A 57,671-nucleotide genomic window follows, 5' to 3' on the forward strand; every position below is an offset into this window, starting at 1 on the left:
TCAAATTGAAATTGATGGTTGGCGACAAGAGGTTTGAACGTTCGTCAGCCAATCGCTTTCTCTTCTCTTTTAAGCGTTTAGCGTTGTCTTTATCTGGGTTGTTATCCAGTTGATTATCGATGATAGAAATTTCATTATCGATCTCTTGGATGCGCTGTTGGCGTTGGTACTCTTGATGACCTAACTGATAGTTTTCAATGAACTGTTTATTGCTACACACACCATAATATTCTTTCCCTTCAATACCGACGGTATAGCCATTGTCTGGTGAGCAGTAAAGAATCGTGCCTTTATCAAAGCCTTCTTTCCACTGTTCTTGATCTGGAGTGACACCCGCTTCACCACAGTCTTCAGCGTAGCTGTTAATGATGCTCGGATTGTTACCTTCCTGCCCATCTTTGTAGCCTACTCTGTACCAGTCTGCTGTCTTACACTCATCTGGAGACATGCTGGTGCAACCAGAGAGCAAAGTGAGTACTGCTAGGGGGATTAGCGCTCTTTTCATCAGTTACTGTCCTTTAAACAAAATCGAATTGATATGGTTGAGTGTAAAATGAACACTGTTCATATCAATAGTTGAAATCATTGTATTCGCAATTGTAGTGAGTCATCAGTATCAGTGATAAGTTCAATTCGCTGAATGAGTTCGAGTTTGATTAATATTGTTCACGGATTTTGCCTTTGTTGTATCAATTCGATAGCCTTTGCATCAAAGTAGACACGCAACAACGACATTAAGATAAATATAGTCAATGAGGTTTAGACATTGAGTGACCAATCAACCGTTGTCATTATCGAGGATGAATCTGCTATTGCCGACAACTTGATTCATGTATTGGAGATGGATGGCTACCACGTAGAGTGGTTTGCAACGGCAGGAGAAGGTTTCGCTTTTTTGCAGCACAATACCGCGGCTTTGCTTGTATTGGATGTTGGCTTGCCAGACGGCAACGGCTTTGAGCTTTGCAAAGCTATCCGTGAGTTTTCTGATATTCCAATTATCTTTCTCACCGCAAGAAGCGATGAAATTGACCGTGTAGTGGGCTTGGAGATTGGCGCGGATGATTACGTGACTAAGCCATTTAGCCCGCGTGAAATGCTGGCGCGCATTAAGCTTAGAATCAAAGCCAAAACGCCAATGATGGAGCACAAACCAGAGCCTGTGGCTGTTCCAGAACAACCTCAATTTAGCCACGGTTTGGTTGCGCAGAACTTTGATTATGGTGTCCGTGGACAAATGCTTGGGTTAACTGCGGTCGAATTTAAGATCCTCGATAAGCTGATCTCCGTCTCTTCTAATGTATTGAGTCGAGAGCAACTTATGATCGCGGCAGACATGGCGCCAGAGGCTGCGTACGAGCGCAATATCGATACTCATATCAAAGCTATTCGCTATAAGTTGAAGCCGTTTGGGATGTCTGAACGTATCTGTACCAAGCGTGGCTTTGGTTACTTCTACTGCATTAAAGGTGAATGATGAATCGCTGGCCGAAGATCCCGCTTGGACTCAGACTGTTTTTTCTCTACTTCATCTTAGTCGGGATGACGGCTTACATGGTGAGCAAAACTGTCGTCCAAGAACTTAAGCCAACCGTACGTCAAACCACTGAAGAGACGCTGGTAGATATGGCGAACTTACTCGCGGTATTGGCGGAAGAAGACGTCGCGAACGACAAGTTGTCTGAGAGTCGCTTCTCCAAACTGCTAGCGGCTTATGGGCAGCGAGAACCTCAAGCGCGCATTTGGGAAATTGGTAAAAAAGCGATTAACCATCGAATTTACATCACCGACAAACAAGGTATTGTGATTGCGGATTCTTGGCAGCAAGACGTAGGCAAAGACTACTCACAATGGAACGATGTGTATCTCACGTTGCGTGGTCAATACGGCGCGCGCAGTACCATCGAAGACCCGAAAGATCCGCTCTCAACCGTTATGCATGTTGCTGCGCCCATTTACCACAAAGGCGAAATCATTGGCAGCGTGACGGTGGCAAAATCCAATCGCTCAGTACAACCCTTCATCGATCTGTCTAAACGCAATGTGTTGTTTTGGATGGTGTGGATGAGTGGTTTAGTGCTTTTGGCAGGGGCATTGTTTGCTTGGCGAATTCACTCGGCACTGAACAAGCTAGAAGACTACGCGACCAAAATGGGTGAGGGCGAAAAGGTTTCTAAGCCAACATTTCGTATCTTTTATGAGTACGGCACGCTAAGCGACGCATTGGAGAAAATGCGCAACCAGCTCGATGGTAAACAGTATGTGGAAGAGTACGTACAGACGCTGACTCATGAGCTGAAAAGCCCGTTATCAGCGATTAAAGGCGCGAGTGAAATATTGCAAATGCCGTTGCCTGAAGAAAAGGTCGCGCGCTTTGCTGGCAACATTGAGCGAGAAAGCGACCGCATGCAGTCATTGATTGATAAGTTGCTCGAACTTGCTCGCCTTGAAAAGCGCCCCGAGTTAGAACAAGTCGAAGCTATCTCGCTAAAACAAATGGTCAATGAAGTGGTTGAATCGGCGGATGCGCGTTTGAGTGCTAAGTCGGTCACTGCCAACATCCAAATTGATGACCATCTCTCCGTGCTTGGTGATGCTTTCTTACTGAAACAAGCCGTTTTTAACTTGATGGACAATGCGCTGGATTTTGTTGATTCGGAGGGATGCATTGAATGGAAAGCTGAGGTCGCGAAAGAGAAAGTGTGCCTGTCGATTTTCAATTCAGGTCCTCACATTCCCGACTATGCAATGCCTCGTTTAACCGAGCGCTTCTACTCCCTCGCTCGGGAAAATGGTGTTAAGAGCACTGGGCTCGGACTGAATTTTGTTGAGCAAGTGATCAAACTGCACAAGGGTAAGTTGCAAGTCGAAAACGTCGATTCTGGCGTGAAAGTGACGCTGGTTTTACCAACTCCATAGAAACTCCACATTAGCTCCATTCGTTCTCCAAATTGCTGATTTAGATTACTCCCATCAGCAAATGGAGAATGAAACATGAAAAAGATCCTCAATAACCAACTCGGCACGAAGTTCGCATTCGTGCTGTTTTTGTTTGTCTTACTGCAAATCCCGCTTTCAATGGTCACTGGGCTGATCTCAGAACGCTCATATCGCCAAGATGAAGTCAGAAACGACATCGCACGCAGTAGCAGCGGCGAGCAGCGCATCATTGGTCCATTCATCATGGTTAACTACACCGAAACCAGTTACCGAGATGACAAAGTACAGATTAAAGAGCGTCGTAAATTCCTTTTACCCAGCACTTTTGATATGAGCGCGAATCTGGACAGTTTTGAAAAATACCGAGGTATTTACCGCGCGCGTTTATACAAAGCACAAGTAGCACTGAAAGGCACTTTTGATGCAGACGATCTCGCGGCGTTGCAGGGGCTTGATATTGAAAACATGAGCCTAGTGGTTGGCATTGAAGACAGCCGTGGATTGATTCGTTTGGATGACATGACCATGGCGAGCTCTGAAATCGAAGTCGCACCGGGAACGGGGTTAGATCAGTTACCACAAGGCTTCCACAGTGCTCTGACACTCGCAGACCTAAACGAAGAACAACCTCTGACGTTCGATCTTAACTTCTTACTGCAAGGTATGGGTCAGCTTCAAGTCACACCAATCGGCAGTCAAACAACGGTTGAACTCTCTTCAACTTGGGCGCATCCAAGCTTTATCGGTGATTACTTACCAGTGTCATCAGAAGTATCTGAAGATGGATTTAAAGCACAGTGGGCGAGCAATAACTTCTCTACCAATATCGCGCAGCTGTTCCAAAGCTGTTTGTCGTCGAATCACGCTTGTCACGAGCTTGAACAGCGACAAATGGGCGTAGATTTGATTGATCCCGTAGACCACTATTTGAAGTCTCACCGAGCCGTTAACTATTCATTGTTGGTTATTACATTAGTATTTGCGAGTTTCTTCTTACTGGAGCTATTCCAAGCGCGTCCGGTGCACCCAGTGCAATACGGCTTTATTGGTCTGGCTTTAGCGCTTTTCTATCTGTTGCTGATTTCGATGAGTGAACACCTCGGCTTCAACTGGGCATATGTGGTGTCAGCAGTCGCATCGACGGGGCTTTTAAGTGTGTACGTGAGCGGTATGTTGAGCAACACCAAACACGGCGCGATATTCGGAGCGTGTTTGCTCATTCTCTACGGATTGCTATTTGGCTTGCTACAAGCAGAGAGCTACGCATTGGTCATGGGGACATTACTGTGTTTCGCGATTTTGAGCTTCACTATGGTCATTACACGCAACATCGACTGGTACGCACGAAATAAGAAAGCAGAAGAAAGCGCAAAGGCGAATCATGAAGATGTTTAAACGAGCAATTCTCACTGGTCAGCCAAGCGATATGGTGGAAGAGACATCCGCTATCCACCTGCGATTATCTGCAAAAAATGGACTGAAAAGCTTGGTGTGTTTTATCGCATTAGTCGTTATTGCGCTCTATGTTCGAGACAACTTTATTCGTCCGACATTTGGTGATGTTCTCGTTGTGGTTTGGCTCTACTACTTTCTTGCAAGTTTGTTCTCCATGCCTGTTAACTGGCTGGTTTCACTGGTGGTGTTGATTGCGTTTGCCGTCGAGTTGGGGCAACTGCTTCAGGTCGCAGCTTGGCTTGGTATCGAATCTTCATCGCCTCTGGCTGTAATTTGGGGCGCCACATTTGATTGGAAAGATCTGCTGGCTTACTGCATCGGAGGTCTACTGTGTTGGTGGATAGAAAAGAAATGAAAGCCGAGATGAAAGCCATTGCTTTGCCAAGCCGACTTCGACATTCCAAACGAGGTATTCGTAAGAGGCTCAAAATCAGTTTACTCAAGCGCGTGTACCTTTGGTCACTGACTAATAGAGAGCTGCTGTAAACCTCACCTCTTTATATGAAATACAAAAGGGAATCTTAACTCACCGGCGCACAGGTGAGTTAAGACTACCTTTATTATTCATTGAGACGTCTAGCTGCTACTTTTAATTAGCTTTCAAATGAAAGTTTATCGCCGAACGTCTCTTTCCAGTCTTTATCGAACTGTTCAACCGCCGGTTTTACTGCTGGGTGAGCGAACATTTGTGCCGCCACATCGGTTGGCAATGTAATGGCTTCGATGCCCAGTTTCATCACTTCCATCGCTTGTTGAGTGTTCTTGAAGCTGGCTGCCAAAATCTTCGCTGGTAGTTGGTTTTGATCGAGCAGTAATTGAAGATCCGCGACCACTTCAACACCGTTGCCGTTCATCGCATCAATGCGGTTTACGTAAGGTGCTAGGTAGTCTGCACCGCACAGTGCTGCAAGGAAACCTTGTTGAGCTGAATAGATAGCGGTAGCAAGAACCTGAATTCCCTCTTTTTTCATTAGCTTAATTGCTGCTAATCCGGTTTCTGTGGCTGGCACTTTTACCACCATATCGTAAGGCAATTCATTCAGTTGGCGCGCTTCTGCCACCATACCTTCGACGGTTGAACTCACGACTTGAGCATGAAAGCGAGATGCACCGCCAAGTGCTTCTTGCATGCTTGCTAGGGTTTCATTCAGTCCCTGTTTTGACTTCGCCAAAATGCTTGGGTTTGTCGTCACGCCTTTTAGCGGTAGGCACTGGTTAAAGCGTTTTACTTCTGCCACATCAGCAGTATCTAAATAAAGTTCAATCATGGTTTCTACCTTAAACAAAATCTTCGTTTTGATGATGGGATCACTATAGATCTGACAATCGAACGAGATCTTGATTTCGATCAATTGAAGTTTCATTTGAAACTATAATAATTTCATTAAATGAAAGTTAAGTGAAACTTGTAAACGCTCAAATGAAGCTTTCAGTTCGAACAAAGAAAAGCTGTACATAAGACTCAACGAGCAAAGAAGCAAATTAGGTACACAGCGGTAGCACAGACCAAGAGGCAAGCAGAGATGTATTTCAATATCCAACGATTCTCTACCCATGATGGCGATGGCATTCGTTCCATTCTTTTTCTTAAAGGATGCAGCTTGTCTTGCCCTTGGTGTCAAAACCCAGAAAGTCGCAGCGAAAAGCATTCACTGCTGTTTGATCAGCGAAGCTGTATGGAAGGTTGCCAACTGTGCGTTTCTGCTTATCAAGCCACAACTCTAAACACTGCGGGTAGTGAAACGATGGGTGATGGTATTCAACGCATCGACAACCAGATCATCATCAATCGCAAAACCATCAAAGAAGACCAACTGATCGCGCTGCGAAACGTCTGTCCTACGCAAGCACTGACCGTCTGCGGTGAAGAGGCGAAATCAGACATGCTGTTCGACACCTTAATGAAAGACAAACCTTTCTACGACCAAAGCCAAGGTGGTGTGACCTTCTCCGGTGGTGAGCCACTCATGCAAGCGGATTTGGTGGCAGAACTCGCACAGCGTCTGCATGACAACCAAGTCTCTACCGCTATTGAATCGTGCATGCATGTGCCGTGGAAGAACGTCGAAAAAGCCGCGCCGCATATTGATTGCTGGTTGGCGGATTTAAAACATACCGATGAAGAGAAGTTTCTTAGCTGGGCGAAAGGTTCACTAAAACGCATCAAAGACAATTTCCGAAAACTGGCACCTATCGCGAAACGCATTGTGATTCGCGTTCCAGTGGTGCCGGGGTTCAATGACACCATCGAAGAGTTGAAAGACATCATCGATTTTGCGGCTTCACTAGAAAGCTGCCAAGAACTTCACTTGCTGCCGTACCACACGCTCGGCATCAATAAATACCGTTTGCTCGATATGCCTTACGAGTGTTCTGACAAGCCATTAAACAAACCAGAACTGCTAGAAAGCGCCATGCAATACGCAAGCGAAAACACCCAACTTAACGTGATTGTAAGAGGTTAACTATGGACCTGAATTACCTTCCTGAGCGTATCAAAGCGCACAAATCGGCACTGGTAAATATCGTAACGCCACCTGTCTGTACCGAGCGTGCAGAGGCATACACTCGTGCTTATCAAGCAAACGAAGACAAACCTGTGATTGTCCAACGTGCGCTAGCACTGCAAGAGCACTTACGCACTCGTACGATTTGGATTAAACACGATGAATTGATCGTCGGTAACCAAGCGAGCAAAGTACGCGCTGCGCCTATTTTCCCAGAATACACTGTACGTTGGATTGAAGCGGAAATTGATGAGCTAGCCGACCGCCCTGGTGCAGGCTTTGCTGTCACTGAAGAAGATAAGCAAAGTATTCACAGCATCACACCGTACTGGCGCGGTAAAACCGTTCAAGACCGTTGTTATGGCTTGTTCACTGATGAGCTGCAAGAAATCTTAGCCAGCACCATCATTAAAGCTGAAGGCAACATGACTTCGGGTGACGCGCACCTTGCGGTGGATAACGAGAAAATCTTGAAGCTAGGCATGAACGGCTTGCTAGAGGATGTTCGTCAGCACCGTGCTAAAAATGATGTTTCGACCTTTGAAGGCTTGAAGAAAGAGCAGTTCTATAAATCAGTCGAAATCGTACTGCTTGCGATTCAAGACCACATGGTGAGCTACGCTGAATTGGCGGCAAAAATGGCGTTAGAAGAGACACGCCCCCTACGCAAAGCTGAATTAGATAGCATTGCTGCAAACTGTCGTCATGTAGCAAGCCACGCACCAGAAAACTTCTGGCAAGCACTGCAATTGAGCTACTTTGTTCAGTTGATGCTACAAATCGAATCGAATGGTCACTCGGTTTCTTTCGGTCGTATGGACCAATTCCTAAACGAATTTTATGTTCGCGATATCGAAAACGGCGCGATTGAAAAAGACTTTGCACTAGAGCTTTTACAAAGCTGCTGGTTGAAGCTGCTTGAAGTAAACAAGATTCGCTCTGGCGCGCACTCAAAAGCCTCCGCAGGTTCTCCGTTGTATCAAAACGTCTGTATCGGCGGTCAGAAGTTGAATGAAAAGGGTGAGCCTGAAGACGCTGTGAATCCCCTTTCTTGGGCGATTCTGGAATCTTGTGGTCAGTTACGTTCGACGCAACCTAACTTGAGTGTGCGTTACCATGAAGGTTTAAACCAAGAATTCCTGATGGGCTGTGTTGAAGTGATTAAATGTGGCTTCGGCATGCCTGCTTTCAACAACGATGAGATTGTCATTCCTGAATTCATCAAGCTTGGCGTAGAGAAAGAAGACGCGTACAACTACGCATCTATCGGTTGTATCGAGACGGCGGTTCCGGGCAAATGGGGTTACCGTTGTACGGGCATGAGCTTCATTAACTTTGCTCGTATCCTGCTCGCTTCATTGAACGAAGGTGTGGATGCAACAACGGGTAAAGCTTTCTTGCCGCACGATAAGTCATTAGCAAAAGGCAACTTTGAGAACTTTGAGCAAGTAACGGCTTCTTGGGCAGAGCAAATCCGCTACTACACCCGCAAATCGATTGAGATTGATACAGTCGTCGACAGCGTACTTGAACAGCAAGCTCAAGACATCTTCTGTTCAACGCTAGTGGATGACTGTTTGGCTCGCGGTAAAACCGTGAAAGAGGGTGGTGCGAAATACGATTGGGTATCTGGCTTACAAGTCGGTATCGCAAACTTAGGTAACAGCCTAGCAGCCATCAAGCACCTTGTTTTCGATGATGCGCAAATCACCCAACCAGAGTTGGCAAAAGCATTGGCAGAAGATTTCGACGGCATGGAGAACGAGCAGCTTCGCCAACGTCTTATCAACTTTGCACCAAAATACGGTAATGATGATGACGCGGTAGACCAACTACTGGCAGACGCGTACCAAGTGTACATTGATGAGCTAGAACAGTTTGTTAATACGCGTCATGGGCGTGGTCCAATTGGCGGCGGTTACTACGCAGGTACATCAAGTATCTCGGCAAACGTCCCATTTGGTGCTTCAACCATGGCAACGCCAGACGGCCGCAAAGCGAAAACGCCATTGGCAGAAGGTGCAAGCCCGTCGTCTGGCTCAGACCGTTTAGGTCCAACAGCTGTGTACAACTCGGTCGGTAAGATCCAAGCGAATAAGATCCTTGGTGGCGTGCTGCTTAACCAGAAGTTAAGCCCGGCGGCGGTTGAGTCTGAAGGGGATAAGCTCAAGCTCTCTATGCTGATTCGCACCTTCTTCAACCACCACAAGGGTTGGCATGTGCAATACAACATCGTCTCTCGTGAGACCTTGCTAGCTGCGAAGAAGAACCCTGAACAATATCGTGATCTTGTTGTGCGAGTTGCAGGCTACTCAGCCTTCTTCACCGCGCTATCACCAGATGCTCAAGACGACATCATCGCACGTACCGAGCACGAGCTGTAAGTACACTCACTAAGTAAAACAAAAGGCACCAATCAGTGCCTTTTTCTATTTGAGCTGTATCGTGTTTAGTTGCATAACTGATTGATTAATTGAGTGGTTTCAATAGGGTGGGAGAAAATTAAAAAGAAGGGTAGAAGAACGGATGTTTTTACTCATCGCAATACTTGCAGGGGTAGCGGCGTTAATTTGGTTTTATCGAGAAGGGCAAGTCATTGGCTTGAACCGGATCCTCGGCATACTTTATTTTATTACTTACGCTGTGGTGTATTTGTACGTTCCACCATTTCTCGAAATGGGGCATCAATACATTGGCAAAACTTACGAGTTGATCCCCATTGCCTGTCTTTATGGCATTTTGCACCCAGACCCTGAGGAAGCAACGACTGAACAGAAGGCGATAAGCTTTTTTTCATGGTGTGGCTTGATCTTTATCAGCTGTTTCTTGTTGTATTTCAAAATGAATGTCTGGTGAGAAACTAAACACTAAGTTCAAGGAAGATAAATGAGTGTCAGTCACTACCTAAAAGAGCTACGCAGCAAAGTTGGTAATCAAGTATTAATGATCCCAGGTGTTGCTGCGGTGATCCTCAATCAAAACAACCAACTTCTGTTGCAAAAGAAATCTGATGGCAGTTGGAGCTTACCAGCAGGCATGATTGAACCAGGTGAGTCACCTTCGCAAGCTGTGATTCGAGAAGTAAGAGAAGAAACCGGACTCGCGGTTGAAGTTGAACGTGTGCTCGGTGTTTTTGGTGGAGAGGGATTTGGTTTTGCTTATCCAAACGGCGACCAAGTTGAATACACAGTGATCATGTTTAAGTGTCAACAAACGGGACAGTTTGCAGAAGGCTTAGATGAGGAGACGATCGAGCTGGCTTGGTTCTCGAGATCAGATATGCCGACACTTGCTTTGCCTTATCCTCTTGAGTGCTTATTTGCAGAAAACATCGACCCATTAGTTTCGTAATAATCATCGAACTAGAATGTATTTATCCTGTTGATTTTGTGAGAAAGATTATTGAGGCATTGAATGAAAACTGTCAGTATCCAACATTCGATGCTGATTATTCATTTGGCGTCATTGGTTGTTATTTATAAGCAGAGAAAAAATATGTTTAAAAAAGCTCTAGTTCTAGCTCTTCCTGTTGTATTAGCAGGTTGTTCCGCACCTAAATATACGGCTGAGCCGATTGCGCAGTCGAATCAAAGCAAAGAAATCACCATCGTAAAAGATAATGCGACAAGAGCAGTGTTCTTAGATTCTTTGCAAGAATGGTGCTTAGACACTGCGCGTAAATGTACAGTGGTCAGTGATGGCACTGCACCTAAGGCAGATGAACTGACGCTAACCTATGTGTCTCGCTGGAGTTGGGACTTTAGAACCTTTATTGCGGATGCAAAGATTAACGCTTATAAAAATGACCAGAAAGTTGGTCAAGTTGAATTTAAAGCACCAAACAATGGTAATTTGGACAAATTTGGTACAGATACCAAGCGTATCGAGTCGATGATTAAGATCTTATTTGGAGAGCAGACAATTAGCGATGCTCAACAGAAAATTAAATCTGGTGAAATCTAAATACATAGCTTAAGAACATAATGAAAGCTCAAAAGTAATGTCCTTCTTTTGAGCTTTATTTTTTGTGATATTTAAGCCTGAAAGATGGTGCTATATGGAAATAGTTAAAGCCAATCTCAGCCATTTTGAAGCGTTTGAACAGTATGTTGAAAAGTGTGCTCTGGCGGGAATGGAAATGTACATCATCGCCCAAAGTGACAGTGAAGCGTTGCTGAAGAAACGAATTGGATACTCGAAAGGCGAAGGCTTGCCGGAAGGTTGGACGCCGTCTTCGACATACTTCTGTATAGAGGAAGGGGTGATACTTGGTTCGATTCGGGTTCGTGATGGTAATAACGACTATCTTGAAAATGTGATAGGGCATATTGGTTACGAAACCGCGCCAGATGCTCAAGGCAAAGGCATCGCCACATTCATGTTGAATTGGGTGAAATTCGAGGTTATAGAAGACAGCGCTATCGTTACTTGTGATGTGAACAATACCGCATCAAGGCGCGTGATCGAAAAGGCGGGTGGCGAGTTTCTCAATACATTTTATTCAGAACAAGACCAATACGAAGTGCGCCGCTATCGATTGTCGGCAGAGTAAATTCATTGAGATGAACAAACGCCCTCGTGAATGAGGGCGTTTGTTATTGAGAATGTTCCAATATGAAGTGAGAAATTAGAACTCATCCTCTTCAAAGCGTCCTGCGTTCTCTAGCCATAAACCATTAATGACGCCAAAGGCGCAGGCGAGTAATACGCCAAGTACCCAACACATGTACCACATACTTGCCTCCTTAATAGAGCGATGAGCTGTTGCTGCGGATGTAGTTGTTATCCAAACGTCCGAACATTTTGTAGTAACACCATGCGGTGTAGCCCAAAATCACAGGAACAACGATGATGGCAACGATAGAGATAATGCCAAGCGTTTTCTTACTCGATGTGGCATCCCATAACGTTAAGCTGTGCGATGGGTTGATGCTTGACGGCATGATCATCGGAAACAAGGTGACGCCTGCCGTTAAGATGATGCAAGCAATCGCAATGCTCGACATAGTAAACGCCACCCCAGCACGGCGAGAGACGGTTGCCCAAAAGCACACGAGTAAGCTGGTTACCGCAGTGAAGGGAATCAGCCAAAGTTGTGGCATTTCGCTGAAGTTATGCAATAAGTCACCTGCAATACTCACCACTTGTTTGTTGAGTGGGTTTGATATGCCATCTTTTAGCATCGCGCCGATGATGATGTAACCTGATTGCGATGCCGCAAACAAACCACCGAACATAAACAACATCATGGTTGCACCCGCACCCCACAACGTAATGTTTTGTGCTCGTGCACGTAGATCATGTTTTGTCTTCATTTGAAGGAAAGCAGCACCTTGCGTCACCACCATGGTCAAACTCACCAAGCCACACAGAATTGGGAATGGAGTGAGCAAGTCAAAGAACCCACCTTGATAATCGAGCATCAGCAAGTTGTTTAACTCGAACGGTACGCCAACCAACAAGTTACCGAAGCCAACCCCAAAGATAATCGGTGGAATCACACCGCTGATGAACAAGGCGACATCACACACATTGCGCCATTGCGGATTATCGATTTTAGCTCGGTAATCCATACCAATAGGGCGCAACCAAAGGGATGCGAGTACCAAGAGCATGGCAATATAGAATCCGGAGAACGCTGCGGCGTATACCAAGGGCCATATCGCGAAGATGGCACCGCCAGCGGTGATCAGCCAAACTTGGTTGCCGTCCCAGTGCGGCGCGATAGCGTTAAGCATTACGCGGCGCTCTAGGTTCTTTTTCCCCATAACAGGGAGCAGCGCGGCTACCCCCATATCGAATCCGTCGGTGATGGTAAAACCAATCAACAGCACACCAACGATCGCCCAAGTAAATAGGCGTAGGTTTTCGTAATCAAACATAGTGCCTCCTTAGTGCTGATCAATCAGTTTGAATGTGTCGGATTGTTTGTCTTTTTTGTTGTTTTCTTCATGGTGATAGCGACCCGTTTTAAGCACGCTTGGTCCACGTTTGGCAAACTTCACCATCAAGAACATTTCTACAATCAAGAACGCTGTGTAGAGCACATAAACAAACCCGAGTGAAATCCAAATGTCACTTGGTGCGAGGTTAGATACTGCCATATTGACCGGAAGCACCTCACCAATTGCCCATGGCTGACGTCCATATTCAGCAACGAACCAACCTGCTTCACAAGCAATGAAAGGCAATGGAATCGCCCATAGTGCCGCTCTCAATAGCCAAGGGCTCGAACCTAATTTTCTGCGGCAGACTTGGACGAAAGACAAACCGATAATCGCGAACATCAATACCCCACAAGCCACCATGATTCGGAAGCTCCAGAACAGTGGTGCCACTTGAGGAATCGTGTCTTGCGCCGCTTGCTTGATTTGGCTTTCAGTCGCGTCGGTGACGTTCTCGGTGTATTTCTTCAATAGCAAACCGTAGCCGAGATCTTTCTTCATCTCATCGAATTGAGCGATGTTTTCAGGACTGTCGTTACCTGCGCGAAGTTCCTCTAGCATGCCGTAAGCTTGGATACCATCGCGGATACGATCTTCGTTCTGCGCCATCAGATCGCGTAAGCCCATCACTGGCTCATCCAGCGAGCGAGTCGCGATGATCCCCATTAGATATGGAATCTTAATGGCGTAGTCGGTTTCCATGGTTTCTTGGTTTGGTAAGCCAAATAGCGTGAACGAGGCAGGTGCTTCTTCGGTGTGCCACTCGGACTCAATTGCCGCGAGTTTTACTTGTTGAACATCACCAAGCTCGTAACCCGATTCATCACCCAGCATCAATGTCGACACAATCGCAGCCATGCCAAATGCTGACGCCACTGCAAACGATCGGCGAGCGAAAGAGATATCTCGACCTTTGAGTAAGTAGTAAGCACTGATGCCCATTACAAACAAAGCACCTGTGGTATAACCGGCAGCCACGGTATGAACAAACTTAACTTGCGTGACGGGGTTAAACACCACATCAGCAAAGTTGATCATTTCCATTCTCATGGTCTGGTAATTGAACTCTGCGCCGACTGGATTTTGCATCCAGCCGTTTGCCATCAAAATCCACAAGCCAGAGAAGTTAGAACCCAGAGCCGTCAGCCAAGTGACCGACAAGTGTTGGCGTTTTGATAATCGATCCCAACCGAAGAAGAACATGCCGACTAAGGTGGATTCGAGGAAGAAGGCAATCAAGGCTTCGATGGCAAGCGGTGCCCCGAAAATATCGCCCACATAGTGAGAGTAATACGCCCAGTTGGTACCAAATTGAAACTCCATGGTAAGACCGGTCGCCACGCCCACGGCAAAGTTAATCCCGAATAACTTACCCCAGAACTTGGTCATGTCCTTGTAGATGGTTTTCCCCGTCATGACGTACAAAGACTCCATAACGGCCAGCAAGAAAGACAAACCTATGGTCAGTGGGACGAATATAAAGTGGTAGAGTGCGGTACTAGCGAACTGAAACCGCGACAGATCAACGACATCTGCAAACATAAGGACTCCTTCCCGCTACCAGAGTAGCGGGTTAGATAAGGTTATTATTAGTCTGTTTAATTAAGCCTTAAAGCTTGGGTGCACTTGAATTACGCCTTTGCTGGTATGCGAGAGAAAGGTTTTCTCAACCAGTAATCCAAGCTTACATAGCGACCACCGCCGTAGAAGAACAGCACCAGCAACATCACAAAGTAGGTGGCTGCGAACTCCATACCGTTGTTGAGCATTACAGGGTCGCCCAATTCGGTGATGTAGTTGTATCGACCTGGGAAGTTGGTTGCTAACCATTCAATAAAGCCGTTCAAACGTACCGTTGCTTCCATGCCGCTGGTGGCGATGGCATCCCAACCGTGTTTCCAGTGCACCATTGCGCTCGCAACGCTCATCAAGAAAATCATCGGAATCGACATCACTCGGGTAAACAAACCCAAAGCGATACAAATACAGCCAAGCACTTCCGTACCTGCGGCAAGAAACGCTAACAACTCGGGAAATGGTAAGTTCAAACCTCCATCTGCGATGGACGCGCCAAACCACGCGACGGTGCCAGAGAAGCCCAGCACCTTAGAGCGAGCGCCAACAAAAATGACCGGAATGAGGTAGAGACGAATCGCAAGTAACGCTAAGTAATCGTATCTTTTGCATTTCTCGACGAGACCGTCGAACCAATTGAGGGCTGACTTAATCATAATTTTTCTCCTGAAGGGCGGACGCTGACGAGTCCTAGTTCACTGAAGTGTTGAGCCCACTCCATGAAACTGAATCTGGCGAGTTGCTGAGCAATCATTTGTTGTAGTTGCGCCAGAGTCAGGTTTGGTTGCTGTTGTAATAGCTGAATCAATGCGACATCTACTTCTCTGAGCTTTTGCGATATCACATGATGCTGTGAGTTCCGAAACACGCCATAAAATACAGGGTGACGCCTGTCAGTTAGGAAAGTCACGGAGTCTTGATGCAGCAAGAAAGGCACTTCGACCAGCTTTAATGTTGGGTTGAGTTGCAGCACTTGATTCTCTTCGAATATCGGATTCGAGGGTGAATTGAATGCTGCGACTAAGGTGTCAATTTCTACATTGAACGCCACCCATTCATATTCCAATAACGCCTTCTGATCGGCAGAGATGGAGCTGGAATCTTGATGCGCTTTCTGCTGCAAAAACTGAACAAACTCGGTGGCAATATGATGAAACTCAGGCTCGGACGCGCCATGCATCACCACAAAGTCATCCACCATGCGTTCAAGTTGTTCATCAGCGAACTGCGAAGAAAATAGAGGGAACGTATTCGCAACGACACCCAAGATGTTGTCGCGGATAAATTCGCTATATCGACACAGCGCATGCTGATTCATAGGCGTGCGAATTAGAGCCGTTAGGGACTCGGTTTGCGCGCGCATTTTGCTCGGAGGATTAAGCATTGAGCACCTCCTTACACAACACTTCGAGTGTTTGACTGAAATCCAAGATCTCGCCATGAATGCTGCGAAGCTCTTCAGCCAGAACAAGCAACGACGGCACATTGTGGTCGCGCTCAAGCAGTAAAGGTTTGCTGCCATGCACCGAGTAGGTGTAACGAGCCAGATCAATCACTTCATCAGGCACTGGCTTTCCATGGGTATCGAGCAAGAAGTCATCACGCTCTTTCAAGTGACCCGCAATGTGGTAATAACGAATCGCGTCGCTTGGTAAAGTACTCAGCATGTCGTAAGGGCAGAAATGATGATTTCGACTGTTGACGAACACATTGTTGATGTCGATAAGCAGCTCACATCCACTGCGGTCACTCACTTCAGCGATAAACTCGCCCTCTGGCATTTCATGTCCGTAATCGTGGTAGTAAGAGATATTCTCTAACGCCAATGGATGCTGAATAATGTCTTGCACGCGTTGAATGCGTTCGACCAAATACGGAATGTTCTCTTTATGTCGAGGGATCGGAAGCAGTTCATACAAATAGCCCTGATTGTCTCTAGAGAAACTCAGATGTTCGCTATAGATGTCGATATTAAATTCATCGAGAAAGCGTGCGACGTCTCGTACAAAAGACTCGTTTAACGGTTGGCAATCACCAATCGATAAGCTCAAGCCATGAGCGACAAGCGGATAATATTTCGCAATGTCTTGCAGCTGTTCACGTTTCAAGCCGCCAATATTCATCCAGTTTTCCGGTGCTAATTCGAGGAAATCGATATCTGGGTGCTCGGGCAACTGACACAGCAAATCAACGTGTTCGCTGCGCAGCCCAATCCCTTTTGATGTATCGGTTATTGTCCGCATACGCCACCTGTTACTTTGCTTTTGGTGAGTTTGATGGTTTCTTCTGAAGGGTTAATACCTTCGCCAGTCACGCCACATTTGCCGTCACGAGCGCGTACCAAGCGACCTTGTGGATCGTTCTTTAGTTCTTGTTTCTCAAAGCGTTTCTCTGTACCACATTTACCAGCCGCACACTTACCGCCATGTTGAGAGCTGGATTGAGCCTCTACGGGAGCTTCTGTGGGTGCATCGGCAAACGCCATGCCTGAGTTCAAAGTAATGACAGACGTCATCGCGATAGATAGAGCAAGTTTATTGTTCATGAGACATCTCCTTCGCTGCGCTCATTGGGTAGCTAGATAAATCGTGACCAGCAATAACTTGACCATGGTAGTACTCTTTAACGATCTTGATGGAAGCTGGTTTAAGTTTTAGACCTAAGCCCATCCAGTGGTTAAGCACCAAAAGTTTTGGATTCACTTCTGCGGCGATCTTGCCGACAACCGATGGCTTAGCGTGCATAAACGATGAGACTTCGTCGGCTTCTTCATGAATAGCTAATGGCATCAATAAGATGTCCGCACCTTTAGCGAAGTCGATGAAGTCAGGGTTACTGCCGTTTTGGTCAGCGGAAATCACCATCACGCCTTCGGCACTTTCGATTCGAAAAGCGAGACAAGGAACGTCGCCGTGTGGGATACCCAGTGCGTAAATGGTTAACCCATCTTGCTCATACACCTTGGTGCCTTGGGAAGTTTTGTATGGCACATCGGTAATGGTGACAGGGAACAAGCCATCGCTGCCATCAAACAAACCGTTCAAATATGCGTACGCGCCTTCATCACCGTCGAAAAGCGCTTTCATGTAACCAGTCAAGCTAGGAAATGCAGAGCCCGCTTCTGGACCCGCGATATCGAGAGGATCTTCACGATCAAAGAAGTACCCCCCTTTTAGCAGGGCTGGAACGTCGGCAACGTGGTCGGTGTGAAAGTGACTTAAACCAAGGAAATCTAAGTCTTCCAGTTTGCCGCCCGCCTGCCCAAAACGCAGATAGACACCACCACCGGCATCGATCATCACGCGTGATTTTCCTTTCCACCAAACCAGTTCACCAGACGAGGCACGAAGGTCATCAGAGATTGGTCCGCCAGAACCAAGAAGTTGCAAAGTAAAATCTTTGTCTAGCGGTTCGAGAGAGAGTGCGTAACTGTTGGCGGCTCCGAGAGATAACCCCAGAGCCAGCACTAACGCTTTTAAAGGCTGTTTCATATCAAATACCTATGAGTTTGATTTTTCTTATTTATTTCCTTTGGGTGAGCATCCAAAGAAGTGTTGAAGAGGCAGGAAAAACGATTTGTTTTTGATGTCCGTCAAAGCACGGGAATAAGATATCCAATATGAATGGTTAATTATATCTAGTAATTTTAAAGTTTCGTTCAGGTAAATTGAACGTTATTGGTTTGAGCTGAACAAGCATCAGAATGTAAAAAGGCACCGTGAAAGGTGCCTTTTATTTGTGTTTTGCAAGAACAATCAGGGCATGCATTGTCGCTTTACAATGAAACCGATAAGCTGTTTGACACCTTGCCAAAATCGCAATGTTAGGAAGCGCATCATGGATCTCGATATCTACCAAGTGGACTCTTTCACCACCGAACCTTTCAAAGGAAACCCTGCCGGAGTTTGCCTTTCACAAGAACCTTTACCAGAAGCATTGATGTTCTCTATCGCTGAAGAAATGGCGGTATCAGAAACCGCTTTTCTCTGTTTGAAAGACATGCGACTGCGTTGGTTCACACCTAAAGTCGAAGTGGCGCTATGCGGTCATGGCACATTAGCTACAGCGCAAATCTTAAAAGAACAAGGATTAGCAAAGGTTGGCGATACCATTGCCTTTCAAACCCTCTCAGGTGAGTTACATGCAAAAGTAAACCAGTCGACGATTGAGCTCGATTTTCCTGCTACTCAGTTTGAAGTGGATGTTGAACAAGACATCGCATTGCTAGCAGGACTTGGATTGAAAGCGGAGCAAGTGGTTTCTTATGCTCAATTTGACAGCAAAGGCTTTATTGAAGTCGACAATGAAAAAACCGTGTTGGAACTCGAGCCTAACTTTGACGCATTAAAGAACATTCAAGGGCGTGGTGTGGTGGTAACTGCTCAATCGAATTCTCCGGATCTCGACTTTATCTCGCGTTACTTCGCCCCCTGGGTGGGCGTGAATGAAGATCCTGTCACAGGCTCAGCCCATTGCGCACTGACTCAGTTTTGGTCGCAAAAACTCGGTCAAAACCAGTTCCGCGTTTATCAAGCCTCAGCCCGCGGTGGCCATTTACAAACCGAATTGCTTGAAAACGGACGCATTAAACTGATTGGCTCTGCAAAGACGGTAATCAGCGGAAAACTAAAGGTATAACGCGATGAAACAATCCGTTATCCATATTGCTTTGGTCGTAAAAGATTACGATGAAGCGATAGACTTTTATGTGAATAAGCTGAAGTTTGAGCTGGTGGAAGATACGTACCAACCAGAACAAGATAAGCGCTGGGTTGTGGTTTCTCCACCGGGTTCTAATGGTGTGACATTATTGCTAGCCAAAGCGTCTAAGCCAGAGCAGCATGACTTCATCGGTAATCAAACTGGTGGACGGGTATTCCTATTCTTGAACACCGATGACTTCTGGCGCGACTACAACCGAATGGTAGAGCAGGGCATTCAGTTTGTTCGCCCGCCAACGGAGCAGGACTACGGCACAGTCGCTGTATTTGAAGATCTCTATGGCAACCTGTGGGACTTGCTAGAGATGAGTCCAAGCCACCCAATGGCTTCGCGTTCATAGATTCATACTAATTGATATTAACAGCGTCTTTCGGGACGCTTTTTTGTTTTGGGCATTTGCCCCTTCCGTTTCTTCCCAATGTGCTTCACTTTGCTTATCAGCTTAATTCTCAAATTGATAATGGTATTTCAGTCAATATAACTTGTTGTTTTTAAATAAGGTATTTTCGGCATCATATTTGCGTTAACCCTCTACGACCAACGATTCAGTTGATGAGGGGAATAATATGAAAGCAGGGAAACTTATTGCGCTAACCAGTTGTTGCGTATCGATGTCCGGATACGCACTCACTACCAGTGATTTATCGTTCGAATCAGGCAGCGACAATTCAAATTACACCATCAAGGGTAAACCACTTGAGACCATTTCTATTGCGGATACTTTGCCTCAAGATACCCTGACGAATGTCTATTCGATGCTGCCAGAAGGTACTTACGTCAATACCGCATTTATCGCGCCGGACCGTTATTCTAATATCGACATCGATGATGAACTCAACGGTGCGGATTATGCGACAGCGTCTGTCACTTTTTTAAACGAAGGGGCTGGGTATCGTAATTCTCTCGGGTATTTTGTTTATGACACTGACAACCCGCCAGCAAGCAAAGACGATATTGTCACTCATATGGTTATCTTCCCGAACGCATCCAAAGCGCCTGATGGGGATATGCAAGAAGGGGACACGATTGAACTTGATGTTCAACTGACCGCAGGACAAACCTTAGCTTTCTTTGTTATTCCAAATGGTTGGAGTGCAAGTACTTACAATAACATTCCGTATCTTGGTCCCTGGAATACGCCTTTCTACAGTCTATCCAGCTTGAATCCAGAAACGACCGCTAATTACCGTCGCCACAATGTCGCGTTCTTGGATACTGAGAACGAATTTTTAGTGCTTGGTTTTGAAGACATTCGCCGTCCAAGTGGTGATAACGACTTCAATGATTTGATCTTTACTGTGGATATTTCACCTTTCTCGGCGGTAGATGGCGTGAATACCGATGGCACGACCGACTCGAAATACGAAGTCTTGGTTCAAGAAAATGATCCGGAAGTCACAGTCACATCAGTTTACCCAAGCTCTGATACTTACGCGACGATGGCGTTCGAAGATCGCTGGCCGTTAATGGGTGACTACGACTTCAACGATGTGGTGTGGCGCTATCGTGTAACCGAACTTTTGAATGGTCAACGTGAATTAAAGACCATTACCGTCGATTACACCCTGCAAGCCATGGGGGCAGGCTATTCCAATGGTTTTGCCGTGAAGCTCCCTAATGTGGATTCGTCCAACGTGGCATCAGTAACGGTGACCAAAAATGGTCAAGCGGTGGAACATACGGTGCTTCAATCTGGTAGTGAAACAGTGTTGGTGGTATCTGAGAACTTAAGAGCGGAACTGGATGCACTCGGCGTTTTGACATCAGGTTGTACTTATTATCGTACTCAGAGCAATTGTTTGAATCAGCAAGCGACCGATATTCTCAGCTACCAAATGGTGGTTGAACTGACCACGCCAGTCGCACGAGACCAAGTCGGCTACCCGCCTTATGACTCATTCATCTTTGCGGCAGAAGGCACGTACCACGGTGACTTTGTCGCAACCTTCCCGGGGATGACGTGGCAAACCCACCTTAAGTCGTTTTCTGGCACAAGCGAGATGAATAACGCTTTGTACAACTTGCATGACGATGACACGGGCGGTTCAGAATACTTCCTAACCAGTAACAATATGCCTTGGGCAATCAACATTCGTGATGAATGGGATCACCCAACCGAGAATACTGACATCAGTCACGCCTACACAGGATTCCCAACATGGGTAACCAGCAGTGGTGAAACGGATACTGATTGGTACAAGACGGCAGCCAGCGGCAAAGCTATCTCAGCAACGGAATAACAAGGAGCATCACATGAATACTTCGACAAAACTACTGACCATCATGTTTGCTTCAACCTTAATCGCTGCTTGTGGAGGCGGGGGCGGTGGCGGTTCTTCTACGCCAGCACCAACACCTGTTGCTGACGAGGTTGATGATACGCAAGACATTGTGGCGCAGCGCGACTTTTCTTTTGATATTGGTGAGACGATTACTCTGTCCATGAACTACCAAGGCTCTGCTGATGGTGCATTACACCTCTATACTAAAGCGGCATTTACCACTGAGAATGGGGATGTGATCGCGGACCCTATGTCACGGATCACAACAGTCTACCCAACGCGAACCAGCCAGGTTGAGTTGGAGGTGAATGGCAATTGGACCAAGTTGTACGCACAATGGGTGCCAATGAGCGCTAGTGAATCTGAGAAGAACTGGGTGATTTCGCTGAACCAATCCAACAACAATTACCATCTCGATTTTTAATCCAAGATATTGTCAGTAAGCAAAGCGTGGCGAAAGTTGCGCTTTGTTTTTGATAAAAATCCTTCGCAACATTAGCGTGATCTATATCACCTATTGAACGAATCAGATAGAATGGCGTCCACTTTCAATATGCCCTTTTCTAACCGTATCTCGAAAGTGATTTAACAACTTGTTATTTAAAAGAAATTTCCTTCGAGGACGCCGCTATCATTAGTACAAACAATATCACCATGCAATTTGGTGCCGAGCCACTGTTCGAAAATATCTCTGCTAAATTTGGCAACGGCAACCGTTATGGTCTGATTGGCGCAAACGGCTGTGGTAAGTCGACATTTATGAAAATCCTGAGCGGAGCATTAGCGCCAAGCTCGGGCAACGTTTCTATTACTCCGGGGCTGAAACTGGGCGTATTGAGCCAAGATCAGTTTGCGTTCGAGCAATACAGTGTGATTGATGCTGTGATCATGGGCGACCGCAAGCTTTGGGAAGTGAAGCAGGAACGTGACCGCATCTACTCATTGCCTGAAATGAGTGAAGAAGATGGTATGAAAGTCGCTGAGCTTGAAAGTGAGTTCGCAGAAATGGATGGCTACACAGCAGAAAGCCGTGCTGGCGATATTTTGCTGCAAGCGGGTATTGAAGAAGAACTGCATTTTGGTTTGATGCAACAAGTTGCTCCGGGCTGGAAGCTGCGCGTGCTTTTGGCGCAAGCTCTGTTTGCAAACCCAGATATTTTGCTGCTTGATGAACCAACCAACAACTTGGACATTCACACCATCAACTGGTTGGCAGAAGAGTTGAACCAACGTAAGTGTACGATGATCATCATCTCGCACGACCGTCACTTCTTAAACTCTGTGTGTACTCACATGGCAGATATCGATTATGGCGAACTGCGCATTTACCCTGGTAACTATGAATACTTCCTTGAGGCATCTGGTCTTCGTCGTGAGCAACTATTGGCTTCTAATGCGAAGAAAACGGCTGAAATCAATGAACTGCAAGAATTCGTAAACCGTTTTGGTGCGAATGCATCGAAAGCGAAACAAGCCAGCTCTCGCGCGAAGAAGATGGAAAAAATCCAACTCGATGAAGTGAAAGCAAGTAGCCGTGTTAGCCCATCGATTGATTTCGGTGAGGGCAAAAAACTGCATCGTTTAGCATTGGAACTGCAAGACCTTGGTCACTCCTTTGGTGATGAGCTGTTGTTTGAAAAAGGCAATTTGTTACTTGAAGCGGGCACTCGCCTTGCGATCATCGGTGAAAACGGTGTGGGTAAAACCACTTTGCTGCGTTGCCTAGTGAACGAATTAGAGCAAACTCAGGGCGTAGTAAAATGGTCTGAAAACGCTTCGATTGGTTACTGCCCACAGGACAGTAGCGCGGACTTCGATAATGATCTGACCATCTTTGAGTGGATCTCACAATGGCGTACCGTGAAGCACAATGACCTAATGGTGCGTGGCATTCTAGGTCGCTTGCTGTTCACCGCTGACGATGCCAACAAAAAAGCGAAAAACTGCTCAGGTGGTGAGAAGAACCGCCTGCTGTTTGGTAAGCTAATGATGCAAGACATCAACGTTTTGGTGATGGATGAGCCAACCAACCACATGGATATGGAAGCGATTGAAGCGTTAAATAGCGCGTTAAAAGACTACACTGGCACTTTGATTTTTGTTAGTCATGACCGTGAGTTCGTATCGTCATTGGCGACTTCAATCATTGATGTAAAAGACAAACAGTTGGTGAGTTTCCAAGGTACATTTGAAGAGTACATGGCACACCAACAAAAGGTGCTTAGCGCTGCGTAACCAAGAGCCAGCGCCGATCATTGTGAATACTTGGATGTAAAGTTCGTCTTTGAGACGAAGAATACAACAGATTATTCGCAATAGTGATTTAATCTAAACCTAATAGAGGTAAGGTGGTGAGTATAACGCTCGCCACTCACAATTAAGGAGCCGTTCATGAGCCATGAATTTATGACCGACGAAGAACGTATTGAACTGCAGAAAAACAACCCTCTGCACGGTCTTAAATTAGAAGACATGTTGCAGCAGCTTGTTGACCATTACGGTTGGGAAATCCTCGACACAGCAATGCGTATGAACTGTTTCAACACCAAGCCAAGCATTGCGAGCAGTGTTAAATACCTGAAGAAAACAGAATGGGCTCGCGAGCGTGTAGAGAACTTCTACCTATACCGTTACAAGCGCATGCCAAAGGCGTCGGAATACGAGTATAACCTGCCACCACGTGCACGTACTTTCCGTCATGGATTGGAGCCGCGTGAACCAATGGAACTGACGGTTGAATCGATTCTGGCTTCACAAGCAAAGGCTGCGTCTGCGCACAAAGAGCGTTCAGCAAAGCAACGCTCAGATCGTGCTCGCTTTAATAACCGCCGTCGATAAACTTTCAATTCTCTTGTTCTTGTAGGCTTGATGCTTAGGGTCTGTTGACCTTTCGCGGTTAAATTTTGTTCGAGATAAAATCGTTTTAGGTGAGGCAAGGAGTGTGTCGCCTAGTCATTCTAAGCAAATACTCCTTAACAAAGCATAAAACGATTTTGCGGGGGCGCCTAGCCCGAACCCTTCGGGCAGCGTTTGTTGGTCATTTCTACTGCGTTATCGACTTCTCATGTAGACTAGCTACACAGCAAAGTCTCTGTCTTGTATAAATATCCAACAATTCGCTGCAAAAATCAGCTCGAAAGGTTAACAGACCCTAGATACAAGAATGATTTTGATTAAAAAGCCAAACTACCCAGTTTGGCTTTTTTATTGTCTTTTCTTTGGCTAAACCTCGTTATCAAGACCCTAGCTTAATAATCGAAGAGTACATCTGTTGCGGGTCTGACTGACGGCTGAATCGCGCTTGGAAGCTCTCTACGACATAATCAATAAAGGCTCGTAACTTTTGCGATTGCTCTTTGTGGTAAGGGTAAACGATATACAGCGCGTGTTTTTCCATCTGCCATTCAGGGGTAATCTCAACCAATTCACCTGAAGATAATTGAGGCTCAACAAAGAAGTCTGGCAACAACGCAACCCCGTGTCCGGCACATGCCGCTTGGGTAAGCGCAAGACCACTGTTGACGGTGTAAACGCTCGCAGGCAGATCAACTTCCAGTACCTCACTGCCATTTTGAAATGTCCAACGGCGAGACGTTGAAGAGAGGCTATAGCTAAGTAGGCGATGGTGTATAACGTCACGTGGAGATTGAAACGGCTGCGACTCTTCAAGGTATTGAGGGGAAGCGCAAAGTACACGACGAATATCCAGTAGTTTGCGCGAGCGTAGGCTAGAGTTACCCAATTCGCCTCCGCCACGAATGGCAATATCGACCCCTTGCTCAATCAAATCAATATGTTCATCACTCATCACCACTTCGATGGACAGTTCTGGATGCAGCTTCATAAATTCGCAGATGATGGGGTTTAGCTCTATCAACCCTAATGACATCGGCATGCTGATTTTTAGCGTGCCCTTTAATGTGTGGGAAGACTCAATCACTGAGCGATCGGCATTGTTGAGTGCATCGAGAACCTGACACACTTGCTGATAATAGAGCTGACCATTATCGGTAATGTGCAAATTGCGGGTAGTACGGTTAATCAAAGGGCTTTTCAAATAGCTCTCTAATTCATTGATGTTCTTACTGATGGCGGCTTTTGAGAGGTTTAAATCTTCTGCTGCCGCGACAAAGCTACCTAGCTCCACCACTCGACGAAATACGGTTAATGCTCTGATCTTATCCACGCATTAGTTTCCTCATGTTTTTATTGTTCACTGTTGGTGAACTATATAGCCACTATTATAGTGTTTATTCACTGTTGGGAGTTAATTAATATCACCTCATTCACTGAGTGCCCGACATAAGTAGGGGCAAACGTAATTAGGATTCCACTATGAAAAAGATCGTCGCATTTACTGGTAGCAACAACAGCCAATCAATCCACAGCCTATTGGTTCAAGCGCTGGCACACCAAGCTACACAAACAGAAGTAAACACCATTGACCTAAACGACTTTGAATTGCCAATGTACGGTTTGGACGTTGAAGGTCAGGGCATCCCAGAAAACGCACACAAACTGCGTGCAACGTTAAACGAATACGATGCGATCATCATTGCATCACCAGAGCACAACGGCTCAATGCCAGCATTCTTGAAAAATGCGATTGATTGGCTATCGCGTGTTGCACCTCAAGGTACGTCTTTCTTTGGTGACACCAAGAAACCGGTTCTGCTAGTGAGCACATCTCCGGGTGCAAACGGCGGCGCAACTAACATTAAAACCATGGCTGAGTTGATGCCTTGGTGGGGTGGCGATGTAAAAGGCACATACAGCCTAGGCGGCTTCTACGACAAGTTCCAAGATGGCAAATTTGATGCTGCGACCTCAGCGGAACTGAGTGAGCTAATGATGTCTTTCGAGAAGTCTCTGTAAGTTATCTATACTCGCATCAGTAGTGATTCATCAGGGTAGCTAATCAAGAAAGGTAGGTAAGGTATGGCGGTATTAGAACAAGGCGTTTGGTATCCAAACAAAGACGCAAGTGAGCTGACAGCAGAAGATCAATTCGCGTTACCAAGTCAGATCGAAGCAGATCGCTATCACTTGTACATGTCGTTGGCTTGTCCATTTGCCCATCGCCCTTACCTAGTGATCAAGTACCTTGGTTTGGATGCGCTCATTTCCATCTCTTCCGTTGCAGCAAAGCGTTACAACAATGGTTGGGAGTTTGATGATGCACATCCTGATCCTCTATACAATGCGGATAATCTAGCTGCGTTGTATGTGAAAGCGAAAAGCGATTACACCGGACGCGTGACAGTTCCTTTGCTGTGGGATAAGCAAAACCATGTAATTGTGGGTAATGATTCAGCCGCAATGGCAATGGACCTCGCTACGCGTTGGCTACCTTTGGCAAAACATCCGGTGGAGTTGGTACCAGCCACATTGCGTGAAGAGATTGAAAGCCTAAATCGATGGCTTCACAGCAATGTGAATGGCAAGGTGTATCAAGTCGGCTTTGCAACCTCGCAAGCGCAATATGACCAAGCGAGTGAAACCTTGTTTGATGCGCTAGAGCAGCTGGATAAGCGTTTGGGGCAGTCGCGCTACTTGCATGGTGAAGACGTTACCCTATCAGACTTGTTCTTGCTGCCAACATTAGTGCGCTTCGAGGCGGTGTATGAAGTGCACTTCAAAGCCAACAAAAAGCCCCTAAAGGCGCACCAAAACTTGTATCGTTACATGCTGGATTTGGTGGTCGATGAACGCATTCGCAGCACAATCGATATTGATTACATGAAGCTGCATTACTTCTTCTCGCACAAGCACATCAACCCAAATGGGATTGTGCCCGCAGGACCTGAGATTGAGTGGATCTAATTCGAATCTAATAAAGAAAGCCGGAGATTACCTCCGGCTTTGTTTTTATAGCTGCGCCGTAATTTCCTCTATCTCTTGCTGCCATTGCTTTTGCATCGCTGGTTTTTGATGTTTGGGCTTTCGTCCTAAATCGGCTTCCAGCAAGCTTTCCAGTTCCAGCAGTCTTTCCAGCATTTGCTCTTCGGATTGCTCATCAGACGCGGTGTTTGTTTCCATCGACATTACTTCATTGCAATGATGCGATATGGCTGATTTCGGTGCAGTATCAGTTACGCGTTGATACACATCTTCTGCGCTTAAATACTCCGTCAGTAAGCCATTTTCAATAAACCAGAATCGATTACAGCTTTGTTCTATCAGGCTTCGGTCGTGACTCACCAATAGGGCGGCACCTTCGAAGTTTTGCAAAGTTTCAATCAACTCCTCTTTGCCTTCCATATCCAAATGGTTGGTCGGTTCATCTAAAAACAACATGTGATAACGAGCGAGGGTTAAGCCCACAAACAGCAGCCTTGCTCGCTCTCCACCACTTAGACTGACGACTTTCTGTTCGTGTCTTGCGTACTCAAATCCTGCACCAATTAGCGAACGTTTTGCCTGTTCACTACTGATGCTGGCAAACGACTGCAACGCATCCGTGATGGATTGATGATCGTCGAGTTGCTTTAGGGATTGATCGTAGTAACCCAAGCGACAGCGATCGTGGAAAGTTACACTCTCATGTTCGTTGCTTAGGTCGGTTTGGATGGCATCATACTGACGATAAAGCAGGTTTAATAAAGTCGATTTACCGCAACCATTACTGCCTAGAACGGCAACCCGGTCGCCACTTTTGGCGCGCATTTCTGCCATATCAAACAAGTGATAATCACTGTCTGGTGGCGTTACCGAGAAAGGCAAAACCTCTAACAGTCGATTTGCTGGCATTGACTCACCTTGAAGTTGTAGCGCCCACGGTGTGCCTTCTGTCAGTTCGGTTTGTTCTTCCTCTAAACGTTCTTTGCGCGCAAACATCGTCTTGGCTTTTCGAGCAAGATCTTCGTTGTCGTAGACTTTGCCCCAAGTGGCTAAACGCTTGGCGCTTTTTTCGATTCGGTCGATCTCTTTCTGCTCGCTGGCATGGCGAAGTTGATCGGTTTCATCTTTCTCTTTCAATGCTTGTCTTGCTTGAGAACAAGGCAGAGAGAAATGATGCAGAGATCGATCTCGCATGACCCAAGTGGTGTTGGTGACGCGATCGAGTAAGGTTTGATCGTGAGATACCAAAACGAATGAGCCTTTCCAGTTTGATAGGAATTGCTCTAACCAAAGGAGCGATGGCAAGTCCAAGTGGTTGCTTGGTTCATCCAGAAGCAGTAAGTCAGGTTGATGGATAATCGCACGAGCAAGCAGGAGTCGCATTTGCTGACCTCCGCTGCAATTCTCAACCGGCATGTGTCGTTCTGTGTTTGAAAATCCGAGTTCATCCAATAAGAGTTCGGCGCGCCAAATCTCATCATCGGATAAGGATTCCGCTAACGCGTCCAATACGGAATGTGTGCTTAAAGACTCAGGTAAATGCTGCTCAACATAACGCATCAAACATGAACTGGCTTTGGCAACCGTGCCTTGGCTTGGTTCAAATTGACCGCTAAGCAGTTTGAGTAGGGAGCTTTTACCACAGCCGTTATGACCGATAAGACCAATTTTGTCGCCACGATGAATCGTAAACGTTAGATCTTTGAAGATTGGTGTTGCTGTGTGAGAAAGGGTTAGTGATTGTGCAGTTAAAAAAGTACTCATAGTGTTCTCAAGAATTTTGGGCGTAAGACGCCTTTGTCATAGCTGACAATAATTCTTCGAGCTTGAGGGAAAGTACTCGGGTGACGTGTTTTCGTCGAAAGGTAATTATTCGCTCAAGTCGAGATTATCGCAGCGCGAAATCTGAAACTCTTGAGCGGTCCTTCATGCCATAAAAACGTGGGTTGATTGAACACCACAAAGACATAAATTCCTCCTTAATTTCGTTGTAAGTGTTGCCACTTTTGGTTGATAGATGCGCTAGATTCTAACCCTAAAAGTGGCAATGTACAGATAGCTTGATGAAAAAATGATGAGAGGATCACCAAGGTATCACGTGCTTTTAGCGATATAAGCTGAACTTCTTGGTCAATTCTCGAAGAGTTTCAGTCTCGCCGAACAAACAAATACCCAAGTATTCTAATTCAGCTTCCGGCGTGTTTTTGGTGGTTTGTTGTTGAACTTCAGAGCCGCCTTCTACCATGGTGTGAGTAAAATCGGAGAAGGGGATGCCTTTATCGAGTGCTTCTTGGCGAAGTTTTCTGATTTTGTTGGAGTTATCCGCTCTCAAGACGATAAACGGATAGTGGGAGATGTTTGGATGAACATTGCCGTCGAGGTCGCTATAGTCGGTGTAGACTGCGTCTCCATCAGAAAGTTGATTGGCAAGGCTTACACTCAAGTGTCCTAATACGTTAACGGCACGTCCCACCTCGACTTTTTTACTGATTACGGCAACAAATCGTTTTTGGTTTTCGTCGGGAAGTTGATTCATGGAGGACCTCGTTTTTCTATTGATCTGGCTATTGTTTAACTGCCTCCATTGTATTTCCTCGCACGCGCAATTTTGTTTCTAACATTGCTGTCGAAAAGCCAAGTTTGCAATAAACGAATGATTTAATCGTTTTTCATGCAATAAGATTTCCCGAGTTTTCTAATAGACAAGGCACCAACGGACTGTCGGTGCCTTAGGTCGATGATGAACCAAGTTCTATTGTTTGTTTAGCTCAGCCGCGGTATCAACAAAGATGCCTTGGATGTCTTTCGCTTCACGCTCTGTTTGACCACCGTGTTTTAGGAACGCGTCGATGATCGCTGCGGTTTTTTGCTCTTTTGCGCGCTCTAAGAAGTAACGCAATTCTAGCTCTGCACCTGCGTCTTCATCTTTGATAGAGGTTGCGATGATCTCTTTGTACATTACGATGTCACGCACTTCTAGTTGGCTAATCACGCCCAATGTTGCCGCTAAGAACCCATCTAACTCTGCTTTAGGAACAAACTGAGTAATGATGTTTAATTGCTCTGCTTGTTGTGCCATAAAGTCGTTACCAAGTAGCAGTGCTTGAAGCGCTTTGTTTTTGCCCATGCGACGAGCGAATTGCACCGCACCTTGACCACCCGTTGGGATGTTGACGTGAATCTCTGGCTGAGCAAATGCTGCGTTTTCAGTGCCGTATGCCAAGTCACACGCCATCACAAACTCATTACCGCCGCCACGAGCCACACCATCAACAACAGCAACCGATACTTGTTTCATCGCTTTGATGTTGGCAATCATGTGGTTGAATTCAATTGATGCTGCCTGACCACCTTGTGTGCCGTTGATAACGTTCAAATCTAAATGCGCCAAGAAGAAAGACTCATGAAGTGATTTGAATACCACCACTTTTGTATCGCGGTCATCTTTAAGTGATAGTACAAACTCATTGATTTCATTAATCAAATCGATAGTCAGGACGTTCACCGGTGGGTTGTTGATTTCAACAGTAGCGATGCCGTTTTGTGTTGTGATTGATAGAGTTTTCATAGCTGTTTCCTCAACGTTAGTAAGATCAGCAGACCTCAGTAACGCGAATTTATTGGTTTGGTATTGAGGAGGTTTGTCTCTCTCCCGTTGTGTGCAGCTACTATAGATTTGTTATAAGATGAGAAAAATAAGCCAAATGGCACATAATTGGTGCTCTAATGGCAACAATGGTTTTTGGGTAGGGCGTTATGGATTTCTCTAGTCGTTTATTGCTGTTACTTGAAGTGGTCGAGCTTGGCTCGTTCACCAAGGTATCAGAACAGAAGAATGTGGATCGTTCGGTGATCTCAAAACAGATCAGCCGTTTGGAAGAGGAGCTGGGTGTTCGATTGCTCAACCGAACTACGCGCTCCTTATCATTGACGGCAGCAGGGAGTGAAATGGTCAACCAAGCCAAATCCCTTCGGTCACTTCTTAGTGATACTCACCGTTTGGCGCAGAATTATCACGAAGAGCCTCGCGGTGTCTTGCGCATTACCAGCTCGACCATGTTCGGGCGTCAATACGTTCAAGATGCGATTTCAGTGTTTCAACAACAATACCCAGATGTGGAGTTTGAACTGCGCTTAGAAGATCGCATGGTGGATATGGTGCAAGAGGGCTTTGATATTGGCTTCCGCATCGGACGACCTAAAAACTCGAGCTTGATTACCCGTAAGATTGCGCGAAGTCGTCTGTTGATTGTTGCTGCCCCAGCGTTTTTAGAAAAACATGGTGAGGTGAACAGTCTTGAGAAATTGGAATCTTTACCCGCCACTATTTACGCCGCCCCAGGTCTGTTATTCGATAAATTCGGCTATCAAGATGAGCAAGGTAAACAACAGCACTTTCAGCTTAATGTCGCTTATAAAGTGAATGATGTGGAAATGTTGGCAAGGAGCGCAGCAGGAGGAAATACACTTGCTGTGGTAACCGCACAAATGGTTCAAGACGAAATCAAACAAGGCAAGTTGGTGCCAATCATGACGCACTTGAACATTGATGATTTCGGCACCTTCTACGCCGTGTATCCGCACCGAGATGCACCAATCAAAACCAAGTTGTTTATCGATACACTCAAATCTATTGTGGGAGAAGAGACGCCCATTTGGGAGAAGAACATCCCAAACTTCGACAAGATGTATGGAAGAGGGAAGTAGAGCTATTAAGCGACTAGACTTCACCATATTAATCTAAACAAAAGAGGCTCGACGGAGCCTCTTTCACGTTGATTTTAAAGGCGAGTTTGAATCTAAACTAAAATGCGCTCAACTTGCTCAATAATAAACGCTTCTTCTAGTGCTTTACCTAACATCAACTGATGGTTTAGCAGTCCAAGTATTAGGGTATAAAGTGATTCTTTGTGTTGCGCTGAAACGTAGTTTTCTAGCATCGTCATGTACTTTTGATTCGCTAGTAACATGCATGGATCGGTAGCTACGTTTTCTTGCCCAATCACATCAATATAATCAGACACTAACTTCATCTCTTGGAAGAAACGCGGTGCCATCTGTTGGAAAATTAATACAAAGTTCTCTGCTTGTTGTTCAGGGCTAGCGCTTGTTGAGCTCGGTCTTCCTGCCAATATTTCTGCATCGAAGTTAACCATTGCCTCGGTAGCGGCTTTGAACAGTTCATCTTTACTTTTGTAGTAGTGATAGACCGCACTTTTACTCATGCCAAGCTGTTCACAAAGCTGTCTCATCCCAAGATTTTTGTAGCCAAATTCAAGAAATATACCTGTTGCTTTTAGCGCTATTTCTTCTCGTTTTTTATCGTGATCGACGATTTTAGGCATATTTTTCTCTTTTCGATGGTTAGCGTAATCACGGCAGTATATCACAAGATTCTTTTTTTAGACCAAGTGGGCAAGAAAGATCTTTACCTTGTGTTTGAATCGTACTAACTTAAAAAGACCAATTGGTCCAAATAAAGACGAAGGGACTCTTTGTCTTGTTCCTCTACCAAGAATAGGAAACATCGATATGAAAACGCAGCCTCGAATTTTAATCGTCGGTTCAACGGGTTATTTAGGATCGAATATTGTTGAATTTCTCATGGCGCAGCACGCCGAGTTTAAAGCGTTGGCGAGAAACAAAACCAAGCTCCTTGCGATGGGCTTACAAGAGTCGCAGGCAGTAGAAGCTCAGGTGACTCACCCCGATGAGCTAAAAGGAGTTTGCGAGGGTGTGGACGTTGTTATCTCATGCTTGGGCATTACTCGTCAGCAAGATGGATTAGGTTATTTGGATGTCGACTACCAAGCAAACTTGAACTTACTCGAAGAAGCAGAGCGAGCAGGTGTTGGTAAATTCATTTACATCTCTGCGTTCAATGCTCAGAAATATCCTCAAGTTCGTCTGCTAGAGGCGAAAGAGCGCTTTGCGAGTCGGCTTCTGCAATCAACAAAATTAACCCCTTGTGTGATTCGTCCGAATGGTTTTTTCTCTGATATTACCGAGGTGTATACCCAAGTAACCTCGAGATGCTAGGTTCAGCGAGAATGACTTGGTTTGTAGACGCGGCGACGATTTAAAGATCTAGTCACTCTAAATCAAGAATCGGCAACAAAGTATACAAGCCAAGGCAACTCGCCCTTCGGGAGCGTGTCATTGCCTCGATTTCTGCGTCAAACAACTTGGAAAGAGCTGGCTATTACGCGGTGTTGTTTTCCTTGAACTCGAATCAATGACAACGCTCTGAATCCTGCATCTTGAAGTCACTTGGGTATACAACATGGCGAAATCGGGTCGAGTGTTTACTTTTGGCGATGGTGAAAACTTGCTTAACCCCATTCACGGAAAAGATTTGGCGAGATTTTGTGTTGAGGCTATCGATAGCACTGAAACGGAGATTAACGTAGGCGGACCAAATGTGTTTTCAGTGAACCAAATTGCTCAGCTTGCATTCAAATCTCAGAATAAGCCGGAGAAAAATACGCATTTGCCGGATTTGTTGCGCAGAGCCGCACTCGAAATAGTAAGCCACCTACCAGAGAAGTGGGGCGGTCCTGCTGAGTTCTTCCTGACCATGTTAGGCGGTGACAATATCGCTCCGACTTATGGTCATCATCGACTGGAAGACTACTTTCGCAAGCTCTCTGAAGAAGACAACAGCTGAATCAATTCATCGATTTAAACAGGACTCCACCCAAGTACTCAACCATGACTTTGGTCAGAAAGGGGGAGGTCATGTGCTTCATTGTCGATAAAGTAAACAATATCTGAATCGTTAGCAGGGAGCACTTCATGAACCAACGCCAATTACAGCAGCAAGCATTTGACTTAAGTGGTCAAAACTTAATTGTCGGCAATGTGGATCAATGTCCATTACCACCAGAAATCTTGGCGTTTACGACAGCGAACTCAGAGTATGTTGTCGAAACGTTTGAAAGTGGTTTGACGGCGCAGGTATTTCATATTCGTGTCGGCGGACGAGACTATACGCTCAAGAAAAAACGCCCACAGCCGAAAGTGCAAAACCCTGATGGTCAGTACTCCTTTCTGAATGAAGTTCAACGCCGTCTTGATTTTCAAACTCAAAAAGACAATCCGAATTTAGCTGAGGATTTTAAACACATTGTTGAGACTGTTTATGCTGATTATCGTTTAGGAATCATTGTTTCAGATTGGATTGAGGGTTCGCCTATTCAAGCCCTAACTGAGGACTTACTAAGGCAGTTATTCTCGACTCTATTTGTCTGTGAGCGAAGTGGATTGTTTGAATGGGATTTGTGTTCAGGGAACTTGCTGGTGGATAAACAAGGTCAGCTAAAGTTGTTCGATTTTGGTTATATGTATCGGTTTGACCCGTTAAGAGAGTTCAGCAGCAATGGTATGCATGACCCTATGTTTGATGCTTGTGAGCGGTTTGAAACGCGCTTCTTCTCTGGTTGGTTATTGGAGCAAAATTATTCCCGAAAAGAGGCAGTGCAGCTATTCAAAAACGTGAAACAACAATGCTTTAAGATGCTTGAATACAAGCGGGACTGGTTAGTTCAAAACTATGCCGTGCCAGAAATCGTAGAGCGAGTGCAAACGTCGATGGAAAAGATACAAACAGCGCTAAAATCTGATGCTGAGTTGGAACATCTTTTTATGCTTGAGATGTTTCGTTCGCATGTGCTCGATATTGAAGATGATTTGGATGGTAAGAGTTGCACGCCAACCACAATTAAACGTGTGCAGTTTGTTTTAGATATGCTGCAGCAACATTATGATTTGTTGGTTGAAGGAGGTGCATTGTTTTATCAAAATGCCGCTAAGAGTAAAGCCGAACTGATTCAAACCTACCAAGAGAAACACGAATTGGTGCTGCAGTACCAGCTTTAGTTTTCGGCGTCGAGAAAACAAAAAAAGCACACGAGAGGTGTGCTTTTCCATGCAATTGTCTAGGCAGGTGCTACGTGGCATTACTTCGCTTGTTGCATCTCAATCAAGCCACCTGCGTTATGAAGGTTGGTAAATCCTTGCGATTGTAGGTACTGATACGCTTGCCCTGAGCGATTACCACTGCGGCAGTAGAGCACGATTTGCGTATCTTTATCGACATTAGCAAAGTGTTTATCCAACTCAGAAAGCGGAAAGTTAATCGCATTGTCCAAGTGACCATCGGCAAACTCTTGTGGTGTGCGCACATCGACAACCATTGCGCCTTGCTCAATCCATTGCCAACCCTGCTCTGCACGTTCAGAAGCCAATACCGATGGCGTGGTGAAAGCTAAGCTTAAACAAGTGAATACAATCGGTAGTAGTTTTTTCATTGAGTTCCTTTCCTCAAGGTCAATTACCCTAAACAGTATTGACGAGAATTATACGTGTGATTATCAAACTTCGATGTGGCGCCAGTCGAAATGTTGTAACTCAGCGTGTTATGACTTCAATCCTAACATGGCACCAAACACCACTAATCCAGCGCCACAAGCTTGGTTCAACCTGTATTTAACGCGCAGTAAGAAATTCTGTAATCGAGGTGAGGTAAACAAGATGGCAACCATAGAAAACCAAATCCCGTGCAGCGCAATCATGTAGACTCCGTAGCCTAAAGCTAGGTGCTGCGATTTTGTATACGGATCGATGACTTGGCTAAAGATGCTCAAGAAGAACAACATGGTTTTTGGGTTAAGCACATTGCACAAAAAGCCTTGGAAAAAGAACTGCCAAATGGAGATGCTTTCTTGTGTTTCCCCCTCTATCTTCTGTTGAGAATCAGCCCCAAAAATCCCTTTCAATCCGAGATAGATCAGATAAGCCGCACCTAGGTAGCGAATCAAGCTGAACAACCATTCGTTCTGTGAAATTAAGTAACTGATGCCAAGCAATGAATAGGTAATATGCACCGAAATCGCAAGACTAATGCCCACGGCACTCCAAATTCCCGCTTGTCTGCCCCTGTTGAGGCTGTTTCTAAGAACCAATACAAAATCGGCTCCGGGACTGATGACAATGAGTATGCCTAATAAGGCAAGGCTGAAAAGCTCCATGGTGTTTCCTGTTTCTTCGTTGTTATGAATGGGGCAATTGTAGGTCGAGAGTTCGGAGACTATAATCGAAACAAATTCTGCTAAGTGTGAGAAAAAGTCACAGATGAGGCATCTTAAATCTTTTCATGTTTTCCATGTCGCAGCATCGTCTGCGAGTTTTAGTGAAGCAGCAAACAAGCTCAATATTACGCATGGCGCAGTGAGTAAGCAGATCAAAGTGTTGGAAACCTATCTGGCTCAACCTCTGTTCTACAAACAGGGGCGCAATATGCTGCTCACTAAAGAGGGTGAGATGCTGAAAAGCTACACCGAGCAAGCATTCCAAGCGTTGGAAACTGGCATGAATAAGCTGGTACAGGAAAAGCATCAATACCTTGAAGTCTCTTGTGAGCCAACGTTAACCATGCGTTGGTTGATGCCGAGGCTTTCCGCGTTTAATGATGGTTGTGACGCAGATGTTCGTCTTTCGACTGCGGGAGGACCTGTAACACTTGGCTCGACGGGGCTTGCTATGGCGATTCGTCGAGATGACTTTGAGCCTTTGTATCACTACCCAAAAACCAAGTTAGTGGAAGAGTGGGTAGGTCCAGTGTTTTCACCAGACTACTGGCAGCAAGTGAAAAGTGATTTGAACTCCGTGAAGCTATTACACAGCCAAACCAGACCTGAAGCTTGGCAAGAATGGATGCAGCGCTCTGGTGAAGCGTCGATAAACGGAAAAACAGAACAGTCTTTTGCACACTTCTATTTCTGCATTCAAGCTGCAGTCGACGGTTTAGGTGCGGCGATGGGCTCTTATCCTTTGGTGATGGATGATCTCAAACGTGGCAACCTTGTCGCGCCATTTGGTTTTGTGCCGTCAGGGCATGATTATGTCTTATTGACTCAAGACAAAGCACGTTCTGAACTGGAACAAAAATTTGTCCATTGGCTGCAAAACCAAATGGCGGAGTGTGTGCCTTGCACCTAAGAAACAAAGAGAGACCCTAGTCAGGGCGCGCTGAGTTACCTAGAGTGGTTGAATACGTGCTACATAATGGAAATTTAGGAAATGGAAAACCTCAATATTGTTGAAATTAAATCTTTTGTTCCGGCGAAAGATTATGAGCTATCAAAGCGTTTTTATCAGGCGTTGGGTTTTGAGATGCCTTCGGATTTTGGTGGTGTGGCGTACTTCTTCAAGGGCGGTTGCTCATTCTTGTTGCAAGATTTTTATGAACCAAAACACTGCAATAATTTCATGATGCATTTGTTGGTGGAGGATGTTGCCAGTTGGCATGAACATGTTTCGAGTGTTGATCTGGCGTCATTTGGAGCCAAAATGACGGAACTGGTTGATCAACCTTGGAAGATGCGAGAATTCTGTTTGCACGATCCTAGTGGCGTGCTGTGGCGCATTGGTCAGAACATCGATTGATTTGTGTATGAAAAAAGGTCAGCGCTTGCGAACTGACCTTTGAAGAGGGAAGAGTGATAGAGGTTTATTGAGGCGCTTTCATCGCTTCTGATTGATCGCCCGTCATCACGAAGTGCAACTCACCACCCGGTTTGAACTCGGAATGGTCGAAGAAGAAACCGTTATCCAAAGCTTTGCCATTGATGGTGACGGACTTGATGTACATGTTGTCATCGGCGTTGTTCTCTGTGGTGATGGTGAACGTGCCGCCTTTCACCGGAATCACTGCTTTGTCAAATAGCGGACGACCCACAGTGTAAATAGGTTCTGCTGCGTTCACTTGGTAGAAGCCTAATGCAGACATCACATACCAAGCGGACATGGCGCCCACGTCTTCGTTACCAACTACGCCTTCTGGGGCAGCGAAATACATGTCATCAAGAATGTGGTCGACGACTTGTTGCGTCTTCCATGGTTCTGCGGTCCAGTTGAATAGGTAAGGAATGTGGTGTGAAGGCTCGTTACCAAACGCAACTTGACCAATCAAACCAGACATATCCGGTGTTTCAGTGCCTTGGCTTTCTGCGGTGAAGGTTGCTTCTAGGTTTTTCTGGAACTCAGCATCGCCACCCATGATGGTTTTTAAGCCCGCGATGTCATGCGGTACAAACCAAGTCCACTGCCACGCGTTACCTTCGGTGTAGTTGCCTGTCTCGTGTTCTGTGCCGTATGGGTCGAATGGCGTCATGAAGGTTTCATCAATCATCACTGGGCGCATAAAGCCCGTCACGCCATGTTCTGCGTATTCAGTTGGGTTGTAATCGAAGTATTTTTTGTAGCCTTTTGAGCGTTCAAGATATTGCTCTTCCACTTGAGTATCACCGGCTGCTTTGGCGATTTGCGCGATAGCCCAATCGTAGAACGCGTTTTCCAGACCGTAAGAAACAGACTCAACCGTGTAGTCTTCAAATACTGGTTCACCATCGACACGTTGGATGGCAGGCGTGAAGCCGTTTTTCTCAATGTAATCGATGTGCTTGGTTAAAGTGCGATCCAATACGCCTTGATCCCAATCGGCTTGCAGTGCCGGGTAGTTGTCGTAAGTCGAAGAGTCGATCGCGGCTTTCAGCGCCAGCTCTTTCTCTTGTTGAGTAAACTCTTCTGGGAATTTGGTGATCGCATCCGCAATCACTGCTACCGCTGGGTAGCCAACCATGGTGCCTGTTTCGTCACCTAAGTGCTCCCACTTCGGCAGCAAGCCGCTTTCAGTGTACTTCTGAACTAGGTTCTTCGCGTATTGCACCGCGCGAGTTGGCTCTGTGATGGTTTTTAGTGGGTGTAACGCGCGTTGGGTATCCCATAGAGAGTAAACCGAGAAGTTTGGCTGTTCTTCTGTTGCTTGACCGTAAGCGATGGAGTATTCCCCTTCGCCTTCACGAATTGAGCCTTTGCCCATGCCACGGAATCGACCATCCACGTCTTGATGCACCATAGGCGCAATCTTGGTGTGGTAAAGCGCAGTGTAGAAGATCTCTTTTTGATCTTCTGTGCCACCTTCGATAGAGAAGTTGAGTGCTTTAGCCCATTTCTCGCGTGCATTGTTACGCGCAGTATCGAAAGAGACATTCGCTTCGGCATCGTAGTTGTTTTCTGCGCCTTGTGGGTCAACCGCAGATAACGCCACTTGCGCATTCAACTCTTGTGAGCCTTCATCTTCAAATTCGATGTAGGCAGTGACGTCCGCTTTGACACGCTTAACTGGATTACCTTGGTCATCATAAATCAATTCAGAAACGTGCTCTGCCGTTAGGCCGTCAACAGGCTTACCATTGGCAAGGATGTAGACGTCTTTGATCTTCTTATCGAAAGTCGCATAGAAGAAGACTTTTTGGTTTTTCGCCCAACCAGAGAAGTGTACTGCATCGCGCTCGCCCGTGATGGTATGACCGTCTTCGCTCACCGTCAGTTTGTTGCGCAGAGAGGTCGAACCCCAGTCACTGTTAAGGATGGAGTTGAGGTCTATCTTCAAACGTTGTGGTTGACCTTGCGGGTAGGTGTAACGATGGAAGCCGACACGTTCAGACGCCGTAAGCTCAGCTTTGATACCGTTCTCTGCAATCTTCACCGAGTAGTAGCCTGCTTCTGCCACTTCTGAGGTTTTGTCCATCTTGACCGAAATCGCTTCGCGGTAGTCGTCGCTGTCTTCGATGTACTTGGCTTTATCTTCGGTAAACGGCAGGAACAGAATGTCACCTAAGCCGCCCATCCCCGTGCCAGATAGGTGAGTGTGGGAGAAGCCAAATAGGGTCTTTTTATCAAAGTGGTAACCTGATGAAGAGTGCCAGCCGATCAGCTCGGTATCTGGAGAAAGTTGTACCATGCCTTCTGGCACGACAGGACCCGGGAATGTGTGTCCGTTAAAGCCGGTACCAATGAATGGGTCTACGTATTTTAGGTTGGAAGTATCGACGCTTGGTGAGGTGTTATCGTCGTCATCGTTGCAGCCAGCCAAACCAATAACACTCGCAATCACAGCGGTGGCGATAGCGGTTTTCGTAAAGTTCATAATCTTGATTCCTTAGGCAGGAAGCGAGTCACTTCCTGCCACTGAGTTAATCTATCTGCTTATTCTTTAAACACGAATTACATAAAACGTTACTGAGCTTGAAGCGCTTCTTGCTTGTCACCCGTCATGACGAAGTGAAGCTCGCCGCCCGCTTTGATTTCGCTGTGTTTGAAGGTGAAGTTGGCATCCAGCGGTTTGCCGTTGATGGTTACGGACTTCACGTACTTGTTGTGTGGGCTGTTGTTGTCTGCAATGACGTTGAACTCGCCGCCTTCCACTGGAATGGTGATTTCATCAAACATAGGGCGACCGATGGTGTAGACCGGATCTGCAGGCGTCACTTGGTAGAAGCCCATTGCCGACATCAAGTACCAAGAGCTCATCTGACCTACGTCTTCGTTACCAATCAAACCAGTTGGTTCGCTGGTGTACATCTCTGACATGATGCGGTCTAGGTACTCTTGCGCTTTCCATGGCTCATCCGTTAGCGCGTATAGGTAAGGAATGTGGTGTGATGGCTCGTTACCGTGCATGTACTGACCGATGTAACCCGTTAGGTCTGGCAGCTCTTCACCTGTGTTTGAAGAACGTGCATTAAATAGCTCGTCCAAGTCTTCACGGAAGGCTTTCTCTGGCGTGGTGTCTTTGCCTTGTGCCAAGTCTGCTTGGTAGATTTCTTGTTTCAGGCGGGTGAAATCGTGCATTGGTTGGAACTTCCATTGCCACGCGTTCCCTTCGGTGTAGGCAAACTCGTCCACGTAGTAAGGGTCAAATGGTAGCAGTGGGCATTTCTCTTTCATCACGCCTGAGCCTTTTGGCCATTCAACCATTTCACACTCATCCAAACGATCTTCATCAATCGGTTGGTTGAACTCCAAAGGCGGTTTGTTTGGTGATGAGCTTAACGGGTGGTTTTTCGGACGTAAGAAGCCCGTCTCGGCATCCCAATGGTTAAGCCAGTTGTCGGCACGAGTCATAAACTCTTCTTGCAGTTTTACATCGCCAGCCATGCGCGCGATTTCTGCCATTGCCCAGTCGCCATAAGCAAACTCAAGCGTGTAAGACGCACTGTTCCAATAGCCGTGGTGAACAAAGCCGTTTTCTTCGTACACTTTCACTTGCACAACGTTTGCTGCGCCGATGTTGTTGTCTTCCGTCCAATCAGGGAACTCAGACGCCTCGTGGTAACGCACCGTAAACTCAGCCGCTTCTTTGGCCAGTTGTGGGTCGATGTCTAAGCCTTTCGCCATCGCGTCAGCAATGATAGAAACCGCAGGGAAGCCGATCATAGTGCCCGTATAATGGCTGTGCAGTTCCCATTTCGGCAAGATGCCACCGTCTTCGTATTTACGAATCAGGTCGTTGGCAAACTCTTCGGCACGTTCCGGATCGATGATGGTTTTCAGTGGATGCGCTGCACGGAAAGTATCCCACATGGAGTACACAGAGTAGTTTGGTGTGTCGCCCGCGTCTTTTTGAATACGAGTACGCATCGCTGGGTATTGACCGTCGACATCTTGGAAAATCATTGGTGCGATAGAAGCGTGGTAAAGCGCGGTGTAGAAGATCTCTTTCTGATCTTCCGTGCCGCCAGATACCATCATGCGGCTAAGTTCTTGGTGCCATGCGTCGTTGGCTTGAGCGCGCGCAGTATCAAATGACACGTCTTTCGCTTCTGCTTCTAGGTTCTTCTCTGCACCTTCTGTGCCTGTTGGTGACAAGCCTACTTGGATTTCTAGCGGTGTTGATGATGGTGCGAATTCTAGGTAAGCGATGGTTTTCACTGCGTCGATGTTGTCGTTGTTTACATCGATTTCCGTTTCTGCGCCGTCAACCAAAGCGATGGCTTTGACGATAGGTTGGTTGAAGGTGGCGTAGAAGTAGACGTGTTGGTTGTTCGCCCAGCCGTTCGAGCTACGTAAACCGCGGATGGTGTACGCGTCGATGAACTCTAAGTCACCCTTCATGGTGCGGTTGTTGAAGTGACCTTTGTTGAGGGTGTGGTCTAAATCGAACTTGATGTGTGGCGTAGTGCCTTCTTTGAAGGTGTAGCGGTGGAAGCCAACACGTTGCGTGGTGGTTAGCTCAGCTTTGATTTCGCCTTTGTTCAGTTCAACCGCGTAGTAGCCCGCTTCTGCGGTTTCGTTGTCTTTATCGAAGGTGTTGAAAACGGCGTTTTCTTTCTTGGTGAAAGGCAGAACTAAGATGTCACCAAGGTCGGTAATGCCTGTGCCAGAAAGGTGAGTGTGGGAAAAACCATACACTGGGATTTCAGTCAGCTTGCCGTGGTCGAAGTAACCGGCAGCAGAGCCCCAGCCTTCCATTTCGGTATCAGGAGAAAGTTGCACCAAACCGTAAGGCACAACCGCCCCAGGGAAGGTGTGACCATCTGCGCCTGTACCAATCAATGGATTGACGTATTGGGTTAGCGTGGTGTCGAGGGATGGTGTTCCAGATTTGCTGTTGTCGTCATCACTGTTACAACCAGCAAGACCAAACATGGCAGCGAGTATAGCGGTAGAGATAAGGGTTCTTTTTAGTTTCATTTTTATGGTTCTACTGAAGTGAAGTTTTTTAGGGGGCTCGATGCCCCCTTTCGTTATTTGGATGGGTATCGGCTACTGCGCTTTCATCGCTTCAGATTTGTCTGAAGTCATGACGAAATGCAGTTCACCACCGTCTTTCAAATCGCTGTGCGCGAAGCTGAAGTTGTCACTCAATTGTTTGCCGTTGATGGTCACCGACTTCACGTAGATGCTCTCTTGGCTGTTATTTTCTGAGGTGATGGTGAATTTACCGTCCGCGACTGGAATCACGGCTTTGTCGAACAGAGGACGACCGATGGTGTAACTTGCTTCGCCCGGTGTGACTTGGTAGAAGCCCAATGCAGACATCACATACCACGCCGACATTTGACCGACGTCTTCGTTACCAATCAGACCTTCATGCGTTGGGTGGTAGAACTCGTTCATTGCTTGGTCGACGATTTCTTGTGTCTTCCAAGGCTCTGCCGTCCAGTTGTATAGGTAAGGCACGTGATGATCTGGCTCGTTACCCATCACGAACTGACCGATGTAGCCAGACATGTCGTGTGATTGGCTTGTATCGGCGTTGGAGTCTGCATTAAACAGCGCATTCAAGTTGGCTAAGAATGCCGCTTTGCCTTGTTCGGTTACGTCTTCAGGAAGAGAGAAGTCAGTACGGTCGATGTGCTCGCCACCCATTACGTTAGCCAGACCGTTCAAGTTGTGTGGTGCAAACCATGTCCATTGCCATGTGTTGCCTTCGGTGAAGTCTTCACCTCGGTGCTCGGCGCGGTAAGGCCAGAACACGTCGCTTTCGTTGAGTGCTTTGCGGTCTTTACAGGCGTTGTAGTCCATACCGTCTGGGATAGACAGCGCCATGTTCTCGTCCAAACATTCGGCTTTCAGGTTGTTTGCCCAAACCTTGCTGCCGCTGTTCATGTAAGCCGGACGCATAAAGCCCGTTGCACCCAATGCGTTGCCTTTGGTGTCTTGCAGTTTGCCGTATTGCTCTGGGTTGTAATCGAAGTAGTTCTTGAACGATTCTGAGCGCGCCATGTAGCGGTCGTACTGTTGGTCATTGCCCGCAAGTTTAGCGATCTGAGCGATACACCAGTCGTAGTAAGCATTCTCAAGACCGTAAGACACCGATTCGTTCACGAGCTCGTCGTATTTATCGACTTTTAAGCCTTCCACGTAACCCGGTTTGTCGCCAGAGTCCGGCGCCCATTTGGTGTTAGCTGGAATAAAGCCAACGTCTTCTTGGTAGTCGTTATGACGTGTCATTACCGTGAAGCGTTTGTCACCGTTCCAAGCGTCTTGGTAAGGCACCCAACTTTCGGTTTTATCAAGGTTGAAGTTGACTGTTTCGTCAGCAGCTTTCAGTGCCAAATCAAACTCGGCAGCAGTAAAGGCTTCTGGGTGTTTGACCATGATATCGGCGATAACCGAAACCGCAGGATGACCGACCATTTCACCAGTGTAATCTGAGTGCAGTTCCCATTTTGGCAACACGCCACCCGTTTGGTATTTGTTCAATAGATCGCGTGCGTGTTCAATCGCGCGGTCTTTATCGATGATGGTTTTCAGTGGGTGTGCGGCGCGGAAGGTATCCCACATTGAGTATACCGAGTAGTTCACTAAGCCATCTTCTGCTTGGTGCACTTTGCCATCCATGCCACGGTATTTGCCATCCACATCTTGGTATAGGAATGGAGCAACAAACGTACGGTAGAGCGAGGTGTAGAACATGGTTTTGTCGGCTTTGTTGTCGCCTTCCAGTTCAAACTCGCCAAGGATGTTTTCCCAAGCCACGCGGTTTTGTTGTACGACGTTGTCGAAGTCCCAGCCGTTGGTGTCTGCTTCTAGGTTTTTCAGTGCGCCGTCAACGCCAGTGCCAGAAATCGCTACTTTGACCACCAATGGCTCATCACTTTTACCAAAGTTCAAATGAGTCAGGACATCGTTTGCGCGTTTTGCCAAACGTTCTGGGTCAGGTTCTGGCTCGCCCGGCATTGGTTTGTGCTCCGCGTAGCCACGGTAATCTTCCAAGCCAACTTCGGTAGCGTCGGTTGGGGTGAGTTTGCTCTCAGAAGCCAGCTTGGTGTACAGGTTCTCTTCAATGATTGGATCAGAGAATTCTGCCGCGAAGAAGACAGTTTGCCATTGACCCCATTCGTTTGAGGTACGCGCACCTACGACTGTGGTGTCGTTAACGCGTTTGTAGTAGATGCTGCGAGAATGGTTGCCGTATTGTTCTAACAGTTCGTGTTGCAGGTCGATACGCACTTTGCGGTCTTCATCCGGTTTGAAGGTGTAACGTTGGAACGCCACGCGGTCTGTTGCCGATAGTTCAGCTTTTACGCCAGTTTCTACAAGGTCAACCGAGTAGTAACCAACCTCTGCCACTTCCGAGCTTTTATCCATGGTCACTGCATCGGTATTAAAGCCTGTGTATGGCAAGAAAGCGAAGTCGTTTAGGTCACCTTTACCTGCGCCAGAGATGTGGGTCATTGAGAAGCCAGAAAGCAGGCTGTGCACAGGATCGTATTCGACAGGTGAGCCTTTGCCATTCCAACCGTTTGGATCGAAGTTATCTGGTGACGGTTGAATCATACCTTCTGGCATGACTGGTGATGGGTTGACGTTGCCAAGACCTTTAGTGCCGATCAAGGTATCAACGAATTCCAAAGTCGGGGTAGAGATAACCGGAGTTTCTGGGTCAGAGTCGCTGCCACAACCAGCAAGACCAAGCATGGCGGTTAACACTGCAGTAGAGAGTAGGGTTCTTTTTAGTTTCATTGTTTTTATTCCACGAGAAAAGGGGACACGAGGTCCCCTCAAAATCATTATTCGCCTAGGTTGGCTTGCATTGCTTCAGACTTGTCAGCCGTCATCACGAAGTGCAGTTCGCCGCCTGCTTTGAATTCGCTGTGCTGGAAGGTGTTGTACACATCCAGAGGCTTCCCGTTGATGGTTACTTCTTTGATGTACATGTTGTCTGGACCGTTGCTCTCAGCTGTTACCGTGAAGGTGCCAGAGCCAATGTCTACCGTCGCTTTGTCGAAGATTGGACGACCGATGCTGTAGGTTGGATCGGTTGGCGAGATTTGGTAGAAGCCCAGTGCTGACATCAAGTACCAAGCCGACATTTGACCTACGTCTTCGTTACCGATGATGCCGTCTGGCGTCGGTTTGTAGAACTGGTCGTAAACTTGGTCTAGGTATTCCTGCGCCTTGTAAGACTCTTCAGTACGGTTGTACAAGTAGATGACGTGGTGCGAAGGCTCGTTACCGTGAATGTACTGACCGATGTAGCCTGTCATGTCTTGGTGCGCTTCGCCGCCATTTGGATCGGCAGTAAATAGGTTGTTCAGCTTGTCGTTCAGACCTTGCGTGCCGCCCATGATTTCAGTCAGCTTGTCTAAGTCTTGCATGAACGCCCATTGCCACTGCCACGCGTTGCCTTCTGTGTAGTAGAACGCGTCAGACTTGTAAGGGTCGAAGTCAGTAGAGGCGTATTTCAATGCACATGGGTTGCCTTCTTTCAGCTCTGTTGGAACGAAGAAGCCCGTGCCGTCTGCGTTACCTGCTTCTGCATCCCAGTGTTTCAAAGAGTTGTAAGAACGAGCTTTGAACTCTTCATACGCGTCCATATCGCCAGCGGCTTTCGCCATTTCTGCGATCGTCCAATCGTAGAATGAGAATTCCAATGAGTACGACACTGAGTTCCAGTTCGGGTAACGAACACACTGTTCTTTCTCGTGGTAGTTCAACTGACCTGCCATAAGTGAGCTTAGGATGTCGTCATGAATCTGTGGGTATTCATGCGGCGTGTAACGTGCTGATTTTACTGACGCGGTGTAAGCTTGCTCTGCATCAATCAAGCCTTTGGTTACCGCATCGCCTAGAATTGCTGCCGATGGGTAGCCGATCATGGTGCCGGTTTCTGAACCGTGACCTTCCCATTTCGGTAATAAACCAAACTCGTCGTTGGATTTACGAATCAAGTCTTTCACGTATAGCGTTGCTTGGTCTGGGTCGATGATGGTCCACATTGGATGAACCGCGCGGAACGTGTCCCACGTTGAGTAAATCGAGTAGTTTGGTGTGTCGCCATCTTTCAGTGTGCGCACCGTGCCAAGCATATCCACGTATTGACCATCCACATCGTAAAACTCGATTGGTGCAATCATCATGTGGTACATGCCAGTGTAGAAGTTGGTTTTCTCTGCGTCAGTGCCGCCTTCTACTTTGATTTTTGCTAGCTTCTCAGCCCACGCGTATTCCGCGTCTTCTTTCACTTGTGCTAGGTCGAAACTTGGTGCTTCTGCTTCTAAGTTTTTCTGTGCACCTTGCCAGTTAACTGGAGAGATACCGACGCGGATTTCAATTGGTTCTTCGCCTGTGCCGAAGTTTAGGTAAGCGGTCAGATCATCGCCTGAGTAAACCGCGCCATTACGCATTTCACGCGTTGGCTCTAGGTCTTGTTCGCCTAACAGTGCTTTGGCGATTGGTTGGTTGAATTTCGCGTAGAAGAAGATGTCCTGACCTTGGTGATCTTGCCCTTGGAACCAGCCAGTTGAGGTTTTACGACCGCGAATGGTGTATTCGTCCACCACTTCTACTTTGTTCTTCAAAGACTTGCCGTTGTTGTTCATTAGGGTATGACCTAAATCGAACTTTACGTTGCGGTCCGCGCCATTTGCAAAGGTGTATTTGTGCAAACCAACGCGTTTGGTGGCGCTCAGTTCCACTTCGATTTGACCTTGGTTTAGCTTGGTTTTGTAGTAGCCTGCACTTGCTTCTTCATTGGCTTTGTCGAAAGAGTTCAGCTGTGTGTTCGCCATGTCTGCGTATGGCAGAACCAAGATGTCGCCTAAGTCTGTTGCGCCTGTACCTGAAAGGTGAGTATGGGAGAAGCCGTACAGCGGAACGTCAGTGTTAACTACTTCGCCAGTTTCGTAGTTGGATGAATCCCAGTAGCCAGAAGCCGAGTGCCAAGGGTTAAGCCCTGATTCGTGGTCTGTGTTAGAACCGATGAAAGTATCTGGAGACAGTTGAACCATACCTGCCGGTACCGTCGCGCCCGGGAACGTATGACCTGAAGCTGCTGTGCCGATCATAGGATCGACGTATTTCAACACCGCGAGATCAACAATTGGATCGCCCGGTAGTGAAGAGGAAGAATCGTTGTCGCTGTTACAGCCAGCCAAGCCACCCGCCAGACCAACCAGGATAGCCAAAGAGATAAGATTACGTTTAAACATGTGCATACCGTTTTGTCGTTATTCGTATATAAAAGTGTTTATAAGAGACTGTTTCTAAAGAACTGCTTATAAAATTTGCTTGTAGGGATAGCCGGGAGATGCGCTCCCCCGGCTGAGTTGTCACTATTGGGATTAACGAGAACCTGCTGGCATCTCGTCTTCATGCAAGAACTCACCGATGCCTTGTGCTGGTGGAAGGTCTTGCTCTAGAGAGCCCCAACGTTGATTTGGTTTGTCGCCCATCACGAACTCCAACTCACCGCCGTACATGATTTCGTCATGAGTCAGGTAAGTACGGTTGAAGTCTTTGCCGTTGTAGCGAGCCGATTGAATGAAGATGTTTTCGCGGCTAACGTTTTTCGCGGTAACCGTGAACTTCTGGTTGTTGCCAACATCGATAGACGCGCTTTCGAACAGCGGAGTACCGATTTCGTAGATGCCAGAAGAAGCGTTCACTGGGTAGAAGCCAAGTGCACGGAACACGAACCACGCAGAGAGCGTACCGAAGTCGTCGTTACCACAAATGCCGTCAGCGGTGTTCTTGTAGCAAATGTTGGTTGCTGCGGCGATGGCTGCCTGACCTTTCCAAGGTTGACCGACGTAGTTGTACAAGTAAGGAACGTGGATATCTGGTTCGTTACCTTGAACGTGCTGACCAACGTTACCTGTGTTGAACACTGGGAATTGGTTGTCGCCTGCGTTGCGATCTGGGTAGGTTGACCAGTATTCATCCAAGCGCGCTGCGAACAAGTCACCGCGTTCTGCTTCAGGGTTTTGTGTCTTGTCGAAGCGTGTCATCAGGTCAATCAAGCCATGAATGTCGTGCTGAACACTGAACGAGTATTGCCAGCCGTTCGATTCAGAGAATGCCCAGTTAAACATGTCTGGACGCCAGTCTTTACCAACCGCACGACCGGTGATTGGGTCTACCCAACCTGCATCGATAAACTCGCCATCGTAGTCACGGGCTTTGAACCAACCTTGGTATTGCTTACCGCCGAAGTCGAATTGCGCTTGCCAGTTTTTAGAACGGTTAGCGAACTCGGTGTAGCGTGGATCTTCTTCACCAAATACTTCTTTGATCGATTGTGCGATTGCCCAGTCGTTCATTGAGTATTCAAGCGAGTAAGATGCCGTCCAAGAGTCTTTAAATGGTGAGTGACCGCCGTAAGAATCTGGTGGAGTATCGTGTAATTGCGCTGGCACGTAACCTTGTTCTTCGTACTCTTTGATCCATGCTACGCCTTGGCTCGTTGCGGCGCGTGCGTCTGTGATCATTGCTTCAACTAAACGTTCTTTAACGTCTTTGCGCTCTGCTTCTGTGAAGCCAAGGTCGATCATGCGTTTTTCTAGTGAGCCTTTCGACAACACATCATGAATCACTGGCGTTGAGTGCATGCCCATCATCATGCCGGTTTCGTTGCCTTTGAATGTCCACTCAGGCAGACGACCTTTGCGCACGTTGCCTTTGTCATCCACCCATTCTTCTTCAGCGTAAGACAGCATAGACAGCACCACGTCGGCTAGGCGGTCAGGTTCAAGAATCGAAGACAGCGGTTGAACTGCGCGGTAGGTATCCCACAAAGAGAAAGTGTCATAGCGCGTGAAGTCTGCTTTGCCATCTTTGTTAGCATCGGCAGTGCGGATTGACTCTTTCAGCGTATCAATCTTATCGCCCCAAGGTGTGTTGCCATCTGGGTAAGCGTTACGACCTTGGTGAACTTGGCGGTAGCGACCATCTAAGTCAGAGTGAATGGTTTGACCTAGGTACGAATGGTACATCGCGGTGTAGAAGGTCTGTTTGTAATCTTCGTCGCCAGAGACTTGGATCTTGCCGAGTTCGTCTTCCCATTTCTTCGTTGCCGCTTCGCGTACTTGGTCGAAGTTCATGCCAGCAACTTCTGTCATGTTAAGAGAAGCACCTGATTTACCATTCTCGCCAATCTCAACGTTTGATAGCGCCAATTTCGCTTCAACCGTTAAGCCGTCTTTTGAGGTGTCGAACTCTACGTAAGCGCGTGCGTATTGGTACTTGCCACGTGTTTCGTTACCGATTTCCGTAATGCCTTCTGGCACGTCCATGTAACGACCTTGCTCTTTATCGTAGTAAGCAAAGCGAACGTTTTTGATTGGTTGGTCGAATTCCATTACGAAGAATTCTTTTTGGCTTGGTGCCCAGCCGTCAGAGAAACGGTGACCTTCTAGACGGTTATTGTCTTTGTCCCATTTCAAGTAAGAATCTGAGGTGTAGTCCCAGTTAATTTTGAAGCCAGTGTTCACGATGATTTCTGACTTCTCATCACGAGGGAAGGTGTAGCGGTGCACACCAACGCGATCAGACGCCGTCAACTCAGCTTTGATGTCGTAATCCAATAGATCGACTTTGTAGTAGCCTGCCGTCGCTTGCTCGTCACGATGTTGGAAGCGAGACGCTTCTAGGTTTAGCGTTGCCGAACCTTCATCAATCATGTAATCCGAACGCGAGTTGATTGGCATGACGAGAATGTCGTTCAAGTCGCCAGCACCTGCTCCGGAAAGGTGGGTGTGAGAGAAACCGGAAGTACGTGCGTCGTGGTAGTAGTAGCCTGAAATGTATTCCCAGCCGTTAGAACCGTTGTTTGGAGAAAGCTGCACCATGCCGTGTGGTGTGGTTGCACCAGGGTAGGTGTTGCCTAGGTTACCTGTGCCGATGAATGGGTTGACGTAGCGTGTTACGTCCATATCGGCGAAATCTACTGGGATGTGAACACCCATGTCGATTTCAGGTGTTTCTGGGTTTGGCTTGTCATCACAGTCGCCATCGCCAACTGGAGGACATACTGGCTTGCCGCCGTCAGGAATATCCGGCAGTGCAGGGTTGGTGTCACCGCCTTCATAAATGTTGGTTGTGTCGTCGTTACAGCCAGTCAGACCGACTAGACCACTGAGAACTGCGCAAGCGAGTAGGGAAGGTTTGAATTTCATTTTTAAAGCCTTGTAAATTGTAGGGTTATATAATTAAAAAAATCAGGGGTATTACTAAAACTTAAAAACTTGAAATAGAGCCCTTTGGGGGAAAGGGCTCTTAGGGGGAGGAGCTTAAGGTTTAAGCTTTCACAAGAGTCGCTGCGTTACGCATCGCTTCTTTCGTTGAACACTCAACAACGTTTGCTTTTGCAAAGCGGTGAGCGTCTTTTACTTGGATATCGTGAGCTAGAATAACCAGCTTCGCGTTTGCTACATCTAGGTCAGTGATGCGGTTCTGGATACCGTTTTGACCTTGAGTTTCTACTTTGATTTTCAGACCTGCTGCTGCACCTGCTTTCTCTAGTGCTTTCGCTGCCATGAATGTGTGTGCTACGCCAGATGGACAACATGTTACTGCTACGATGTCGTACTCGCCTTCGCCTGCTGCTGGAGCCGCTTGAGCTTGTGCAGGTGCTGCTTCAACGATTTCGTCTTCTGCTTCTTCTTCAGCAACTGGTTTCCAGAAGCCAACGATAACTGCTGTTGTTAGTGAGCCTAGTGCGATACCCACAACGTACATTGGGATGTTGCTTGATACAGGTGCCGTGATTAGACCGCCCCATGGTGCGTGTAGTAGTACGTCTGTTAGGAAGCCGAACACACAGCCAACGATACCACCAGCAACGATTGAAGGAAGAACGCGTACAGGGTCGTTTGCTGCGAATGGGATAGCACCTTCAGAGATACCGATAGAACCCATGATTGCTGCTGCTTTACCTGCTTCTTGTTCTTGCTTAGTGAACTTCTTCTTGAATAGGAATGTTGCTAGCGCCATACCTAGAGGAGGCGTACAGATTGCGATACCAACACCACCCATTAGCCATGGTTGAGTATCAACTTGAGTTTGAGCGAATAGCGTTGCTACTTTGTTGATTGGACCACCCATATCGAATGCAGTCATACCACCAAGAATCGTACCTAGAACCACTTTAGAAGCGCCAGCCATAGAAGCTAGGAATTCGTTCATAGAAGCCATGAAGATCTTGATTGGCTCACCGATACCCCATAGAACGATACCTGCAGAGATAAGCGTACCTAGTAGAGGGTAGATGAAGTAAGCGCCCAACGCAGTCATGTTAGCAGAAAGAGGGATCTTCTTAAGTTGGAATACCACACCACCTGCGATGAAGCCCGCTACGATACAACCAAGGAAGCCGCCGCCCATGTCAGCCATGATGCCAGAAGAGATCATCGCTGGTGCTAGAGCTGGTTTGTCTGCAATCGAGTAACCGATGAAGCCACCAAGAATAATTGGGAACAGCACCAGACCTTTAATACCGATATTAGAAATATCAGCCAATAAACCGTCCGCAGGAACCGCACCTTTACCTGATGCCATTACCGCCAGCGCCAGTAGTACACCACCCGCAACGATAAATGGAAGCATGTGAGAAGTACCGAATAAAAGGTGACCTTTCATGGTACTTAGGATTTTTTTGAAATCGCTATTATTACTAGCTTGAGCTGTGATTGTACTCATAATTTCACGCCTTATGAATTAATTAAAATATTTAGTATTTGGTTTTCGTCTTTTGCGTTATGAATATCTTCAATAAAATCTTCGCTAAATTTACCGAATAATTCTTGAAGAACATAAATATGGTGGTCGGCACCGTTATCTGGTGAGGCAATCATGAAGAATACGGTCGGTTTGACTCCCTCTTCGTCGCCATACTCGATGCCTTCGCGCTTTACGCCAACAGCGATTGCAGGCTCTGTAACCGCTTTGCTTTTTGCGTGTGGGTAGGCGATACCGTCCATTGAAGTCACGCTTAATGCTTCACGTGCTTCGATGTCGGTTAAAAAAGCCTCTTTGCTGCTGATTCGATTATTTTCGAATAGCATTTGCGCTAGCTCTTCAAAGACTTCTTTTTTATTATTTGCTTGAAGGTTGCCTTTAATTAAATTGACGTTTGTTAGTTCTGTAATCATTTTTTGACTCATTGGTACTGAAGTAATGAGGCAAATTTAATTAATGTTACGGTTTTCTGAAATAGTAAAAAAAATCCAATAACTATATTTTTGTATCACTGAGAGCTAAGTGTGATAGAAGTCATTAATATCAATGAGCTAGAAGGGAATTAGTATTGTGACTTATATTCCATTTATTTTGAAATTAATAATGAAGCTTGAAAATAAACGAGAAGGGAATCAAATATTAATTGAAAAAGCCGGAAGAACATGACTGTTGCTTCCGGCTGTTATGTCTATGGTAATACGTTGCTATACCGTAATTACTTGAACGCCAGCTTCTTCTAGTGCTTTAAGTGTTGTTTCATCGGCACCTTGATCCGTAATTAGGGTATCAAGTTGAGAGGCAGAAGCCAGAAGCTTTCCGCCGTGTTTGCCTATCTTGCTACTATCGACTAATGCTACTAGACGATCACCGTATTCCAATAGTTTCTTCTCAGCCATGTAAACCAAGAGATCAGAAGTGTACACGCCAGCTTTCGAAACACCGGTACCTGTGAAGAAAACGTAACGACTTGAATAGTCGTCAGTATTTTCAGCATCTGGTGAGATGGTAATATGACGCTCTGGTAGATACTGCCCACCTAGAATGATCAAACTAGAATGTTTCTTCTGAATGAGTTGGTAAGCAAGTGGCATAAAGTTGGTCACCACTTGAATGTTGCTGCCAGCTAAATAGTCACCCAACAATAACGTTGTGTTACTGCCACTTACCACCACACTATCACCTTCATCACACATTTCAGCGGCGGCTTGGGCAATCCGAGATTTAGCTGCAAAATTCTCAATGTCTTTTTCTGAAGGAATGAAATGAGAAGCAACATGAGATTGTGTGGCTACTTGTTCTGATTTAATCACTTCCGCACCATTGCGGATCTTAGTGAGTTTCCCGTCTTCTGCGAGTTTTGTTATGTCGCGTCGGGCTGTTGATAGAGAAATATCAAGCATCTCAACGTAGTCGCTCGTGCTGATATACGTGTGATTTTCTAGATACTCCAAAAGCCTTCTATGACGCTGAGCTTCATTCATAGTTAAGTCCTTGATTTTTGTTTTGACCAATTTTGACCGAATTTGACGTTTTGAGCAAATAAAAAATCAAAATGACGTTTTTTGAATTGTTTGTGACCGATTTTTGTGATCTTTAGCTTATTTTGAATCATTTTAAGTCAAAAATGACTTTACGTGACGTTATTTGACCGTTTATAGTCATTTTGCGTCACAAAGAGTCATTGGAGACCAAGATGAAGTATCAAGCAATCATTATCGATTTAGATGGCACACTGTTAAATGACCATAATCAGATCAGTAGTAACAATATCGAAGCGATCAAACTTGCGATTAGTGAAGGTTATAAAGTCACATTAGCAAGTGGTCGTCCACATAACCTGATGCTTCCTTTTGCCAAGCAGCTTGGCATTGAACTGCCGATGATTTGCTGTAATGGAGCCTACCAGTTTGACCCTGTTCAAGGCAGCATCAACGATAGCCAAGTCATTGGTTCAAATGTACTCAATGCATTACTCGACACTCTCAATATTGGTCAGTTTTATTTCACGCTTTACTGCGAAAACGGCATTTTTGCGACTCAACAATCTGAACACTTCCTAGGTCTTCAGCAACAGATGTTGGCACTGGGCGTTGAGGACAACATGAAAATTGTACCGAGTGTTCGTTCACTACTTAATGAATGTGGTGATGTATATAAAGTCTTGGTCTCTAGCGAAGACAAAGTCGCTCTCTGTGAATTACGTGATGTGCTGATTCATCATCATGTACAAGCCGATCTTTCAACTCCGAACAAGCTTGATATCACAGCGAAGGGAGCGAACAAAGGCACCGCAACTCTTCACCTACTTAATCAACTCAACCTGAATCCGAAATACACCATTGCTTTTGGTGACGGAGACAACGATGCAGAAATGTTACGCGTTGTTGGAGAACCCGTAGCAATGGAAAACGCTAGTCCAGCCATTCGTGGGTTAGCGAACTTAATTGTCACAGATAACAACGGTTGCGGCATTGGGCAGTACCTCAGATTGATCGTGTCTGAAGGTCAGCATTCATGCCAACACTCTTACTTCTATTAAGGAAACACAATGAAAAAAGTAAAAATCGCAGCAGGTCTTGCACACGTAGATTACGGCCACATCGCAGATATCGTAAAAGAAGTGTCTGACGCGGGTGCGGATTACATTCACTGTGATGCTGCTGATATGCATGATTTGAAAAACATGCAGCTTATGGGTGGTCATCAAATCGTTGAAGGTATTCGTCAGTACACGGATAAGCCAATCGAAGTCCACGCTTACTTTAAAGATTGTGATCGTCTATTTGTAGAAAAGATTGCTAAAGCTGGCGCAGACATGCTGATTCTTCCAGCAGAGAACTTCTTGGGTGCGCCATTGGCGTACATGATGAAGTACTGCCGTGACTACAACATGAAGTTTGGTCTAACCGTTGGCTGTTTTACTCCTGTCTCTTTCGTTAAAGAAGCAATTTACTACCTAGACCGACTACACATTGTTATTCATGGCGTGAACAACGATGAATGGTTATGGCGTGAGTCTGCGATTGAAATGATTCGCGAAGCGCGTCAGCTAATTAACGAGCGTAACCCTAACTGTGAATTGTGTGTTGACGGTGGTATCCGTAACCACAACCTAGAGCCGCTGTTGAAAGAAGACATTGATGTGATGGTGGCATCAACCAACATCTTCGGTCACAAAGAAGGCATTACAGCTGGCGTAAAAGATTTCCGTGCTGCACTGAATGCTGCTGAAGAAGCCGTTGCCGCTGAACTAGCTTAATTAGAGTTAATGGTGTCGGGCTGAACTTCCCCCTCTAAATGCTCCGGCTCGACACCAACCAAGGAATTGCCATGACACATTTTAATCACTACCAACCGACTAAGCTGAGCTTTGGCCCGGGCAATGTGAGCCAAATTGGTCATATGATTGCCAAATACGGTCGACGCTGTTTGATTGTCTCTGAACCGATATTTGAAGCAGTTAAACCAGCTTATGAGCGTATTTTTGCTTTGCTTGCCGAACAAGATATTCATGTAACGCACTTCGATGGCGTTGTACCTAATCCGCCAACGACGGTTGTTGAGCTTGGACGACAAGTTGGTATCGAAGCTGACTGTGACGTTGTACTTGCCATTGGCGGTGGTTCATCGATCGATACCGCGAAGATCATCGCAGCAACCATGAAGGTTGACACAATTGATTGGGCACACTGGTTTAATAATTATGATTCGCCTTTTGGTGATATTAAGGCGCTGCCAGCATCAACTGTGCCTTTGATTGCTCTACCAACAACATCTGGAACGGGCTCTCAGGTTACTCATGCAGCGGTTATTACTGATCTTGATAGCCACTCAAAACTGACATTGTTCCATCCTGATTTTTATCCATGTGAAGCCATTATTGATCCTGAATTAATGCTGACCTTACCACCTCGTATGACTGCGATGACTGGTTTTGATGCGTTTTCACATGCGTTTGAGTCGTACACCGGCATAAAGCCTTCACCATTAGTTGATAGTTTGGCGCTAGAAGCCATGAAGCTGGTGGTAGAAAACTTGCCTGCTGTTGTGAAGAACGGCTCCGATATCGAAGGTCGTTGTCGATTGGCAAGCGCTGATACGTTGGCTGGGATCTCCTTGGCTAATGGTGGCGCAGGCGCACCGCATCCTCTAGGGGAAATCTTAGGTAGTAGAAAAACGAATTTACCTCATGGTTTGACACTAGCGGTGGTTTATCCCGCCTATGTTCAACTGCAATGGCGTAAACAACCAGAACGTTACGCAAAAGTTGCAGAGCTATTTGGTGCCGTGGGAAGCACTGAAGAAAAAGCGCAATCGCTAGCAACGCACTTAGTCACGTTTTTAGGGCAAATTGGTTTAGAGCACAACCTAACGCAGGTAGGAGTCACAGAGGAAGACGTAAAGGCATTAGAACCAGCGTTCTGCTTCAACCTACCTTTGACAACGGGCGAAGAGATGAAAACGATTCTGCACGCCAGCTTGGTATAGCAGAACAAAAAGGGGTTGAGAACATGGAAAACGAAGTAAAAACAATGAAATTTGCAGCGTTGAATGTGGATAGAGAGGACATCAAACGTCGTGATATTCAAGCGTTAATCTTCGATTTCGATGGTCTACTCGTCGATACAGAAACCTGTTTGTTTAGGGCCTGGGAAGCTCTAATGAAGCCATTCGGGATTGATGTTTCGCCACTCCAGGTTGCTGGTCTAGTTGGGAGCTCAGTACCAGCAACCTCTCTTTGTGACCTTTATCGATATCATTCAAAGCAAGTGTTATCTGATGATGAAATCAGACAACAAGTCTTTAGTCATGCTTATCGACTGATTGCACTTCAAACAGAACGAAAAGGTGTTCGCTGCTATCTAGACACAGCAAAGCAAATGGAGCTTAAGATGGCGTTAGCAACAAGTTCTGAATACGAGCATTACATGCCGATTCTGAAGCGCCTGAATTTAGAACATTACTTTGACTGTTTCACCGGAGCAGAAGAAATCTCGATTGAACGTCGTAAGCCATCTCCGGACGTTTATCTCACTAGCCTAGAAAAACTCGGAGTTTCTGCCAGTCAAGCCATTGCCTTTGAGGACTCTCCTCCA

52 protein-coding genes and 1 pseudogene (2 of these 53 cut by a window edge) are annotated in these 57,671 nt (G+C 46.4%); 28 read left to right on the forward strand and 25 right to left on the reverse strand.

Features of this window, described 5'->3' with window-relative positions; translation table 11 throughout:
* Positions 1-505, reverse strand: the 5' portion of a protein-coding gene (locus OH459_RS12925) for a DUF2799 domain-containing protein (RefSeq protein WP_256893089.1). It extends 8 nt beyond the left edge of the window; 505 of the gene's 513 nt are visible here — the first part of the coding sequence; it begins with the start codon at positions 503-505; its stop codon lies off the left edge, out of view.
* 261 nt (positions 506-766) lie between these two features.
* Between OH459_RS12925 and OH459_RS12930 the strand changes: the two genes are divergently transcribed.
* From OH459_RS12930 to OH459_RS12945, 4 genes are all read left to right on the forward strand, one after another.
* Positions 767-1,477, forward strand: coding sequence for a response regulator (locus OH459_RS12930; protein WP_269987021.1), 711 nt, complete (start codon positions 767-769; stop codon positions 1,475-1,477).
* Entirely contained in the window at positions 1,477-2,919 is a 1,443-nt protein-coding gene (gene creC, locus OH459_RS12935) for a two-component system sensor histidine kinase CreC (protein WP_269987155.1), read from the forward strand. Before OH459_RS12930 ends, creC begins: the two co-directional genes overlap by 1 nt.
* Before the next feature lie 75 nt (positions 2,920-2,994).
* Complete coding sequence (gene creD / locus OH459_RS12940) at positions 2,995-4,335, forward strand: cell envelope integrity protein CreD (RefSeq protein WP_269987023.1); 1,341 nt, start codon at positions 2,995-2,997, stop codon at positions 4,333-4,335.
* Positions 4,322-4,750: a ribosomal maturation YjgA family protein gene (locus tag OH459_RS12945; RefSeq protein WP_269987025.1), complete on the forward strand. Its 429-nt coding sequence runs from the start codon at positions 4,322-4,324 to the stop codon at positions 4,748-4,750. Before creD ends, OH459_RS12945 begins: the two co-directional genes overlap by 14 nt.
* Before the next feature lie 238 nt (positions 4,751-4,988).
* Here OH459_RS12945 and OH459_RS12950 read toward each other — a convergent pair whose 3' ends face one another.
* On the reverse strand, positions 4,989-5,663 hold the full coding sequence (locus OH459_RS12950) for a fructose-6-phosphate aldolase (RefSeq protein ID WP_269987026.1): 675 nt from the start codon (positions 5,661-5,663) through the stop codon (positions 4,989-4,991).
* Between the two features lie 255 nt (positions 5,664-5,918).
* On the opposite strand from OH459_RS12950, the gene OH459_RS12955 reads away from it, so the two are divergent.
* The 6 genes from OH459_RS12955 (at position 5,919) to OH459_RS12980 (ending at position 11,454) form a co-directional block, all read left to right on the forward strand.
* Positions 5,919-6,860 (forward strand): glycyl-radical enzyme activating protein, encoded by a 942-nt coding sequence (locus tag OH459_RS12955; protein WP_050934778.1) that lies wholly within the window; start codon positions 5,919-5,921, stop codon positions 6,858-6,860.
* A gap of 2 nt (positions 6,861-6,862) precedes the next feature.
* Positions 6,863-9,286 carry a formate C-acetyltransferase/glycerol dehydratase family glycyl radical enzyme gene (locus OH459_RS12960; RefSeq protein ID WP_269987028.1) on the forward strand — a complete coding sequence of 808 codons (2,424 nt, stop codon included), beginning with the start codon at positions 6,863-6,865 and terminating at the stop codon, positions 9,284-9,286.
* A gap of 142 nt (positions 9,287-9,428) precedes the next feature.
* Positions 9,429-9,758, forward strand: coding sequence for a hypothetical protein (locus OH459_RS12965; protein WP_050903551.1), 330 nt, complete (start codon positions 9,429-9,431; stop codon positions 9,756-9,758).
* A gap of 30 nt (positions 9,759-9,788) precedes the next feature.
* Positions 9,789-10,253: an NUDIX domain-containing protein gene (locus OH459_RS12970; protein WP_269987030.1), complete on the forward strand. Its 465-nt coding sequence runs from the start codon at positions 9,789-9,791 to the stop codon at positions 10,251-10,253.
* Positions 10,254-10,397: 144 nt separating this feature from the next.
* Positions 10,398-10,865: an Sbal_3080 family lipoprotein gene (locus OH459_RS12975; protein ID WP_009697960.1), complete on the forward strand. Its 468-nt coding sequence runs from the start codon at positions 10,398-10,400 to the stop codon at positions 10,863-10,865.
* Between the two features lie 94 nt (positions 10,866-10,959).
* The gene (locus OH459_RS12980; protein ID WP_269987032.1) at positions 10,960-11,454 is read left to right on the forward strand and encodes a GNAT family N-acetyltransferase; all 495 of its coding nucleotides are present in this window, start codon (positions 10,960-10,962) and stop codon (positions 11,452-11,454) included.
* A 75-nt stretch (positions 11,455-11,529) separates the two neighbouring features.
* Here the strand turns inward: OH459_RS12980 and cydX are convergent, their stop codons facing one another.
* From cydX to OH459_RS13020, 8 genes are all read right to left on the reverse strand, one after another.
* Positions 11,530-11,637 (reverse strand): cytochrome bd-I oxidase subunit CydX, encoded by a 108-nt coding sequence (cydX, locus tag OH459_RS12985; RefSeq protein WP_005453120.1) that lies wholly within the window; start codon positions 11,635-11,637, stop codon positions 11,530-11,532.
* A gap of 10 nt (positions 11,638-11,647) precedes the next feature.
* The gene (cydB, locus tag OH459_RS12990; protein WP_269987034.1) at positions 11,648-12,784 is read right to left on the reverse strand and encodes a cytochrome d ubiquinol oxidase subunit II; all 1,137 of its coding nucleotides are present in this window, start codon (positions 12,782-12,784) and stop codon (positions 11,648-11,650) included.
* Positions 12,785-12,793: 9 nt separating this feature from the next.
* Positions 12,794-14,389: a cytochrome ubiquinol oxidase subunit I gene (locus OH459_RS12995; protein WP_029788295.1), complete on the reverse strand. Its 1,596-nt coding sequence runs from the start codon at positions 14,387-14,389 to the stop codon at positions 12,794-12,796.
* 89 nt (positions 14,390-14,478) lie between these two features.
* The gene (locus tag OH459_RS13000) at positions 14,479-15,078 is read right to left on the reverse strand and encodes an HvfX family Cu-binding RiPP maturation protein (RefSeq protein ID WP_269987036.1); all 600 of its coding nucleotides are present in this window, start codon (positions 15,076-15,078) and stop codon (positions 14,479-14,481) included.
* Positions 15,075-15,806, reverse strand: coding sequence for an HvfC/BufC family peptide modification chaperone (locus OH459_RS13005; protein ID WP_239968670.1), 732 nt, complete (start codon positions 15,804-15,806; stop codon positions 15,075-15,077). The genes OH459_RS13000 and OH459_RS13005 overlap by 4 nt, the downstream gene beginning before the upstream one ends.
* Entirely contained in the window at positions 15,799-16,665 is an 867-nt protein-coding gene (locus OH459_RS13010; protein ID WP_009697954.1) for a DUF692 domain-containing protein, read from the reverse strand. The genes OH459_RS13005 and OH459_RS13010 overlap by 8 nt, the downstream gene beginning before the upstream one ends.
* Complete coding sequence (locus tag OH459_RS13015) at positions 16,653-16,967, reverse strand: hypothetical protein (protein WP_005453102.1); 315 nt, start codon at positions 16,965-16,967, stop codon at positions 16,653-16,655. The genes OH459_RS13010 and OH459_RS13015 overlap by 13 nt, the downstream gene beginning before the upstream one ends.
* The gene (locus OH459_RS13020; protein WP_009702263.1) at positions 16,957-17,913 is read right to left on the reverse strand and encodes an MBL fold metallo-hydrolase; all 957 of its coding nucleotides are present in this window, start codon (positions 17,911-17,913) and stop codon (positions 16,957-16,959) included. Before OH459_RS13020 ends, OH459_RS13015 begins: the two co-directional genes overlap by 11 nt.
* Before the next feature lie 346 nt (positions 17,914-18,259).
* On the opposite strand from OH459_RS13020, the gene OH459_RS13025 reads away from it, so the two are divergent.
* The 6 genes from OH459_RS13025 (at position 18,260) to OH459_RS13050 (ending at position 24,264) form a co-directional block, all read left to right on the forward strand.
* On the forward strand, positions 18,260-19,060 hold the full coding sequence (locus OH459_RS13025) for a PhzF family phenazine biosynthesis protein (RefSeq protein WP_269987041.1): 801 nt from the start codon (positions 18,260-18,262) through the stop codon (positions 19,058-19,060).
* A 4-nt stretch (positions 19,061-19,064) separates the two neighbouring features.
* Positions 19,065-19,484, forward strand: coding sequence for a VOC family protein (locus tag OH459_RS13030; protein ID WP_269987042.1), 420 nt, complete (start codon positions 19,065-19,067; stop codon positions 19,482-19,484).
* Between the two features lie 226 nt (positions 19,485-19,710).
* Positions 19,711-21,384: an LruC domain-containing protein gene (locus OH459_RS13035; RefSeq protein WP_050904209.1), complete on the forward strand. Its 1,674-nt coding sequence runs from the start codon at positions 19,711-19,713 to the stop codon at positions 21,382-21,384.
* A 13-nt stretch (positions 21,385-21,397) separates the two neighbouring features.
* Positions 21,398-21,850: a hypothetical protein gene (locus OH459_RS13040; RefSeq protein WP_005453079.1), complete on the forward strand. Its 453-nt coding sequence runs from the start codon at positions 21,398-21,400 to the stop codon at positions 21,848-21,850.
* Between the two features lie 206 nt (positions 21,851-22,056).
* Positions 22,057-23,661: an ABC-F family ATPase gene (locus OH459_RS13045; RefSeq protein WP_078609968.1), complete on the forward strand. Its 1,605-nt coding sequence runs from the start codon at positions 22,057-22,059 to the stop codon at positions 23,659-23,661.
* 171 nt (positions 23,662-23,832) lie between these two features.
* Entirely contained in the window at positions 23,833-24,264 is a 432-nt protein-coding gene (locus OH459_RS13050; protein ID WP_005436283.1) for a VF530 family DNA-binding protein, read from the forward strand.
* A 397-nt stretch (positions 24,265-24,661) separates the two neighbouring features.
* Here the strand turns inward: OH459_RS13050 and OH459_RS13055 are convergent, their stop codons facing one another.
* Entirely contained in the window at positions 24,662-25,612 is a 951-nt protein-coding gene (locus OH459_RS13055) for a LysR family transcriptional regulator (protein ID WP_269987043.1), read from the reverse strand.
* 149 nt (positions 25,613-25,761) lie between these two features.
* On the opposite strand from OH459_RS13055, the gene OH459_RS13060 reads away from it, so the two are divergent.
* Positions 25,762-26,301, forward strand: coding sequence for an NADPH-dependent FMN reductase (locus OH459_RS13060; protein ID WP_050908226.1), 540 nt, complete (start codon positions 25,762-25,764; stop codon positions 26,299-26,301).
* Between the two features lie 63 nt (positions 26,302-26,364).
* Positions 26,365-27,249, forward strand: a complete 885-nt coding sequence (locus OH459_RS13065) for a glutathione S-transferase C-terminal domain-containing protein (RefSeq protein WP_269987045.1) — start codon at positions 26,365-26,367, stop codon at positions 27,247-27,249.
* A gap of 45 nt (positions 27,250-27,294) precedes the next feature.
* On the opposite strand, the gene OH459_RS13070 is transcribed toward OH459_RS13065, so the two are convergent.
* The 3 genes from OH459_RS13070 to OH459_RS13080 all read right to left on the reverse strand — a co-directional run bounded on the left by OH459_RS13070 (position 27,295) and on the right by OH459_RS13080 (position 30,835).
* On the reverse strand, positions 27,295-29,031 hold the full coding sequence (locus tag OH459_RS13070) for an ABC-F family ATP-binding cassette domain-containing protein (protein ID WP_269987047.1): 1,737 nt from the start codon (positions 29,029-29,031) through the stop codon (positions 27,295-27,297).
* 340 nt (positions 29,032-29,371) lie between these two features.
* On the reverse strand, positions 29,372-29,803 hold the full coding sequence (locus OH459_RS13075; RefSeq protein ID WP_269987049.1) for a DUF2000 domain-containing protein: 432 nt from the start codon (positions 29,801-29,803) through the stop codon (positions 29,372-29,374).
* Between the two features lie 216 nt (positions 29,804-30,019).
* Positions 30,020-30,835 (reverse strand): enoyl-CoA hydratase/isomerase family protein, encoded by an 816-nt coding sequence (locus OH459_RS13080; protein ID WP_269987051.1) that lies wholly within the window; start codon positions 30,833-30,835, stop codon positions 30,020-30,022.
* 188 nt (positions 30,836-31,023) lie between these two features.
* Between OH459_RS13080 and OH459_RS13085 the strand changes: the two genes are divergently transcribed.
* Positions 31,024-31,974, forward strand: a complete 951-nt coding sequence (locus OH459_RS13085; protein ID WP_017818454.1) for a LysR family transcriptional regulator — start codon at positions 31,024-31,026, stop codon at positions 31,972-31,974.
* A gap of 92 nt (positions 31,975-32,066) precedes the next feature.
* On the opposite strand, the gene OH459_RS13090 is transcribed toward OH459_RS13085, so the two are convergent.
* Positions 32,067-32,612 carry a TetR/AcrR family transcriptional regulator gene (locus tag OH459_RS13090; RefSeq protein ID WP_269987054.1) on the reverse strand — a complete coding sequence of 182 codons (546 nt, stop codon included), beginning with the start codon at positions 32,610-32,612 and terminating at the stop codon, positions 32,067-32,069.
* Positions 32,613-32,799: 187 nt separating this feature from the next.
* Here OH459_RS13090 and OH459_RS13095 point away from each other — a divergent pair.
* The 3 genes and pseudogenes from OH459_RS13095 to OH459_RS13105 all read left to right on the forward strand — a co-directional run.
* Positions 32,800-33,282 (forward strand): annotated as a pseudogene (locus OH459_RS13095) (NAD(P)H-binding protein); the annotation flags it as partial.
* A gap of 268 nt (positions 33,283-33,550) precedes the next feature.
* Complete coding sequence (locus tag OH459_RS13100) at positions 33,551-33,934, forward strand: hypothetical protein (RefSeq protein ID WP_419800098.1); 384 nt, start codon at positions 33,551-33,553, stop codon at positions 33,932-33,934.
* A gap of 128 nt (positions 33,935-34,062) precedes the next feature.
* Complete coding sequence (locus OH459_RS13105; RefSeq protein ID WP_101959827.1) at positions 34,063-35,145, forward strand: AarF/UbiB family protein; 1,083 nt, start codon at positions 34,063-34,065, stop codon at positions 35,143-35,145.
* 80 nt (positions 35,146-35,225) lie between these two features.
* Here the strand turns inward: OH459_RS13105 and OH459_RS13110 are convergent, their stop codons facing one another.
* Complete coding sequence (locus OH459_RS13110) at positions 35,226-35,576, reverse strand: rhodanese-like domain-containing protein (RefSeq protein ID WP_269987058.1); 351 nt, start codon at positions 35,574-35,576, stop codon at positions 35,226-35,228.
* A 108-nt stretch (positions 35,577-35,684) separates the two neighbouring features.
* Entirely contained in the window at positions 35,685-36,296 is a 612-nt protein-coding gene (locus OH459_RS13115) for a LysE family translocator (protein ID WP_269987060.1), read from the reverse strand.
* Between the two features lie 103 nt (positions 36,297-36,399).
* Between OH459_RS13115 and OH459_RS13120 the strand changes: the two genes are divergently transcribed.
* Together OH459_RS13120 and OH459_RS13125 are read left to right on the forward strand one after the other, a co-directional pair.
* Entirely contained in the window at positions 36,400-37,266 is an 867-nt protein-coding gene (locus OH459_RS13120) for a LysR family transcriptional regulator (protein WP_239211089.1), read from the forward strand.
* Between the two features lie 81 nt (positions 37,267-37,347).
* A complete protein-coding gene (locus OH459_RS13125) occupies positions 37,348-37,713 on the forward strand; it encodes a VOC family protein (protein ID WP_239211087.1) in 366 nt (121 codons plus the stop codon).
* 64 nt (positions 37,714-37,777) lie between these two features.
* Here OH459_RS13125 and OH459_RS13130 read toward each other — a convergent pair whose 3' ends face one another.
* From OH459_RS13130 to ulaR, 8 genes are all read right to left on the reverse strand, one after another.
* Positions 37,778-40,258, reverse strand: a complete 2,481-nt coding sequence (locus OH459_RS13130; protein WP_269987063.1) for a GH92 family glycosyl hydrolase — start codon at positions 40,256-40,258, stop codon at positions 37,778-37,780.
* A gap of 89 nt (positions 40,259-40,347) precedes the next feature.
* Positions 40,348-42,804, reverse strand: coding sequence for a GH92 family glycosyl hydrolase (locus OH459_RS13135; RefSeq protein ID WP_269987064.1), 2,457 nt, complete (start codon positions 42,802-42,804; stop codon positions 40,348-40,350).
* A 72-nt stretch (positions 42,805-42,876) separates the two neighbouring features.
* The gene (locus OH459_RS13140; RefSeq protein WP_269987066.1) at positions 42,877-45,582 is read right to left on the reverse strand and encodes a GH92 family glycosyl hydrolase; all 2,706 of its coding nucleotides are present in this window, start codon (positions 45,580-45,582) and stop codon (positions 42,877-42,879) included.
* A 47-nt stretch (positions 45,583-45,629) separates the two neighbouring features.
* Positions 45,630-48,050 (reverse strand): GH92 family glycosyl hydrolase, encoded by a 2,421-nt coding sequence (locus tag OH459_RS13145; protein ID WP_269987068.1) that lies wholly within the window; start codon positions 48,048-48,050, stop codon positions 45,630-45,632.
* 132 nt (positions 48,051-48,182) lie between these two features.
* Positions 48,183-51,014 (reverse strand): GH92 family glycosyl hydrolase, encoded by a 2,832-nt coding sequence (locus OH459_RS13150; protein WP_005429443.1) that lies wholly within the window; start codon positions 51,012-51,014, stop codon positions 48,183-48,185.
* Between the two features lie 121 nt (positions 51,015-51,135).
* Positions 51,136-52,536 (reverse strand): fructose-specific PTS transporter subunit EIIC, encoded by a 1,401-nt coding sequence (locus OH459_RS13155; RefSeq protein WP_005453038.1) that lies wholly within the window; start codon positions 52,534-52,536, stop codon positions 51,136-51,138.
* A gap of 11 nt (positions 52,537-52,547) precedes the next feature.
* Positions 52,548-52,988: a PTS sugar transporter subunit IIA gene (locus tag OH459_RS13160; protein WP_269987078.1), complete on the reverse strand. Its 441-nt coding sequence runs from the start codon at positions 52,986-52,988 to the stop codon at positions 52,548-52,550.
* Between the two features lie 291 nt (positions 52,989-53,279).
* Positions 53,280-54,056: an HTH-type transcriptional regulator UlaR gene (gene ulaR, locus OH459_RS13165; RefSeq protein WP_005453036.1), complete on the reverse strand. Its 777-nt coding sequence runs from the start codon at positions 54,054-54,056 to the stop codon at positions 53,280-53,282.
* A 212-nt stretch (positions 54,057-54,268) separates the two neighbouring features.
* Between ulaR and OH459_RS13170 the strand changes: the two genes are divergently transcribed.
* The 4 genes from OH459_RS13170 to OH459_RS13185 all read left to right on the forward strand — a co-directional run.
* Positions 54,269-55,114, forward strand: coding sequence for a Cof-type HAD-IIB family hydrolase (locus OH459_RS13170; RefSeq protein WP_045421774.1), 846 nt, complete (start codon positions 54,269-54,271; stop codon positions 55,112-55,114).
* A 9-nt stretch (positions 55,115-55,123) separates the two neighbouring features.
* Positions 55,124-55,834: a ribulose-phosphate 3-epimerase gene (locus OH459_RS13175; protein WP_005453033.1), complete on the forward strand. Its 711-nt coding sequence runs from the start codon at positions 55,124-55,126 to the stop codon at positions 55,832-55,834.
* A gap of 71 nt (positions 55,835-55,905) precedes the next feature.
* The gene (locus tag OH459_RS13180) at positions 55,906-57,063 is read left to right on the forward strand and encodes an iron-containing alcohol dehydrogenase (RefSeq protein ID WP_269987083.1); all 1,158 of its coding nucleotides are present in this window, start codon (positions 55,906-55,908) and stop codon (positions 57,061-57,063) included.
* Positions 57,064-57,086: 23 nt separating this feature from the next.
* On the forward strand, positions 57,087-57,671 hold the 5' portion of the coding sequence (locus OH459_RS13185) for an HAD family hydrolase (RefSeq protein ID WP_017189624.1). Its footprint extends 150 nt past the window's final position; 585 of the gene's 735 nt are visible here — the first part of the coding sequence; its start codon is at positions 57,087-57,089; its stop codon lies beyond the right edge, outside the window.

The sequence above is a fragment of the Vibrio sp. MM46 genome (assembly GCF_027587135.1).
Classification (GTDB): Bacteria; Pseudomonadota; Gammaproteobacteria; order Enterobacterales; family Vibrionaceae; genus Vibrio; species Vibrio harveyi.

Coding starts and splice junctions, on each gene's coding strand:
- OH459_RS13025 (WP_269987041.1), top strand. CDS start 18,260: ATGGATCTCGATATCTACCAAGTGGACTCTTTCACCACCGAACCTTTC.
- OH459_RS13130 (WP_269987063.1), bottom strand. CDS start 40,258: ATGAACTTTACGAAAACCGCTATCGCCACCGCTGTGATTGCGAGTGTT.
- OH459_RS13140 (WP_269987066.1), bottom strand. CDS start 45,582: ATGAAACTAAAAAGAACCCTACTCTCTACTGCAGTGTTAACCGCCATG.
- OH459_RS12950 (WP_269987026.1), bottom strand. CDS start 5,663: ATGATTGAACTTTATTTAGATACTGCTGATGTGGCAGAAGTAAAACGC.
- creC (WP_269987155.1), top strand. CDS start 1,477: ATGAATCGCTGGCCGAAGATCCCGCTTGGACTCAGACTGTTTTTTCTC.
- ulaR (WP_005453036.1), bottom strand. CDS start 54,056: ATGAATGAAGCTCAGCGTCATAGAAGGCTTTTGGAGTATCTAGAAAAT.
- OH459_RS13000 (WP_269987036.1), bottom strand. CDS start 15,078: ATGATTAAGTCAGCCCTCAATTGGTTCGACGGTCTCGTCGAGAAATGC.
- OH459_RS13125 (WP_239211087.1), top strand. CDS start 37,348: ATGGAAAACCTCAATATTGTTGAAATTAAATCTTTTGTTCCGGCGAAA.
- OH459_RS13145 (WP_269987068.1), bottom strand. CDS start 48,050: ATGTTTAAACGTAATCTTATCTCTTTGGCTATCCTGGTTGGTCTGGCG.
- OH459_RS13090 (WP_269987054.1), bottom strand. CDS start 32,612: ATGCCTAAAATCGTCGATCACGATAAAAAACGAGAAGAAATAGCGCTA.
- OH459_RS13120 (WP_239211089.1), top strand. CDS start 36,400: ATGAGGCATCTTAAATCTTTTCATGTTTTCCATGTCGCAGCATCGTCT.
- creD (WP_269987023.1), top strand. CDS start 2,995: ATGAAAAAGATCCTCAATAACCAACTCGGCACGAAGTTCGCATTCGTG.
- OH459_RS13030 (WP_269987042.1), top strand. CDS start 19,065: ATGAAACAATCCGTTATCCATATTGCTTTGGTCGTAAAAGATTACGAT.
- OH459_RS12970 (WP_269987030.1), top strand. CDS start 9,789: ATGAGTGTCAGTCACTACCTAAAAGAGCTACGCAGCAAAGTTGGTAAT.
- OH459_RS13170 (WP_045421774.1), top strand. CDS start 54,269: ATGAAGTATCAAGCAATCATTATCGATTTAGATGGCACACTGTTAAAT.
- OH459_RS13080 (WP_269987051.1), bottom strand. CDS start 30,835: ATGAAAACTCTATCAATCACAACACAAAACGGCATCGCTACTGTTGAA.
- OH459_RS13035 (WP_050904209.1), top strand. CDS start 19,711: ATGAAAGCAGGGAAACTTATTGCGCTAACCAGTTGTTGCGTATCGATG.
- OH459_RS13040 (WP_005453079.1), top strand. CDS start 21,398: ATGAATACTTCGACAAAACTACTGACCATCATGTTTGCTTCAACCTTA.
- OH459_RS13085 (WP_017818454.1), top strand. CDS start 31,024: ATGGATTTCTCTAGTCGTTTATTGCTGTTACTTGAAGTGGTCGAGCTT.
- OH459_RS13115 (WP_269987060.1), bottom strand. CDS start 36,296: ATGGAGCTTTTCAGCCTTGCCTTATTAGGCATACTCATTGTCATCAGT.
- OH459_RS12980 (WP_269987032.1), top strand. CDS start 10,960: ATGGAAATAGTTAAAGCCAATCTCAGCCATTTTGAAGCGTTTGAACAG.
- OH459_RS13065 (WP_269987045.1), top strand. CDS start 26,365: ATGGCGGTATTAGAACAAGGCGTTTGGTATCCAAACAAAGACGCAAGT.
- OH459_RS12960 (WP_269987028.1), top strand. CDS start 6,863: ATGGACCTGAATTACCTTCCTGAGCGTATCAAAGCGCACAAATCGGCA.
- cydB (WP_269987034.1), bottom strand. CDS start 12,784: ATGTTTGATTACGAAAACCTACGCCTATTTACTTGGGCGATCGTTGGT.
- OH459_RS13135 (WP_269987064.1), bottom strand. CDS start 42,804: ATGAAACTAAAAAGAACCCTTATCTCTACCGCTATACTCGCTGCCATG.
- OH459_RS13005 (WP_239968670.1), bottom strand. CDS start 15,806: ATGCTTAATCCTCCGAGCAAAATGCGCGCGCAAACCGAGTCCCTAACG.
- OH459_RS13050 (WP_005436283.1), top strand. CDS start 23,833: ATGACCGACGAAGAACGTATTGAACTGCAGAAAAACAACCCTCTGCAC.
- OH459_RS13160 (WP_269987078.1), bottom strand. CDS start 52,988: ATGATTACAGAACTAACAAACGTCAATTTAATTAAAGGCAACCTTCAA.
- OH459_RS13075 (WP_269987049.1), bottom strand. CDS start 29,803: ATGAATCAACTTCCCGACGAAAACCAAAAACGATTTGTTGCCGTAATC.
- OH459_RS13110 (WP_269987058.1), bottom strand. CDS start 35,576: ATGAAAAAACTACTACCGATTGTATTCACTTGTTTAAGCTTAGCTTTC.
- OH459_RS13180 (WP_269987083.1), top strand. CDS start 55,906: ATGACACATTTTAATCACTACCAACCGACTAAGCTGAGCTTTGGCCCG.
- cydX (WP_005453120.1), bottom strand. CDS start 11,637: ATGTGGTACATGTGTTGGGTACTTGGCGTATTACTCGCCTGCGCCTTT.
- OH459_RS12995 (WP_029788295.1), bottom strand. CDS start 14,389: ATGTTTGCAGATGTCGTTGATCTGTCGCGGTTTCAGTTCGCTAGTACC.
- OH459_RS13015 (WP_005453102.1), bottom strand. CDS start 16,967: ATGAACAATAAACTTGCTCTATCTATCGCGATGACGTCTGTCATTACT.
- OH459_RS12955 (WP_050934778.1), top strand. CDS start 5,919: ATGTATTTCAATATCCAACGATTCTCTACCCATGATGGCGATGGCATT.
- OH459_RS12945 (WP_269987025.1), top strand. CDS start 4,322: ATGAAGATGTTTAAACGAGCAATTCTCACTGGTCAGCCAAGCGATATG.
- OH459_RS13105 (WP_101959827.1), top strand. CDS start 34,063: ATGAACCAACGCCAATTACAGCAGCAAGCATTTGACTTAAGTGGTCAA.
- OH459_RS13020 (WP_009702263.1), bottom strand. CDS start 17,913: ATGAAACAGCCTTTAAAAGCGTTAGTGCTGGCTCTGGGGTTATCTCTC.
- OH459_RS12975 (WP_009697960.1), top strand. CDS start 10,398: ATGTTTAAAAAAGCTCTAGTTCTAGCTCTTCCTGTTGTATTAGCAGGT.
- OH459_RS13010 (WP_009697954.1), bottom strand. CDS start 16,665: ATGCGGACAATAACCGATACATCAAAAGGGATTGGGCTGCGCAGCGAA.
- OH459_RS13150 (WP_005429443.1), bottom strand. CDS start 51,014: ATGAAATTCAAACCTTCCCTACTCGCTTGCGCAGTTCTCAGTGGTCTA.
- OH459_RS12965 (WP_050903551.1), top strand. CDS start 9,429: ATGTTTTTACTCATCGCAATACTTGCAGGGGTAGCGGCGTTAATTTGG.
- OH459_RS13155 (WP_005453038.1), bottom strand. CDS start 52,536: ATGAGTACAATCACAGCTCAAGCTAGTAATAATAGCGATTTCAAAAAA.
- OH459_RS13100 (WP_419800098.1), top strand. CDS start 33,551: ATGGCGAAATCGGGTCGAGTGTTTACTTTTGGCGATGGTGAAAACTTG.
- OH459_RS13070 (WP_269987047.1), bottom strand. CDS start 29,031: ATGAGTACTTTTTTAACTGCACAATCACTAACCCTTTCTCACACAGCA.
- OH459_RS13175 (WP_005453033.1), top strand. CDS start 55,124: ATGAAAAAAGTAAAAATCGCAGCAGGTCTTGCACACGTAGATTACGGC.
- OH459_RS13060 (WP_050908226.1), top strand. CDS start 25,762: ATGAAAAAGATCGTCGCATTTACTGGTAGCAACAACAGCCAATCAATC.